53 protein-coding genes (1 of these 53 cut by a window edge) are annotated in these 56368 nt (G+C 63.8%); 19 read left to right on the forward strand and 34 right to left on the reverse strand.

Translation table 11 applies throughout. The features are described 5' to 3' along the window. Window positions 1-213: 213 nt before the first annotated feature. The 4 genes from BV95_RS09510 to BV95_RS09525 are packed head-to-tail and all read left to right on the forward strand — an operon-like array spanning window position 214 to window position 5604. Entirely contained in the window at window positions 214-507 is a 294-nt protein-coding gene (locus BV95_RS09510) for a hypothetical protein (RefSeq protein WP_156028625.1), read from the forward strand. Then, window positions 491-1321 (forward strand): conjugal transfer protein TraF, encoded by an 831-nt coding sequence (locus BV95_RS09515; protein ID WP_037450626.1) that lies wholly within the window; start codon window positions 491-493, stop codon window positions 1319-1321. The genes BV95_RS09510 and BV95_RS09515 overlap by 17 nt, the downstream gene beginning before the upstream one ends. Beyond that, window positions 1321-2775, forward strand: coding sequence for a conjugal transfer protein TraH (locus BV95_RS09520; protein ID WP_051749686.1), 1455 nt, complete (start codon window positions 1321-1323; stop codon window positions 2773-2775). Before BV95_RS09515 ends, BV95_RS09520 begins: the two co-directional genes overlap by 1 nt. 18 nt (window positions 2776-2793) lie before the next feature. Next, the gene (locus BV95_RS09525) at window positions 2794-5604 is read left to right on the forward strand and encodes a conjugal transfer protein TraG N-terminal domain-containing protein (RefSeq protein ID WP_037450629.1); all 2811 of its coding nucleotides are present in this window, start codon (window positions 2794-2796) and stop codon (window positions 5602-5604) included. An 8-nt stretch (window positions 5605-5612) separates the two neighbouring features. Here BV95_RS09525 and BV95_RS09530 read toward each other — a convergent pair whose 3' ends face one another. The 3 genes from BV95_RS09530 to BV95_RS09540 form a co-directional block, all read right to left on the reverse strand. Further along, a complete protein-coding gene (locus BV95_RS09530; protein ID WP_037450632.1) occupies window positions 5613-5810 on the reverse strand; it encodes a hypothetical protein in 198 nt (65 codons plus the stop codon). An 82-nt stretch (window positions 5811-5892) separates the two neighbouring features. Further along, window positions 5893-6606 (reverse strand): Fic family protein, encoded by a 714-nt coding sequence (locus BV95_RS09535; RefSeq protein WP_234703135.1) that lies wholly within the window; start codon window positions 6604-6606, stop codon window positions 5893-5895. After that, window positions 6606-7607, reverse strand: coding sequence for a site-specific integrase (locus BV95_RS09540; protein ID WP_037450635.1), 1002 nt, complete (start codon window positions 7605-7607; stop codon window positions 6606-6608). The genes BV95_RS09535 and BV95_RS09540 overlap by 1 nt, the downstream gene beginning before the upstream one ends. A gap of 232 nt (window positions 7608-7839) precedes the next feature. On the opposite strand from BV95_RS09540, the gene BV95_RS09545 reads away from it, so the two are divergent. Together BV95_RS09545 and BV95_RS09550 are read left to right on the forward strand one after the other, a co-directional pair. Next, window positions 7840-8298, forward strand: coding sequence for a MarR family winged helix-turn-helix transcriptional regulator (locus BV95_RS09545; RefSeq protein ID WP_037450637.1), 459 nt, complete (start codon window positions 7840-7842; stop codon window positions 8296-8298). Next, a complete protein-coding gene (locus BV95_RS09550) occupies window positions 8295-9110 on the forward strand; it encodes an NAD-dependent epimerase/dehydratase family protein (protein ID WP_037450640.1) in 816 nt (271 codons plus the stop codon). Before BV95_RS09545 ends, BV95_RS09550 begins: the two co-directional genes overlap by 4 nt. Before the next feature lie 137 nt (window positions 9111-9247). Here BV95_RS09550 and BV95_RS09555 read toward each other — a convergent pair whose 3' ends face one another. Next, window positions 9248-9853 carry a hypothetical protein gene (locus BV95_RS09555; RefSeq protein ID WP_174544478.1) on the reverse strand — a complete coding sequence of 202 codons (606 nt, stop codon included), beginning with the start codon at window positions 9851-9853 and terminating at the stop codon, window positions 9248-9250. 169 nt (window positions 9854-10022) lie between these two features. On the opposite strand from BV95_RS09555, the gene BV95_RS09560 reads away from it, so the two are divergent. Next, window positions 10023-11798, forward strand: a complete 1776-nt coding sequence (locus BV95_RS09560; protein ID WP_037450647.1) for a hypothetical protein — start codon at window positions 10023-10025, stop codon at window positions 11796-11798. Between the two features lie 6 nt (window positions 11799-11804). On the opposite strand, the gene BV95_RS09565 is transcribed toward BV95_RS09560, so the two are convergent. Continuing rightward, window positions 11805-12668, reverse strand: coding sequence for a hypothetical protein (locus tag BV95_RS09565; RefSeq protein ID WP_234703136.1), 864 nt, complete (start codon window positions 12666-12668; stop codon window positions 11805-11807). Window positions 12669-12845: 177 nt separating this feature from the next. On the opposite strand from BV95_RS09565, the gene BV95_RS09570 reads away from it, so the two are divergent. The 3 genes from BV95_RS09570 to BV95_RS09580 are packed head-to-tail and all read left to right on the forward strand — an operon-like array spanning window position 12846 to window position 18365. Then, window positions 12846-13577, forward strand: a complete 732-nt coding sequence (locus BV95_RS09570) for an ImuA family protein (RefSeq protein ID WP_037450654.1) — start codon at window positions 12846-12848, stop codon at window positions 13575-13577. After that, entirely contained in the window at window positions 13498-15054 is a 1557-nt protein-coding gene (locus BV95_RS09575) for a DUF6504 family protein (RefSeq protein WP_037450659.1), read from the forward strand. Before BV95_RS09570 ends, BV95_RS09575 begins: the two co-directional genes overlap by 80 nt. Beyond that, window positions 15051-18365 carry an error-prone DNA polymerase gene (locus BV95_RS09580; RefSeq protein ID WP_037450660.1) on the forward strand — a complete coding sequence of 1105 codons (3315 nt, stop codon included), beginning with the start codon at window positions 15051-15053 and terminating at the stop codon, window positions 18363-18365. Before BV95_RS09575 ends, BV95_RS09580 begins: the two co-directional genes overlap by 4 nt. On the opposite strand, the gene BV95_RS09585 is transcribed toward BV95_RS09580, so the two are convergent. After that, window positions 18366-21443, reverse strand: a complete 3078-nt coding sequence (locus BV95_RS09585) for an AAA family ATPase (protein ID WP_037450664.1) — start codon at window positions 21441-21443, stop codon at window positions 18366-18368. After that, window positions 21440-22585, reverse strand: a complete 1146-nt coding sequence (locus tag BV95_RS09590) for an exonuclease SbcCD subunit D (protein ID WP_037450666.1) — start codon at window positions 22583-22585, stop codon at window positions 21440-21442. Before BV95_RS09590 ends, BV95_RS09585 begins: the two co-directional genes overlap by 4 nt. A gap of 75 nt (window positions 22586-22660) precedes the next feature. Here BV95_RS09590 and BV95_RS09595 point away from each other — a divergent pair, with 75 nt between their 5' ends. The 4 genes from BV95_RS09595 to BV95_RS09610 are packed head-to-tail and all read left to right on the forward strand — an operon-like array spanning window position 22661 to window position 26924. Further along, complete coding sequence (locus BV95_RS09595; RefSeq protein WP_051749687.1) at window positions 22661-23434, forward strand: BrxR family transcriptional regulator; 774 nt, start codon at window positions 22661-22663, stop codon at window positions 23432-23434. A gap of 8 nt (window positions 23435-23442) precedes the next feature. Then, window positions 23443-24882, forward strand: a complete 1440-nt coding sequence (locus tag BV95_RS09600; protein ID WP_037450673.1) for a DUF6035 family protein — start codon at window positions 23443-23445, stop codon at window positions 24880-24882. Then, a complete protein-coding gene (locus BV95_RS09605; protein WP_037450676.1) occupies window positions 24883-25980 on the forward strand; it encodes a DUF4238 domain-containing protein in 1098 nt (365 codons plus the stop codon). A gap of 29 nt (window positions 25981-26009) precedes the next feature. Beyond that, complete coding sequence (locus tag BV95_RS09610; RefSeq protein ID WP_037450677.1) at window positions 26010-26924, forward strand: restriction endonuclease; 915 nt, start codon at window positions 26010-26012, stop codon at window positions 26922-26924. A gap of 21 nt (window positions 26925-26945) precedes the next feature. On the opposite strand, the gene xth is transcribed toward BV95_RS09610, so the two are convergent. Continuing rightward, the gene (xth, locus tag BV95_RS09615) at window positions 26946-27752 is read right to left on the reverse strand and encodes an exodeoxyribonuclease III (RefSeq protein WP_037450678.1); all 807 of its coding nucleotides are present in this window, start codon (window positions 27750-27752) and stop codon (window positions 26946-26948) included. Continuing rightward, window positions 27749-29617 (reverse strand): DNA ligase D, encoded by a 1869-nt coding sequence (gene ligD / locus BV95_RS09620; RefSeq protein WP_037450679.1) that lies wholly within the window; start codon window positions 29615-29617, stop codon window positions 27749-27751. Before ligD ends, xth begins: the two co-directional genes overlap by 4 nt. 141 nt (window positions 29618-29758) lie before the next feature. On the opposite strand from ligD, the gene BV95_RS23025 reads away from it, so the two are divergent. After that, window positions 29759-29935, forward strand: a complete 177-nt coding sequence (locus BV95_RS23025; protein ID WP_081873334.1) for a DUF3606 domain-containing protein — start codon at window positions 29759-29761, stop codon at window positions 29933-29935. A 29-nt stretch (window positions 29936-29964) separates the two neighbouring features. Here the strand turns inward: BV95_RS23025 and BV95_RS09625 are convergent, their stop codons facing one another. Together BV95_RS09625 and BV95_RS09630 are read right to left on the reverse strand one after the other, a co-directional pair. Then, window positions 29965-30834: a DUF4238 domain-containing protein gene (locus BV95_RS09625; protein ID WP_051749688.1), complete on the reverse strand. Its 870-nt coding sequence runs from the start codon at window positions 30832-30834 to the stop codon at window positions 29965-29967. Window positions 30835-30865: 31 nt separating this feature from the next. Continuing rightward, a complete protein-coding gene (locus BV95_RS09630) occupies window positions 30866-31480 on the reverse strand; it encodes an SOS response-associated peptidase family protein (protein ID WP_037450680.1) in 615 nt (204 codons plus the stop codon). 57 nt (window positions 31481-31537) lie between these two features. Here BV95_RS09630 and BV95_RS09635 point away from each other — a divergent pair, with 57 nt between their 5' ends. Next, window positions 31538-32056, forward strand: coding sequence for an SOS response-associated peptidase family protein (locus BV95_RS09635; RefSeq protein ID WP_037450688.1), 519 nt, complete (start codon window positions 31538-31540; stop codon window positions 32054-32056). On the opposite strand, the gene BV95_RS09640 is transcribed toward BV95_RS09635, so the two are convergent. From BV95_RS09640 to BV95_RS09675, 8 genes are all read right to left on the reverse strand, one after another. Continuing rightward, on the reverse strand, window positions 32053-33675 hold the full coding sequence (locus tag BV95_RS09640) for a hypothetical protein (RefSeq protein WP_037450691.1): 1623 nt from the start codon (window positions 33673-33675) through the stop codon (window positions 32053-32055). The genes BV95_RS09635 and BV95_RS09640 overlap by 4 nt on opposite strands. Before the next feature lie 7 nt (window positions 33676-33682). Beyond that, a complete protein-coding gene (locus BV95_RS22700; RefSeq protein ID WP_051749689.1) occupies window positions 33683-35341 on the reverse strand; it encodes a hypothetical protein in 1659 nt (552 codons plus the stop codon). A gap of 104 nt (window positions 35342-35445) precedes the next feature. Next, entirely contained in the window at window positions 35446-36534 is a 1089-nt protein-coding gene (locus BV95_RS09650; protein WP_037450693.1) for a hypothetical protein, read from the reverse strand. A 40-nt stretch (window positions 36535-36574) separates the two neighbouring features. Next, entirely contained in the window at window positions 36575-37195 is a 621-nt protein-coding gene (locus BV95_RS09655; protein ID WP_234703137.1) for a hypothetical protein, read from the reverse strand. A 38-nt stretch (window positions 37196-37233) separates the two neighbouring features. Beyond that, window positions 37234-37434: a hypothetical protein gene (locus BV95_RS09660; protein ID WP_037450695.1), complete on the reverse strand. Its 201-nt coding sequence runs from the start codon at window positions 37432-37434 to the stop codon at window positions 37234-37236. A 42-nt stretch (window positions 37435-37476) separates the two neighbouring features. After that, entirely contained in the window at window positions 37477-40536 is a 3060-nt protein-coding gene (gene mobF / locus BV95_RS09665) for a MobF family relaxase (RefSeq protein ID WP_037450698.1), read from the reverse strand. 3 nt (window positions 40537-40539) lie between these two features. Beyond that, entirely contained in the window at window positions 40540-42843 is a 2304-nt protein-coding gene (locus tag BV95_RS09670; protein ID WP_037450700.1) for a type IV secretion system DNA-binding domain-containing protein, read from the reverse strand. Further along, window positions 42833-43123, reverse strand: coding sequence for a hypothetical protein (locus BV95_RS09675; protein WP_037450703.1), 291 nt, complete (start codon window positions 43121-43123; stop codon window positions 42833-42835). Before BV95_RS09675 ends, BV95_RS09670 begins: the two co-directional genes overlap by 11 nt. Before the next feature lie 646 nt (window positions 43124-43769). On the opposite strand from BV95_RS09675, the gene BV95_RS09680 reads away from it, so the two are divergent. Beyond that, on the forward strand, window positions 43770-43988 hold the full coding sequence (locus BV95_RS09680; RefSeq protein ID WP_037450706.1) for a hypothetical protein: 219 nt from the start codon (window positions 43770-43772) through the stop codon (window positions 43986-43988). 113 nt (window positions 43989-44101) lie between these two features. Here BV95_RS09680 and BV95_RS09685 read toward each other — a convergent pair whose 3' ends face one another. After that, on the reverse strand, window positions 44102-44326 hold the full coding sequence (locus BV95_RS09685; RefSeq protein WP_037450707.1) for a hypothetical protein: 225 nt from the start codon (window positions 44324-44326) through the stop codon (window positions 44102-44104). Window positions 44327-44994: 668 nt separating this feature from the next. On the opposite strand from BV95_RS09685, the gene BV95_RS24740 reads away from it, so the two are divergent. Further along, on the forward strand, window positions 44995-45129 hold the full coding sequence (locus BV95_RS24740; RefSeq protein ID WP_255265438.1) for a hypothetical protein: 135 nt from the start codon (window positions 44995-44997) through the stop codon (window positions 45127-45129). A gap of 70 nt (window positions 45130-45199) precedes the next feature. Here the strand turns inward: BV95_RS24740 and BV95_RS09690 are convergent, their stop codons facing one another. Both BV95_RS09690 and BV95_RS09695 read right to left on the reverse strand, forming a co-directional pair. After that, window positions 45200-45778, reverse strand: a complete 579-nt coding sequence (locus BV95_RS09690; protein ID WP_037450708.1) for a hypothetical protein — start codon at window positions 45776-45778, stop codon at window positions 45200-45202. A 187-nt stretch (window positions 45779-45965) separates the two neighbouring features. Continuing rightward, window positions 45966-46949: a DUF2493 domain-containing protein gene (locus BV95_RS09695; protein WP_037450709.1), complete on the reverse strand. Its 984-nt coding sequence runs from the start codon at window positions 46947-46949 to the stop codon at window positions 45966-45968. 467 nt (window positions 46950-47416) lie between these two features. Here BV95_RS09695 and BV95_RS09700 point away from each other — a divergent pair, with 467 nt between their 5' ends. Next, window positions 47417-48550: a hypothetical protein gene (locus tag BV95_RS09700; protein ID WP_037450710.1), complete on the forward strand. Its 1134-nt coding sequence runs from the start codon at window positions 47417-47419 to the stop codon at window positions 48548-48550. 36 nt (window positions 48551-48586) lie between these two features. Here BV95_RS09700 and BV95_RS09705 read toward each other — a convergent pair whose 3' ends face one another. From BV95_RS09705 to BV95_RS09760, 12 genes are all read right to left on the reverse strand, one after another. Then, window positions 48587-48907 (reverse strand): single-stranded DNA-binding protein, encoded by a 321-nt coding sequence (locus BV95_RS09705; RefSeq protein ID WP_037450713.1) that lies wholly within the window; start codon window positions 48905-48907, stop codon window positions 48587-48589. A gap of 246 nt (window positions 48908-49153) precedes the next feature. Beyond that, the gene (locus BV95_RS09710) at window positions 49154-49648 is read right to left on the reverse strand and encodes a hypothetical protein (protein ID WP_037450716.1); all 495 of its coding nucleotides are present in this window, start codon (window positions 49646-49648) and stop codon (window positions 49154-49156) included. 48 nt (window positions 49649-49696) lie between these two features. Continuing rightward, window positions 49697-50908 carry a phospholipase D family protein gene (locus tag BV95_RS09715; protein WP_037450719.1) on the reverse strand — a complete coding sequence of 404 codons (1212 nt, stop codon included), beginning with the start codon at window positions 50906-50908 and terminating at the stop codon, window positions 49697-49699. 165 nt (window positions 50909-51073) lie between these two features. Then, complete coding sequence (locus BV95_RS09720) at window positions 51074-51580, reverse strand: DUF736 domain-containing protein (protein WP_037450723.1); 507 nt, start codon at window positions 51578-51580, stop codon at window positions 51074-51076. Between the two features lie 167 nt (window positions 51581-51747). After that, window positions 51748-52068 (reverse strand): DUF7673 family protein, encoded by a 321-nt coding sequence (locus BV95_RS09725; protein WP_037450726.1) that lies wholly within the window; start codon window positions 52066-52068, stop codon window positions 51748-51750. Between the two features lie 101 nt (window positions 52069-52169). Continuing rightward, a complete protein-coding gene (locus BV95_RS09730) occupies window positions 52170-52841 on the reverse strand; it encodes an RES domain-containing protein (RefSeq protein WP_037450728.1) in 672 nt (223 codons plus the stop codon). After that, the gene (locus tag BV95_RS09735; RefSeq protein ID WP_037450734.1) at window positions 52841-53596 is read right to left on the reverse strand and encodes a hypothetical protein; all 756 of its coding nucleotides are present in this window, start codon (window positions 53594-53596) and stop codon (window positions 52841-52843) included. Before BV95_RS09735 ends, BV95_RS09730 begins: the two co-directional genes overlap by 1 nt. A 110-nt stretch (window positions 53597-53706) precedes the next feature. Further along, window positions 53707-54036, reverse strand: a complete 330-nt coding sequence (locus BV95_RS09740; RefSeq protein WP_037450735.1) for a hypothetical protein — start codon at window positions 54034-54036, stop codon at window positions 53707-53709. Next, window positions 54033-54227, reverse strand: coding sequence for a hypothetical protein (locus BV95_RS09745; RefSeq protein ID WP_037450737.1), 195 nt, complete (start codon window positions 54225-54227; stop codon window positions 54033-54035). The genes BV95_RS09740 and BV95_RS09745 overlap by 4 nt, the downstream gene beginning before the upstream one ends. 42 nt (window positions 54228-54269) lie before the next feature. Beyond that, window positions 54270-54620 carry a DUF3768 domain-containing protein gene (locus BV95_RS09750; protein WP_037450739.1) on the reverse strand — a complete coding sequence of 117 codons (351 nt, stop codon included), beginning with the start codon at window positions 54618-54620 and terminating at the stop codon, window positions 54270-54272. After that, window positions 54617-55543 (reverse strand): adenine nucleotide alpha hydrolase family protein, encoded by a 927-nt coding sequence (locus tag BV95_RS09755; protein WP_156028628.1) that lies wholly within the window; start codon window positions 55541-55543, stop codon window positions 54617-54619. The genes BV95_RS09750 and BV95_RS09755 overlap by 4 nt, the downstream gene beginning before the upstream one ends. A 201-nt stretch (window positions 55544-55744) precedes the next feature. Next, window positions 55745-56368: the 3' portion of a phosphoadenosine phosphosulfate reductase domain-containing protein gene (locus tag BV95_RS09760; RefSeq protein WP_051749690.1), read on the reverse strand. The gene runs 498 nt beyond the window's last position; 624 of the gene's 1122 nt are visible here — the last part of the coding sequence; its start codon lies off the right edge, out of view — the gene reads right to left on this strand; the stop codon is at window positions 55745-55747.

Genomic DNA, 56368 nt, shown 5'->3' on the forward strand with positions numbered 1-56368 from the left:
CTTCCGGTTCAAAAACAGCTCTGCCCAGCAGGGCAAATCCCGAAAGGAGAAAACCCCATCTTGACCCACCGATGATATCCGAAACATAACCTTCAGGCGGGTCACTTCTCGGTGGAAATCCCGGGTCAACTCTCAGTGGCAATCAACACATGTCGGACATCCAGGCCAAAATTCAGTCCTACTACGACCTCCATGGCCAGTGACGGGCGCCCCATGAACCCCGCGCTGAAGGAGGCCGCGGTGCGGCTCACTATCAGGAGAACGATCATGCCGCTGCCACTTCTTGAGCTGCCGATCATCGCCACGGCCTTCATCCTGCAGCCCGCCGCCGACGCATCCGCCCGCTCCGCGCCGTCCCCGTGCGGCGGCCGCCATCCCCAGACCGTGGCGGATTGCTGCGTCCACCTCCCGGACTGGGATCGGCACGCGAACCTCGTCCTCCTCACCCCCCTCCGCGTCACCTCCAAAGATAGCGAAAGGAAAGAGAGCCATGTCGATCTTCGGTAGGACTTCGGTCCTGGCCGCCATCTTGTCGGCGGCGATCTGGGCGCCGCCAATATTCGCGCAGGAGACGCCGGCCGCTCAGCGCGACGCGATCGAGCAGGATCGCCCCGACGACTTCTATTGCGGCGAGCGGCGACTCGGCCAGTGGTTCTACTGCGCAAAGCCGAAGCCGGCAGAGGATGCCGTGCCGCGGGCGCAAGGCAAAGAGGAGAGCGCGACGGACCGCATCGCTGCGATCACAAGGCAGCTCGACGAACTGAAGGCGAAGGCGATCCTCGACCCAACCGAGGCCAATGTGATCAATTATGTGCGGTTCCAGCGCGAGCAGCTCGATCGCGCATCCACATTCTCGGACACCTGGCAGCGCGCGCTCTGGCAGAACCCAGATCTCGACTATACGCTGCAGCGTCCGGTCTCGACGGTCGGGAAACGCCTCTGGCTCGACAACCGTCAAGCCGACCGGGATGCGGTGCTGACGAGCCTCGGGCAGCGCTACGGTCTCTTCTATTTCTACGCCCAGAGCTGCGGCGCCTGCGAGGTATTTGCGCCGATCCTGCGTTCGGTGACCGACAGCCATCGGCTTACCGTAATGGCCGTCTCGATGGATGGCGGCCCAAACAGGGAATTCCCGAACTACGTCGTCGATTCAGGCCAGCGGGCGCGGATGGGCGTTCCCGGCAATGAGACGCCGGCGCTTGTCCTGTTCGATACCCAGACCAAGCGGACGATCCCGGTCGGGTACGGCGTGCTCAGCGCCGACGAGATCATGGACCGCATCTTCATGCTGACCAACACCAAGGTGGGGAGCGACTACTGATGGCATGCGGCAAGAAGGGCGCGCTGCGCCGTCGGTTGGGTGCTGGCCTGGCGCTCGTGGCCGCCTCGCACTTCGCCCTCATCGGCGTGGCGCAGGCGGATGTCGCGTCCCAGATGAACGGCTTTTTCAACGATGCCGGCGGCGCCGCGAATGTCACGGGGCCGACCGCCTTTCAGGGTCAGTCGGCGGGTTATTATTCGCTCGGCAATGTCTGGACCCGCTTTCCCCAGAAGAGCGTGTCGCCCTTCAATCTCCAGCTCCCGAGCGCGCGGGCGGGCTGCGGCGGCATCGACCTTTTTGCAGGCAGCTTCTCCTTCATCAACGCTTCCGAGATTGTGGCGATGCTGAAGGCGACCGCGAACAATGCGCTGGGCTTTGCCTTCAAGCTCGCGATCGATTCCGTGTCGCCCGAGATCGGCAAGGTGATGGACGAGTTCAGCCAGAAGGCGCAGCTTCTCAACCAGATGAACATCTCGAGCTGCGAAACCGCGCAGGCGCTCGTGGGTGGGATCTGGCCACAGATGGAGACCACCAGGTCGACCATCTGTGAGGCGGTCGGGAACAGCCAGGGCATCTTCTCGGACTGGGCGGCATCCCGGCAAGGGTGCAACAACGGAAACCGGCGCGACAGCACGATCGCGGGTAATACCGACGCCAATATGAAGGACCAGCTGGTCGGAGAGCCGCACAACTACACCTGGGAGGCCCTCAAAAAGTCGGCCAAGTTCGGGGCTTTCGACCAGTCCTTCTCGGAATATATCATGACCCTCGTAGGGACGGTGGTGACGACCCCGTCGACCGATCCGACCGTGGGCGGCAAGGTCGTGATGTTTGGCCCGGCCGAGGAAGCCGTGGTTACCGCACTGCTCGATGGCACGGCGGATGCGCCGCCCGTCATGATGCTCAAATGCAACGATTCCAACTGCTACGATGTCGGCGAGCAGACCCTGACGGTCCCGGCATCGTCGGCGCTGCGGCCGCGGATCGCTGGAATGATCCGGTCGATGAGCAGCAAGATCCGGACGGACACCGCGCTCGACGCCTCCGAAAAGCAGCTCCTCAATCTCGCGACCGTGCCGCTCTACAAAATCCTCGCTGTCCAGGCGTATGCGCATTACGCGCTCACCGACGGCGAGATCGAGACCCTCTCGGAGATCGTGGCGGTCGACCTGCTTGCGGCCATGCTCGACAACATGTTGGACCGGGTCGAACAGGCGCAGACCCATTATCAGACGTTCGATCAGGCGACTGCTACCCAGTGGAAGCAACAGATCGCCGCCACGCGCCAGAAATTCGCGCAGCGCGATGTGAAGCTGTCCAACAAGCTGCAGGTGACGATGCAGATCATCGACCGCAGCATCATGCTCGAGTCCACCCTTCAGAACTCGATGACGCCGGGCATGTCCTCCGCGCTGAACTTCTCGCGTGGGTTGAACGCACAGGGGCTGATGTAGGGCAGGGGAGCCGGCGCGATGCTCGAGGTCTTCACGGTTGGGGGCGGGGAGTATCTCGTCAACACCTTCAATGCGGTCGCCGCCTGGTCAGGGGGAGGGGGCTATCGATCGCTCCTGCGCGTGGTGATGGTGATGGGCCTGATCTACTCGCTCCTCGTCGTCGCCTTCACGATGAACTTTCGCGTCTGGATGAACTGGTTTCTCCAATCGACGGCGATCTACCTTTGCCTCATGGTGCCGACTATCGACGTGAAGGTCACCGATCGGATCAATCCGTCACTGGCCCCCGCAACTGTCTCGAATGTCCCGCTTGGCCTGGGCGTGCTCGCGAGCTTTACGACCCAGATTGGTGACTGGCTCACGCGGACGGCCGAGACCGTGTTCGTCATGCCGAGCGAGCTCAACTATTCAACCAACGGCATGGTCTACGGCGCGCGCTTGTTCGATGCGACTCGCAACTTCGTCATCCGGGACGCCGAGTTTTCGACCAATCTCGAGGAGCATTTCAAGAAGTGCTTGTTCGGGGACGTGATGCTCTATCGAAAGTCGCTCACGGTCCTCGCGCAGTCGAAGGATCTCTGGACCGACATCGGTCCTGGGTCGGAGGCGCGATCGCAGGAATGGCTCGAACGGCAGGGTGACGGCACCGTGACCAGCGCGATCGTTACCTGCCGGCAGGCCTACGACATGCTCAGCGCCAGATGGGCGCCGATGATCGAAGCGAACACGCCGCTATGGGGCAAGGAGCTTTACCCAAAACTCAGCAACGCGCTGGCGGCCGACAAGCTCAAGCACGATCTCCCGATCGCCAACGCGGCGTTCACGGGATCGGGGAGCAACTATAGCGATGCAATGCGTCAGAACACGGCGATCAACGCCTTCATGCAGGCTCGCAACAGCATGGCTGGCGGCTCGGGCGCCGCAACGATCGACACCTTCGCCCAGACCCGGGCGGACATCCAGGCGCGCAACACCTACAATTCGATCGCGCAGCAGGCCATGGCGTGGGTGCCCATCCTCAACATTGTGCTGACCGTCGTCTTCTTCGCGATGTTCCCGGTGATCTTCCCGCTGTTCCTAATGCCGCAAACGGGGCTTGCATCGCTCAAGGGCTACGCGATGGGGTTCTTCTATCTCGCAGCATGGGGTCCGCTCTACGTCATCCTCCATATGATCTGCATGACCCGCGCGGAGGCCGCGGCCGCCGGCGTCGCTGGTGGTGGCGTGACGCTGGGCTCCTATGCCGGCATTGGTGCAGTGAATGGCGAGACGGCGACGATTGCCGGCTTCATGCTCATGAGCATCCCGTTCCTGGCGGCCGGGCTGGCGCGCGGCGCGATGTCGATCGCGGGGCAGGCGACGTCGATGCTCGCACCAGCGCAGAATGCGGCCGAGGCGGCGGCCCTGGAGCAGACGACGGGCAACTACTCCTACGGCAATGTCAGCTGGGCGAACGCGACGTCGAACATGCGTCAGAGCGACCAATGGTCGACGGCGCCGAGCTATATGGGCGGAGCTCCGAGCATCGGCTGGCGGCAGGACAATGGTGCGGTCGTATCTGGCTTTGGGAACGGTCAGGACGTGATCGACATGAATGGCGCGATCTCGCGCCTCGGCTTCACGCCGACGATGAACAGCGGCACGGTCGCCGAATGGCGGGAGATGGCGAACGAAGCGCATCGTCAGGCCCAGGCTTACGAGAACGCAGCACAAGACATTCTCACCAGCACGCACACGAACCGCAGCGCTTTTGGGACCTCGTCGGAACGTTCATCCGGCTTCGAATCCGGCACCGGCCGGTCGTCCAACACCAATATCGAGCAGTTCGACCGGACGACGGGGTCCAGCTCGCAGGGTATGGAGGAGCGGTCGTCGACCGGACAGAGTCAGAGGATATCGGAGGGCCACGAGCGTTCGGCCGGAACGCTGGACCAGGTCACCGGTGGTTTGAGTGGCACCCTCGGTGGAGCGGGCCGCCAAGGCGGCGGAAAGCCTGGGGCTCGCGGAGTGCTGCCGAACGTCGGTGGGAACCTCGGTGTGACTAAGACCGGGCAGCAAGCCGACAGCCTCCGGTACGGGACAGACGAAACACGCTCGACGGACAACTCGAGTTCGGCATCCAGCGGCGTCCGGGACGAGCATTCGAGCGGAAGCGGGGCGACGACGTCGGACGGCACCTATGCTCGCTCGGGGACATTCAGCCGAGGGTCGACGACGACTTCTTCCTCTCAAGCGACCGAGGATGCTCTCTCCCGCGCCAGGTCCTATTCGGAAGCGGCCAGGCGCATGGAAGAGCTGTCCCGATCGCTTTCGCGCGACGCGAGCTTCGCCGAATCTCATGGCATGCAGCTCAGCGAGAATATGAGTCAGGATCTCGCTCAATGGTATCGGCAGCAGCAGGCGCTTCACCCCAATATGGACGCGCCCGAACTTTGGGCCACCAACCTGACGCCGCAGCAGCGGGCGGTGCGTGACGCGATGATCAACCAATGGGCCCAGGAGAAACGCGACGCGCTATGGGCGGAGATCAGCGGCAACATTCAGGAACCCGCGCTCGTCGACGTCAATCGCATCGAGATTGGCGGTGCGTCAGAGGTGCGTGCATCCTATCGCCCCCACGGCGTCGACCGGGTGGGCGGGGGAGGGGGCGGAGGAGATCCTGGCGCCGCGGCCCGCATCATCGCTGAAGGCCGTGCCAGGCTCGATGTCGACAGAGCCAGTGCGCAGGCCGCGCGCAATAGTCGTGGCGAAGCAAGCGTCGATCTACAGTCCGAAGTCTCTCGAGACCATAACCGCGGCTTCTTCAACGATCCTGATTTGCGGAAGTGACTGGCAACCTAGAGTGCCAGGAAGAGGTACGCGCCAGTCGCCGCGAGAAGCACGAGCGAAATGACGCCGCCAATCATTCTGCCGCGCGTCAGCGGACCATCGTCATCATCTGATACGAAGAGTTCGTGCGGCATCGGATCCGCTGGCCTGTAAATTGGGCCAGAGGGCAGATCTTTGGTCAGGCCATAAGTTATCGTGTCGATCATCGCGCGAATTCCTGAGCCGCTTATAGACGATTTTAGGTTTGTTCGCAACGAGCTGAGCAGGCGTTTGGATAGCACCAAAGGGCTAGGAATCGACGTCCGAGCGCGGGTCATCTTCCGGCGCTATACCGCTCGCGGGCCGGTCGAACGGCCCCGCCAGCCACGAACTCAGATACTCGGCCACCATGCCGATGAATGGCTCGCGCTGCTCGGCGGACGCTCTCGTGAACGCTTCCAGCGGCCAGGCCAGTAGGCTGTCGAACGGGCGTGGGTGAATGGCGAAACGAGCTGCCAACGGAATCCCCATCTCGAGCGCTGCGGCAGCGAAAAGGGCGCGCTGGATATGACCGTTCCCATCGAGAAACGGGTGAATCTTGCCGAACCAGCAGAAGAGATGGGTCAGTGTCAGGAGTTGCACATACGGGGCGGCGGACCGCGCGGGGGCCAAGTCCCGACGAACCTCCGACAGCATGAAGTCGAGCTGAGCCGCGACGTTCTCGGGTTCCTCGAACGAGAAGCTCTTTTTAGGCGTGAAGACTTGCGGAGCGCCCGATCGGCGTCCCTCGAGCGACGTCCCCGCCGTACCGCGATAGGTGCCGGCATATTCCGGAAAACCAGTCGGCGTGAACTCAGTAAACAGGGTTCGGTGAAGGTCGCGCGGATCGGTCAGGATCGACAAGCGATAGCCACTGTCTGTGTCTATACGCTGTTGTAGCGCCCCGCATGCCTCGCTCATCACCGCGTGGTAACCCGGCATGGTGTAGGCCTGCCATTCCGGCGGCGCGGTGTTTGGCGGCATCACAGAAAATCCTCACCGGCATGATCGTCGAAAATCCCGGCGTCGCGGACATAGCCGGCTACCGTGTCGAGCGATTTGTGCCGCGAATGATCCTTCATCTTGAAGAGGTTCGCGCGCTTTGCAGCCGCCTCTGTGAGGAAGCCGGCTCGCAGCGAGTGCCCGGAGAATAGGGACGGGTCGAGCCCAGCCGCCGACGCGCACGCTTTGACGAGGCGAGCCACGGTCTTGTCGGTGATCGGGTCGGCCGTCAGCGTGTCGCCCCGGGTCAGGCGGCGGAACACCGGACCCCTCCGCGACTTCCCGGTCTCAGGGTCCGGCCCCTTCAGATCAGCTGCCTCGAGCCATTCATCGAGCAAGCTGACCGGCCGGATCTGCCGTCCTTCGGGGATCGCGATCTCCTGACCTTCCGCGTCCTGGTCGCCTTTTGAGCGCGGGATTACGATGCGCACGCCTGAAGGCTCAAAGGCGAGGTCGGGAAGCTGCATGCCCGCGATTTCCGAACGTCGAAACGCCCCTGCCATGCCGGTCGCCAGGATCGCGCGATCGCGCTTGGCTCGAAGGCCAGTCCCATTGATCGTCGCGAGCATGGCGGCAAGCACGTCCGCCGCCGCAGGGGCCTTCTGGTCCTTCTTGCGCGCATATTTGCGGCGCACGCCCGCCATCATCTGGGCGATGATGCCGGCCGCGTCGCGCGCCGTGGGCGACGCGAGGCCGGTCTCTTTGTGCTGATGATTGATCGCTGCGAGGCGGCGTCCGATCGTGACCGGCGCGATGCCCGCCTCGGCCTCGACATGGGCAAAGAGCGCGACGATGTCCGGATGAGCCGGCAGCGCCTCCACGTTGCGGGCATCACAGAACGCGCAGAAGCGTTCCCAGTCGGTGGCATAGGCTCTTTGGGTCGAGTTGGCCTTGGACGCAGCCAGCGTGTCGCGCGCACCTTCGATTTCCGCGAGAAGATCCGCGGGTAGATTGGTCGGTATCGGAAGCAGGTCGCGAGCCATCGCGATCAGCCTAACAGAGCCCCCTCTTCAAGCCAATCTTATGTCCGAGAATCGCATTTATCGGACATAAGAATTGCTAAGACGCGGTGGGGATCTCCCTTGCCGCAGTCAGGACGCGCTCCAGATGCGCCCTGCCATCGATCTGGTTGAGCTGCCCTCTCGTCGATACGAACCGCACTGCCCAACGTCAGATGGCCTTGACAGTATGTTTGATAGCTAACATCTATGTTAGATGGCTAACAAAGAGACGGTTCTCGAGCACAGCACGGTGGGCGCATGGGCGAAGCGATGCTTTTTCGCGGGACGCGCGCTCATGGAAGAGACGCTGCGACCGCACGATCTGGGGGGCACGCAATGGTATATTCTGCACCAGCTTGCGCGGGTCGGGCCGACGATGCAGCGCGAACTCGCGCCGCTGCTCCAGATCGAGCGCGCGACGGTCAGCATCATCGTCTCGGCGCTGGTGCGGAAGGGATTGGTCGAACAGGTCTCGAGCGGCCTCGATCAGCGCCAGAAGCTGCTCCGCCTAACCCCGGCAGGGACAAGATTATGGAGTGAATTGCCCGATCTCGCTTTCATCCATGACGAGGCATTCGGCGGCTTCTCCGAAGCCGACATCGAAACGACGGCGCGGGTGCTGAGAGCAGCGACTGAGCGCCTCAACCTCCGACTGAAAGGCAAGAAGGCATGACGATCCTGGTGACCGGTGCGACCGGATTGGTCGGTGAACGCCTAGTACCGCGCCTGGTTGAGGCAGGACAGGACTGCCGCGTCCTAGTTCGGCCAGGCAAAACTGCGCCTGACGGAGTGCGGGCTGTGCAGGGCGATCTTTTCGATCCCGCATCGCTGGCAGGCGCGGTCGCTGGCGTTTCGGCAGTGGTCCATCTGGCAGCTGTGTTTCGCACGCAGGACACCGACCTGATTTGGAAGAGCAACCTGGAGGGCACGCGCGGCCTGATCGCCGCTGTGCTCGCCCACGCCCCCACAGCGCGTTTCCTGATGGCGAGCACTTCCAACGTCTACAACAAGAACAGCCCGCAACCGGGACGCGAAACCGATGCGGTCGAGCCGAACGAGGCCTATCCCGCCAGCAAGGTCGCAGCCGAGCTTTCGCTGCGACAAAGCGGCCTAAATTGGGCGGTCGTTCGGTTTCCCTTCGTTTATGGTGATGGCGACGGCCATCTGGAGATGCTGCCGAAGCATCTGGGCGCCTTCGGATTTCACCCGGCCAACCGAATGAGCACCATCCATCACCGCGATATCGCGACCGCGATTGAGCTGGCTTTGGGAGGCGCGTTCGATGGCCGCATAGTCAACGTGTCGGACGAGGCGCCCACAACGATCTACGAACTGGTCAAACTGGTCGGCCACACGATGGCCCCGTCCTCGGAACCGATGCAGAACCCGTGGCACCTTCATGTCGACGGCTCGCTTGCGCGAAGCCTCGGTTTTCAATCGACTGTGAGGACTGTCTACCAAGCTCACCAGGAAGGAATACTCTGAAGCTACGGCGTGAGAAGCCAACGGCAGCGCTCGCAACGACCGCCGACCTGCTGGTGCTCGAGGCTCGTCGGAAGAACAAGCTGCAGAGGCGTGAGATGGAGTTCAACATCAACTGACGCCCGATGGGCATCGCCTCCCTAGGCGACGCGTCCGAGCGCACGCTTCACGCGCGGCGTGATCGTATAGACCGCTTCGCGCTGGGCACCCCGGTTCTCGTGGTCGACGCGGTACCCCTGATAATGGCGGCGGACCAAGCCAGCTCGAACGAGATCCGAGACAGCGCGGCTGACGTTGGTGCGTCCCGAATGCCGAAGGCGGGCACGCACCCCTTCCGCAATCATCTCTTCGGCTTGCTCGTCGTCAACCGGCAATACGCCTTTCCGTGCAAGCTCAGCGCGAACTTGGTTGACCACGGCGACGCGTCGCGCATCGCGCTGTGCCATTGGCATCAGCGCGTCGCTCAACCAGTCTCGGATTGCGATCACGCGACCGTCCTCGCGGACATAGGGGCCAGCGCTATCGCTCTGCCCAGCCGCGCGAGCGATCAGATTGAGGACCATGAAGGTATAGCGAGGTCGCGCAGATACGTCGGCGAGCCGTTCGAGTACGCCCGGCAGGTCGATTTCGATGTCGTTCGCTGCTTCAGTTCGCGGCTGCGCTCCCTCGCGCAGCTGTGCGATTTCCGAGGGCAGATCACTCTGCTCAGCGGCATGATCCATCGTGAAGAGGTCCGGCTGGAACATGGAACATTTCAAGCACGAACGCGCCCATTTGTGAATCCCTTCCCTGTATTTTCTCTGCCCTTTAATCACCCGTGACACTTTACCAGGCTCTCCGGGTAAAGTGTCACTGCTGGTTCTCCGAGTGTGCCGATCGTCGTGGGAATGCCGGGCGAAAAATGGACGCGTGCGAATGGAAGAAGACTGGTGGCCGGACCTGCTGGCCCATATCCCGATCGAGGACCCGTGGGCCGAACCCGACGTGCTGGTCGCGGAGATCCGCAGCTACGATGACCCCTGGATCCCGGGGACGCGCATCCTTTGGTCCGCGTTGGTTCCTACCGCCGATTTCGATGCCCTCAACGGCCAGCTTATCGCCTTCAACTATGAGGTTGAATCGACCGGGCGCCCCGGCCCCGGCCGCAATGTCGCCGGGTCGGTCAATCCGCGGTTCTGGATCGGTGCCTATGCCGACGGACAGCGCATCGAATGCGAGCCGCTGATTCTGGGCTGGGAGAACCACAACCACTCGGCGATGGTACTCGACCCCAAATTTGCGATGACTTACGGCCTCATGCCGCGGGCGTTGAGCGATGGGTCAATTCATTGGGACAATCCTGCGGAACCCGAGTTCGATGTGGCCCGTGTCAGCGCACCGTCGATCTATGCCGACCTCCAGCAATCCGGCGCCCGAGCGACTGTCTCGCGTGACTATCTCCAGGACTATTTGAGCCTGCGCGGTATGGAGCTGGTCCAGGTCTACTGGGAAAGTCGCCACGGCCCTGTTGATGCCGCCGCCAACGCGCTGCTCGGCGATCGCCAGCAAGCGAACGAGAAGCTGCGGACGCGTGAAGTGGACGTTCGCCGTCGGCGCGAGGGCGGCTTCTTCGCGCAGGTCTGGGGCGCGCGGCACATAGCCCGGCCGGGTCCGCTGCCGATTACCAACAACCCCCTTGAGGAGACCGGGCTTTCTTGGCCGGGCATAGAGGAACCGGTCACGATGACGGTCGCTCAGCGCTTCCGCCCATGGGACCATGTCTATGTCCGCGACACGGTGCTTGGCATCTATGAAGGAAGGCCCGGCTTTAACGTCGGAGCGGAGGATGGACATGTCGGTTACGGCAACCAGTGGAGCGTTGGCCCGACGAGAAGGGTTGGACGCGACGTTATCCAGCTTGAGGTGCGCAAGCTCTACGAGGGCACGCCGGCGCGAGTGGTTCAACACTTCCACGACCACGCGGTCATGCCGACCCCCGAATTGCTGTCCGCGCAAAGCCACCAGGCGCGGAATGTCGGTGTTCGCGCAAAGGAGCTTGTCTACGGTGTCGCCGACATCGGGGCCATGCTCTGCGGGCTTGCCGCGATGTTTGGTCTCGATGCGGTCGGGACCGAAGACTACGTGGGGCTGGACCGCGCCTGGTTGACGCCCAACGGGTGGTGGAACGGCTCGCATGTCGAGCCAATCCTGCACCATATCCCGGCCGATCTTTCGCGGGCCGATTTTCTGGCCCGGTGCCTCGATCTCGACAAGCTGCTGGTCGAGCCGCTCGCGGAACGGCGGCTTCGCCCACTCGTGCTGGCTTTCGGGACACCCGCGGATAAGATCAACGACTTTCGCGGACTGAAGCTCCTGGATCGGCTGATTTGCCTTTGCAATGTCGCGATCGATGCCGCGTTGGTTCCGTGGCAGGCCGGCGACGAAATCATTCGCCGCTACGCCGAGGATGGGAGCGAACCGTCGCGACCGCTCGTGAAGCTCTTCGCCCTCTCCGACCTTCGGCAGGCCGCTGGGCACAGGAAGGATCCGGATGTCGTGATACCATCTGCGCTTGAGCGCTTCGGCCTGGACATGAACGCGGCACGCGGAGGCTGGGGGTTTGTGCTCGACGAAGTCTACGACCAGCTTTCCGCGCAACTCGCACAGATCCACGCGACGCTTGTCGGCGTGATGAGAATCTCCGCCGGGTAGCCGATATCAAGCCTGCGGCGCTCCTCCCAACGCCTGCGGCAGTACCCAATCTTCACCGACATAGGCCCCATAGCGCCGGAGAATGCCGCGGGCGGTGCGAGACGTGTCCCAGACCAGCCCGTCGGTGCTTAGCACGCCGTTGAAATAGGTGCTCAACGCGGCAAGCTGCATGTCGATGACGTCGTTTATGCGCAGATGATGGGCACGCCCCGTCTGGCGCCCGGTCTGCACCCAGAGGATGTAGTAGACCATCATGCACAGCGAATAGCGGAAGGCGAACATGCCGCGGGCCTGGGTCAGCTTGATGCCTTTGCGCCGGGGCAGCGGCTGATTGTCGACGAAGAAACGGGCGGTCGTTTCCTTGAGAAGCCGGAACAGGATTTCGCGAGTCTCATCGCTCACATTTGCGCCGGTCCGCAGCTCCTTGATTTGGGGCTGCTTGAACTCTTTGGTGATGTCGACGAGCGCTTCTTCGAGCCCCTCCATCTGCTTGCCCAGCTCGGCGATGACGTTGACGGCTTCCTGCTCGAGTTCGGCCATTCGAGCCTTCAGGGCGTCCGAGGGCGGCAACTCCCTCAGCCCCTTCATGATGTGGTCGAGCTCGACCCCACCTTCATAATCGAACAGGAGATCGACGTCTGAGGGCGACGCGATATCGAATTCCAGCAGCTTGTGGGTCCGCTTCAATAGGAAGACCTGATTGGGAAAGGCCGACGCGATCAGCAGCGACTCGCGTGAGGTCGAGAGCGCGTTGCGTTTGCGCATCTCGATGAGCGTCAGGTCCGAAAGCACGATGTGATGGTCGCGCGACGCTACGAGATAGGCGCGGAGATCGGGATTCCTGAGCGCGTTTGAGTCAGCGAGGAGCATGGACATTCCTCCAAGCTACCGCGCGAGATCATCTTTTGAACGCGAAATGCGCTTGCCTGGGTTGGGGGCCCCTGAAGCAGGAGCCGAAGGACGATCGATACGAGCGCCTTGACTCTCATCCGCATGCCATGAAACAAAAGGGGAACAGAATCACTGCTGCCGAGTCTCTTGAATGCCATGCGTCAATCCGCCGTCCTCGAAGATTTGCGAGCGCGCATCGCGCGTATCGAGGGCGTAGGCGTCCGCCACGACGCGCTTCCGTTCGGCATCGACGAACTGGATCAGCACCTGCCGGGCGGCGGCATTGCAGCAGGTGCGCTCCACGAAATGGCGGGCAGCCCCGATCTGGCCGACGATGCGAGCGCGACCGTTTTCCTCGCAGGGATCCTGGCACGGATGGAGGGACCGGTCTTCTGGTGCCTGCGCTGGCGCGACCTGTTCGAACCTGCGCTTCACCTTGCGGGTCTTCATCCTGACCGCGTGATCTATGTTGAAGCCGGCAGCGACACCAATGTCCTGCTGGCGATGGAGGAATGCCTGCGGCATGCCGGCATTGCGGGTGTCGTCGGCGAGGTCGGGAAATATTCGACCACTGCGTCCAAACGCCTGCAGCTGGCAGCCGAGAGCTCGGGCGTAGCGGCGTTCGTTTTCCGCCGCGCGGCGAAAGCCGAGCAGGTTGCCGAGGGAACGGCTGCGGTGACGCGCTGGCGGGTGACGGCTGCGCCGAGCGAGGATCTTGGGATTCCGAGCCTTGGGCGGCCGCGGTGGCGGGTCGATTTGGAACGTGTACGCGGCGGCAACCCGCACGCCTGGATTGTGGAGGCGTGCGATGCGACGGGTCGTATCGCTCTTCCTGCCGCACTGGTCGACCGACCGGCTGCGGCGGAAGATCGCAAAATTGTCGCCTGACCGCCGTGACGGACTGATCCTCGATCGTCCGCTCGCGACAGCGATACCCGACCACGGGCGCCGTATCATCGCGGCGCTCGATGCGGATGCCCGCGCTCTCGGCATTCGGGCCGGCATGACCGTGACCAAGGCCCGCTCGTTGGCACCCGAGCTGCAGATTGTGGATGCGGAGCCTGATAATGATCTCCAAGGGCTCCGCGACCTCGCCCTCTGGGCCGGCCGGCGCTATTCGCCATTCGTGTCACCCGACGCACCCGACGGCATCTGGCTCGACATCACCGGCTGCGCAGGGCTTTTCGGCACCGAAAAGGCACTGCTGAAGGATCTTCACCGGCGTATCGCGGGCTCTGGCCTCAGCCTGCAGATCGCGGTCGCGGATACCGCCGGCTGCGCCCACGCGGTCGCTCGGCATGTGCCCGCCGGTCGCCCGGTGACGATCGAGCCCGGCGCCCAGCGTGCGGCGATATCGATCCTTCCCATATCGGCATTGCGGCTGCCACTGAGCGACGTCGAGGGCCTGCGTCGGCTGGGGTTCGAACGGATCGAACAGCTTATCGGCACGCCCCGCGCGCCGCTCGCCAAACGGTTCGGACGCGAGCTGCATCGCCGCCTCGACCAGGCCCTGGGGCTGCTCCACGAGCCGATCGAGCCAATCTTCCCTGAGCATCTTCCCCAGGCTCGCCGCGGCTTCATGGAGCCGATCGCGACGCCAGAGGCCTTTGCCCAGGTCATCGGCGATCTCGTCGAGGATGTCGTTGGTCAACTCGCCTGCATCGGCAAAGGTGCCCGGCGGCTGGACTGTTATTTCCATCGCGTCGACGGCAACACCCAGGCGATCCGCGTCGGGACGGCGGCCGCCTCGCGCGACGCGTCACATCTCGCGAAACTACTGTGCGCGAAGATCGAAACGATCGAGCCGGGCCTCGGCATCGAGGCGATGACGCTGGTTACACCGCTGGCTGACGTGCTGGCGCCGCGACAGCGCGAAGGGCTTGAGAAGCGGGGCCGCGGCCCGGACCTTGGTGCCCTGGTCGACTCGCTAGCCAATCGGTTCGGCCAGCGGAACCTTCACCGGGCCCGGCCCCAGCCGAGCGTGATGCCGGAGCGATCGGTCGCGATCTCGCCCGCGCTGGCGAAGGAGAGCGGCGCAGGTTGGGACGATGATCTGCCCCGCCCCGCGCGGATGCTGGATCGGCCTGAGCCGATCGACGTCATCGCTCTGCTGCCTGATGACGCGCCGCGCCTCTTTGTCTGGCGTCGGAAGCGCTACCGGGTGACGCAGGGCGACGGTCCCGAGCGGCTCCACGGGGAGTGGTGGCGCGAGAGCGGGGACGAAGCGGGCAAGGCCCTTATCGTTCGCGATTATTATCAGGTCGAGACCGAGACAGGCGGCCGCTACTGGCTGTTCCGCCTCGGAGATGGGGCCAATCCGGCGACCGGGACAATGCGCTGGTTCATCCATGGTGCGTTTGCATGAGCACCGAAGAAGCCTGCTATGTCGAACTGCAGGTCACAACGCATTTCAGCTTCCTACGCGGTGCATCGTCGCCCGAGGAGCTGTTTGCGGCGGCCGCCCTACTCGGCATACCCGCGCTGGGCATCGTCGACCGGGGGTCTGTGGCCGGCATCGTTCGAGCATGGGATGCGGAACGCACCACCGGCGTCAGGGCGATCATCGGGTGCCGCGTCGATCTGAACGATGGGACGGCGCTCCTCCTCTACCCGACCGACCGCGCTGCTTACGGCCGAATGTGCCGGCTGCTGAGTGTCGGCAAGGAGCGAGCGGGCAAAGGCGGATGTCATCTCGATTGGCCAGATGTCGAGCAATGGAACGAGGGGATTATCGCGATCCTCAACCCCGATCGCGCCGACGTCGCCACCGAGATCGCGCTCGCTCGGACCAGGCGGATTTTCGGCGACCGGACCTATCTTGCGCTTTCGGTCCGACGGCGGCCGAAAGACGCCATCCGCCTGCGCGATCTCGCGGCCCTCGCTGCGGCCGTGCGGGTGCCGACCGTCGCAACCAACGACGTGCTTTATCACGCGCCCGATCGGCGGATGTTGCAAGACGTGGTCACCTGTGTCCGCGAGAAGTGCACGATCGACGAACTGGGTAATCGGCGCGAACGGTTCGCCGATCGGTATCTTAAGACCGGCGAGGAAATGGAGCGGCTCTTCCGGCGCTATCTCAAGGATGCGTCACCTGTTGCGCGCACGCTCGAGGTCGCCGCGCGCTGCGCCTTCAGTTTGGAAGAGCTTCGCTACCAGTATCCCGACGAGATCAGCGTCCCGGGTCGGACGCCGCAGGAGGAGCTAGAGCGCCTCACGTGGCAGAAGGCTCCGGAGCGCTATCCCGAGGGCGTGGACGACAAGGTCCGTGCGCAATTGGAGCACGAGCTGAAGCTCATCGCCGAACTGGAATACGCGCCTTATTTCCTCACGGTTCATTCCATCGTGGCCGAGGCCCGTCGGCGCGAGATCCTCTGCCAAGGTCGGGGCTCCGCCGCGAACAGCGCTGTCTGCTATGTCCTCGGCATCACCTCGATCGATCCGGTGCGATCCGAGCTGCTCTTCGAACGGTTCGTCTCGGCCGAGCGGCGCGAGCCGCCGGATATCGACGTCGATTTCGAGCATGAGCGGCGGGAAGAAGTGATCAAATGGATTTACGAGACTTATGGCCGCACCCATTCGGCGCTGACTGCGGTGGTCACCAGATATCGCGCCCGCGGTGCGGTCCGCGATGCCGGCAAGGCGCTCGGCCTGAGCGAGGATGTGACGGCCGGACTGTCCAGTTCGGTCTGGGCGTGGAGCCGAGAGGGCGTCGAGGAGAAGCATGCCGAGGAGCTTAATCTCGATCTCGGCGATCGACGCCTGGCTCTGACCCTGGAGCTGGCGCGTCAGCTCATCAACACCCCGCGTCATCTGTCTCAGCATCCGGGCGGCTTCGTCCTCACGCGCGACCGCCTGGACGAGTTGGTGCCGATCGAGCCTGCCGCCATGGAAGACCGGCAGGTGATCGAATGGGACAAGGACGATATCGATCTGCTCGGCTTCATGAAGGTCGACGTGCTGGCGCTGGGCATGCTGTCGTGCATGCGGCGCGCCTTCGAGTTCATGGAGAACGACAAGGGCGTGAAGCTCGACCTTGCCACGATCCCGGCCGAGGATCCGGCGACTTACGCTATGATCCGCAAGGCCGATACGCTGGGGGTCTTCCAGATCGAAAGCCGAGCGCAGATGGCTTCCATTCCCTTGATGGCACCGCGGACCTTTTACGACCTCGTCATCCAGGTCGCGATTGTGAGGCCCGGCCCCATTCAGGGCGACATGGTCCATCCCTATCGCCGCCGGCGCAACGGGCAGGAAGAGGTCACCTATCCGACCGAGGAGCTGCGCCGTGTGCTCGAGAAGACATTGGGCGTACCTCTGTTTCAGGAGCAGGCGATGCGCGTTGCCATCGAATGCGCCGGCTTCACGCCGAGCGAGGCAGACCTCCTGCGGCGGGCAATGGCGACCTTCAAATTGACCGGAGGCGTCTCACATTTCCGGGACAAGCTCATCGACGGGATGGTCAGCCGCGGCTACGATCAGGAGTTCGCAGAGCGGACCTTCAAACAGATTGAGGGATTCGGCTCCTACGGTTTTCCAGAGAGCCACGCGGCAAGTTTCGCGCTGATCGCCTATGCGAGCAGTTGGGTGAAATGCCATCATCCAGACGCGTTCTGCGCTGCGTTGCTGAACGCCCAGCCCATGGGCTTCTATGCGCCTGCGCAGATCGTGCGCGATGCGCGCCAGCACGGCGTCGAGGTGCGGCCGATCGACGTCAATCATAGTCGCTGGGATTGCACGCTGGAGCCCGCGGGCGGCCGGTATCTCGCTGTCCGCCTCGGGCTTCGCATGGTGAAGGACCTCGCCAATACGGACGCGGCGGCCATCGTCAAAGTGCGGGGCGACCAACCCTATGCAAGCGTGGAGGAGATCCAGCGCCGGGCCGGCGTGGGGCGCGGCGCGCTCGACCGCATTGGCGAAGCCGATGGGTTCGGATCGCTCGGGAACAGCCGGCGAGAGGGCCTTTGGAGTGTGAAGGGGCTCGGCAACGCTGCGCTACCCCTCTTCGCCGCCGCCGACGAGCGCGAAGGCAAGTTGCGCGACGAAGCGATCGAGCCGGAAGTGATCCTGGCCCCGATGGGCGTCGGCGCCGAGGTCGTCGAGGACTATCGCGCCTCCGGCCTCTCGCTGCGCGCCCATCCGCTTGCGTTTTTGAGAGACGAGCTGCGCAGCCGGAAGATGATCACGTGTGAAGAATTGCAGCGCGTAAAGGATGGTCGGTGGATCGATCTCGCGGGCATCGTGCTGGTCAGGCAGAAACCGGGCTCCGCGAAGGGCGTCATGTTCATTACGCTTGAGGACGAGACTAACGTTGCGAACCTGGTCGTCTGGACAAACGTCTTCGAGAAGCACCGCCGCATCGTGCTGGGCGCGTCCATGATGGGCGTGCGTGGGCAGGTTCAGCGCGAGGGCGAGGTAATCCACGTGATCGCGCAGCGGCTTGATGACCTCTCTCCGCTGCTCGCGAGCGTCGGAAACCGCGCCGACGTCGCCGATATCTATCGGGTGAGCCGCGCCGACGTGGTGAAGAGCCCGATGCGTCCGGATCCTCGTGATCCGGGATCACCTCTCGGGCGCCAGCCCCGCGACATTTTCATCCCGGACCTGCGCATCGGGACCGGCATCGTGCCAAGCCGGCCGACCGAAGGCATCAAGATCAAACCACGCGACTTCCGCTGACTAGGCCACGCGTCGCTCGATACGGTTGCCACCAGCCGACTTTACGATTGAAAAGCCGTTGGGCACAGCTTGCTGGACCATCGGAACGTGGGAAATGAGACCGACCGCCCGGCTGTTGCCAACAATCGCCTGCAGCACGTTCAGAACTAGGTCGAGCGTGCCGCCATCATTATCGGTATCCAGGCTTCCAAACCCTTCGTCGATGAAGATAGTATCGAGGCGAATCTGGCCGTGGCTCATCTCGACAATATCGGCCAGACCGAGCGCAAGAGAGAGCGCCGCGATGAACGTTTCACCGCCCGACAAGGTGCTGATCTCTCTTGCGCGCCCGGTCTCGATATCATGGACGCGGACATCGAGGCCGCGCTTGCTCCGTCCACCCACGGACTCAACATCGCGTTCGAACCGGTAACGTCCCGCCGTCATCGGACCGAGCCGGAGGTTGGCAGCATTCAGCACATGATCGAACATCGTTCCGATCGCGAACGTCTCTAACGGGGTTTTTAGGGCGTTATCGCCGGCGAAAGCATCAGCCAGCGAGCGAAGAGGTCCGGTTTCGCGCTCAAGCCTCTCCAAATTGTCGAGTTGCTCCAGCAGCGAGGTGCGCAGATCGACCAACAGCTTGAGAGCCGCGTCCATCTCCGCAGCGGTGCGGCGCGCAGCGAGGGCATCGCCTCGAGCCATTTCAGCCTGTTGGGCAGTGGCCGTCAGGTCCGGCCGGGAGACGTTTTCGACCGCCTTTTGCGCTTCATCGACCCGGGCATCGGCGACGTTGACGTCATCGCGAAACTTCTGAACTTTGCCGATGAGCACGCCGATCTCGGGAATCAGTTTGACGCCTTCCCGATATGTGTCGAGCGAGAGACCAACTTCCTCCAGCCGCTTTGCGAGCGCCCCCCTGGCACTTGTCACGGCCGACCGAGCAGAGCCGACGGCGCGAGCCGCAGCGGTGAGCTGTTCGGCCGCTGTCGCCTTGGCAACGGCCGTGGATTGGCGCTGCTTGTCAGCGGCAGCCACGGCCTCGCGAAGGGATTTAATCTTTTGATCGACGCTTGAGACCTCAGCATCGAGGACGCTCGCATCACGCAGCAATTCCGGAACCCCAGAGATGGCGTCCTGGTACGATCGCGCGGCAACGGCTTGGGCGGTTGTCTTATCCTGCCAATGAGATCGGGCAGCGTTCGAGGCAACGATCGCCTCTTCGGCCTCTCGCTTCGCCTCCACAAGATCGCTTTCCATCAAGCCTAGGTCGACCGGCTCTCCGAGGGCTGACAATTCATCGGCGACCTCCCGCCCCTCCCTCTCGATGATATCTACGTCCGCCCTTGGCGCTGATTGCTCGGCCAGCAGCTTCGTCCGGTCGGACACCAGCGCTTCTGCCGGCGTGATCGCACCCTCAGCGATCGTCGCGTCACGGACGATCCCGTCGTGCTTCCTTCGCGCCTCGTTGAAGTCCCTCTCGAGGCGCTTCGGATCACCTTCGCCGTGTGCAGGTTGAGGGTGGTCCGCGCTTCCACAAACTGGACAGGGTTCGCCATTCACCAAATGCATACTTGCCAGCATTTGGGCCTGTGCTCCGATGAAGGCGCGTTCGGCGAGAGCCAGCTGCTCTTGTGATTGCACCACAAGACCGGCGGTTTGGTCCCGCCTCGCCTTCACCTTACCCAGGTCTTCAATAGCTGCGTCGAGGCGCTGTTTCGCTTGGGTGAACGCCTTCGCCGCCCGAAATTCTTCGCGCAAAGCACCCAGCTTCGCGTCGAGTTGTGCCCGCTTTAGAGCGTCGCTGCGCGCGACTGCAACGCGCTCGGAAAGATCATTATGGACCGTCTCGAGGCGAACTCGCGACGCGTCTGCAGTGTCGAAGGCATCCTGGGCGGCCTTACGATCGGCCGACGCAAGGTCGAACTTCGCCTTGAGATCGGCCGCGCCTGTGAGCGCCTCACGATGGCGCTCCAGCTCGTTGGATCGCTTGATCAGGCCATCGACTCCAGTCGCCGCTGCTTCCGCGGCAACGAAAGCCAGTTCGCTTTCGTCATGGTCAGATATCGCCTTAAGCTCGTTACCGCGGGCCTCGGCTTCTGCAGCGGTCGCGTCATCAAAAGATCGTTCCGCTTCGACTACCCGAGCATCCAGATCTGTCGCCTTCAGCGCTTTCTGGGCGGTGGTGACCGCCCGCTCGGCTACAGCGACGTCGTCGCGTTGCGTTTCGAGTGCCGCACGCGAAGAGCGAGCGTTCTCGACAGCCGAAAATCGCGCTTCGAGCGCTTCCGCCTCACTATGAGCCTTATCGGCGGCGGCCGAGATTGTCTCGGCCCCGACCGCAGTCAGGTCGCTTTCGATTGCCCGATGCCGAGCCGCTTCGATACCAGTGGCCAGTTCGTCGGTACTGGCGAAGCCACTCTCGGTCAGCCGCTGTGCGACGAGGCGATGGCCGTCCTCAAACTCGCGCTTGGCGGAAATCGCGCCTTCCTTCATTCGCTTGGTGATGTCGCGATAGAGGGAAACGTCGAACAGTTCGCGGAGAATGGCAACGCGCTCGTCGCTGGTGGCGAGAAGGAATTTCTCAAAACGGCCCTGGGGCAAAAGGACGATCTGCCGAAATTGCTCGACCCCATATCCGAGCAACTCGCGGACTTGCCGACCGACCTCGCCCACTTTCTTCTCGGCAAGGACGACACCGCAATTATCGGTGGTCACATCGTCGACCGGAACATCGCTCGCATCGAACAGCCAAGCAGCGTGGCTATCGACAGTCTCGCCATCTCCGCGCTTCTTCGGCCGCGCTTGGTCGGGCTGACGACGCACAAAATATCGTCGATCACCAAGCCCGAACAGGAAGGAGACCTCGGTCAGGCGGTCAGGGTCGGCATGTTGAGACCGCATCGTGAAGATGGACTGTTCCTTCTTCGCGCCTTCGCCAAAGAGAGCGAAGGTCATGGCGCTGAAGATAGACGACTTTCCCGATCCAGTAGGTCCATAGATTCCGAACAGGCCAGCATCGACGGCATCTCGAAAGTCGATTTCCTCCATACCGGCATAAGGGCCGAATGCGGACATGATGAGCTTGATGGGTCTCATGCCGCTTCTCCCCCGGCAGCGAGGTCGGCGACCACCTCGTCGACGAGGGCTTTCTCTGCGTCGGTGATGGGAGCTTCGCGAACGAACCGAACGAAGTTCGCGATCACCTCGCCAGGTTGGTCGAGCGCCGCGCGCCCCTCGGCCAGTTGCCTCTCCTGCGACCGATCATCTCGTTCGTAGCTGAGCTGAACAGCATTTGGATAGAGCACCCGAAGGCGCTTCATCGGGTCGATCTGAGGATGTTCGTCGGTGAGCACCACGCGGATCAGATCGTCCGAGCCTTCCGGGGCTGCAAGGAGTTCGGCGAGCTTGCCTCTGATTGCACGCACACTGCGGATCGGAAAAAGGGGAAGCTCCGAAAGCGAAACCGAGCCGTCCGCGGCGAGCTCCACGAGCGTCATGGATTTCGCATGTCCCTCCTCGTCGAATCCGAAAGCGAGTGGCGCGCCCGAGTATCGGATGTGACCTACCCCGACCGCCTGGGGGCGATGAAGGTGGCCCAAGGCGACGTAATGAGCGCCCTCGAAAAGCGAGGCTGGCACCGTTTCTATTCCGCCGACCGACCGTGTTAACGGACGCTCGCCCTCACTGGTGCTGGCACCTTCGACAAATGCGTGGGCCGCGACGACCCACCGAACGCCTTCTGGCAGGTGACGCCGGGCACTTGCGATCTGCTCAGCGAGCACGTCCGCCGGGCAATTAATGCCCTCATTCTCGAAACACGCGCGAGCCGAGAACTCATATCCGAACGGCAGCGCAGAGATGGCGACAACGCCATGTTCGTCGGTGATCAGGAGCGGCCGTTCGTCCCGATCGAGTGGACCTCGAACCAAGGCATGAGCGGTGTTCGCAAGGACTCCCATCGCACCGATTTGCGCGGCCGCGTCGTGGTTGCCCGCGATCAGAACGATTGCCAGTTTGCCGTCTGCAGTGACCTTGCGAATGAAATCTGAGAACCGGCGGAGCGCAGCCTGGGATGGCGTGAGCCGATCGAAAATATCTCCCGCGATAATCAGGGCGTTCGGCTGATGCTCGACGATGGCCGCCTCGACCTGCGCGATGATCGCATCATGGTCTTCCTCCAGGCTCACCCCGTGGAACTGACGTCCCAGATGCCAATCACTCGTGTGCAAGATGCGCATGCCCTGAGTCCGTATAATTTTTATTCGTGTAGAAACTAGATGGATTCCCCGACTGGAGTCAACTATGCTCCCCTCATGACCGAAGTCGAACCAAAACCCGCGATGCGGGCACGCCTCCATTATCTTGACCAGTGCTTCGCCTGGTTGGGACAGGCGAATCGGCGCGACCTCATCGCGGCATTCGGCATCTCGAACGCTCAAGCGGCGGTCGACTTTCGCACATATCTTGAACGGGTCGCGTCGCCGGCTCCGACATATGATCCGGTCAGGAAGATGTATGTGGCCGCTAAAGGCCATGTCGGGCTGAGCGACACACCGGCCCCGGCTTCGCTCGAGGCGATCTATGCCAAAGCCCACGGCGATGCCTTCGCCCGATTGCCAGGCCCCGCCCGGCATTGCCCCGAGGAAGTCATGCGCGAACTCAATCAGGCGATCGAGCAGCGATGCTTCGTGGAGATCGACTATGTTTCGATGACAAGCGGCCGTCGCGATCGCCAATGGATCGCGCCAACGCACATTGCGAGCGACGGCGAGCGATTGCATGTCAGGGCTTGGAGCGAGGACAGGAAGGAGTGGCGTGACTTTCTTCCGATCCGGGTGTCGGCCGACAGTAGTTTCGCGACCCGGCCGATCAAGGAACAGCTCCCTCCCGACATCGACTGGGAGACCATCGTCGAGGTGAGGCTGCGGCCGCGGTCTGATCTATCAGCCGATCAACGGCGCGCGGTGCAGCGGGAATTTGGGTTCGAAGGCGAGGCACTGACCTTTCAGACCCGGCGCGCACTCGATTTTTACGTCGAGCGACGCTGGGGGCTCGACCGGCCCGGCGCCCGTCTCGAACGATTTTAGGCGCGCCGATGGCTAACGTCACCGTCGCGCCGCGAGAGCACGCCACCCCTGTCGAGGACCCAGCGATCCCCGAGGCTCGAAGCCTGCGGACAGGAAAAATCTTGGACGCTAAGCGGTTGATCAGTGCATTTCCGTATGACGCGGCGATACGATTGAGGGAATGCCTCAAGCTGGCGGCTTTTGCGGGCCAACCTCGACTGGCCTGCCCGGTTTGCGGTGTGACGCTTTTCCTCGCCAGCAGCATGCACAAGAACTTCTACCTCCGGCACCGGTCGGAAGATGGCTCATGCCCGGCGGTGACGCGCACCGGATTGTCCGAGGCAGATATCCGAGCGATGAAATATCGCGGCGCCCAGGAGAGCGGCGCACACCTCCGCATCAAGGAATTGTTGGTCCGTAGCCTGGAGGCCGATCCACGCTTTCGAGAAGTTGTGGTCGAAAAGACGTGGCATGCCAGTGAGGGGACGAAGGGCCTTCGGCGACCGGACGTCGCCGCCCGCATCGACGAGCTTAGACTGGCCTTCGAAGTGCAATTGAGCACGACGTTCCTAGACGTCGTGCTCGGGCGCAAGATCTTCTACAAAGAGCAGGGCGCCGCGCTTGTGTGGATCCTGCCCGGTTTCGACCCAAATTATCGTCGCATGACGACCGACGACATCCTGTTCGGCAATAATTCAAATGTCCTCGTAGTGGACGAGGCGACCGCAGCGGCGTCCGTTTCAGCCGGTCGATTCATGCTTCGGGTCTGGCATCGGCAGCCCAGAATAGAGGGCGACCGGGTTGTAGACGATTGGATCGAGCGGCTGGTCGGATGGGACGAATTGGAGATCGACGTCGATCGCCAAACTATTTGCGCGTTGGATTTCGATGCGGCCGAAGCTGCCTGCTACGCCGAGCTTCGCGAAGCGCGAGAACGTCAGCGCGTAGAAGCGGAGGCCGCTCATCGTGAGGCCATCGCTCGCATCGAAGACGAGCTAAGGAGTGAAGCATTCGAATGGGCGTTGACCGCGCCGGATAAGATCAACCCGGTCGAGCATGAAAAGCGGTGGAAAGCGCTGAACTATGCCTTGGTGCCGTTCTGCTACCACCTAGGAGGTCCATCATGCGACATCCTCGTGCCGATGCGCATGGTGTGGGTGATCGAGACAGCCCGCACCGGAGTTCCTGTCGGGTTTGGCCATCGGGACGTCCTGGAAGTGGCGCATCATCTACTTCACCAGCACCCTGAGCTGATCATCGGATTTGGACATTTGCTGCGCGCCTACGGCAATTTCCATTTGCTCGAGGAGCTGGACAAAACCGGCAAATGGAAAAGGAAGATAAGGAGCTACCGGTCTCTCATGCGTACTGACCCCCTGTTCAAGCTCGCCGAGGACGAGGACCGGCTCTTCGGCTTTCTCTCAAACGAACTGTGCAGAAAGCCGCCGACCGAAAAGACAGCCGACTAGATGGCCGACAACAAAAACCAGCACTTCGTACCGCGGGTCCACCTTCGCCCATTCACGGTGGGGGGCGAGGGGTTGGCGATCAATCTCTTCAACCTCGACCGCATGAAGGCGATCCCCAACGCGCCAGTCAGGAACCAGTGCTCCGGGGACTATTTCTATGGGCAGAACCGGCTGCTGGAGAATGCGATCAACTTCATCGAGAACCCCTATGGACCCGTCATTCGCCACCTGTCGGACAATGGCGCGATAGGCTCCGCTGTGGAGATCGTGCTGAAGCGCTTCATTTATCTCCAGTATCTGCGGACGGAGGCCGCCTCATTCAAAGCCAGCGAGATGGTGCTGGCGCTGCACGATGTGCCCGGTTCCGACCTGCCGGTCCCGACCGTCAAAGAAGCAGCGAAGGAGGCGGTCCAGGTGGCGATGCTCAGTTACAAGGACACGATGCGCATCGTTGACGATCTGACGCTATGCATCGTGCGAAATCGAACTGACTCGCCGTTCGTGACGTCAGACGATCCGGCGGTATTGACGAACCGCCTGCACATCCAGCGGCCCCGGAAGGGTCGACCGAGCTTTGGGGCGAAAACAGCCGGGGCGATATTCATATTGCCACTGACCCCAAAGCTCTGCGCTGTCCTTTTTGACGGGGCGGTCTACAGCTCGAGTCACCACGCACATTGGATCGATGCTGATCGATCGGACGACATCCTCGCTCTCAATGCTCACCAGATCATGGGCTGTTGGGCCAACCTCTATTTTCGGGATTGGGAGGATCGCGAGCTAATCGCTGCACAGACGGAGACGACCAAGCCACTGCGCCCAGAGACCCGCCAGACTGCGACGCAGGCTGTCTTGGAAAAGACGAGTGACTGGGGCGAATATTATGCGGTCAGGAAGCTCACGGACATCCGAAACGGCGAAAAGGTACTCGTGCATGTCGTGTCGAACCATCCGGTCCCGGCAGCATGGCCGTCATTCTTGCGGTTTCGGCCGAACGGACGGGCCTATTCCAACAACACCGGCTCTGGCCTGACCCGTCTATGGTGTCTCGAGCAGGGCTTCGTGCGCGGTGAAGGCTATCGCAAAGTGTCGATCTGAGGCGAGAAGCCTCGCAGGAAGGACGTTGAATGGGAGCGGTCACGGCATCTTCGGTCTACTACATTAAGCTCGGCCGCAAAGGCGATTGGGAAACCGAGAGCATCCACGACGGTGTCCTCCGATTTGGCTATCGCGAGGCACCGCATGTCCTTTGCGCGGCGGGAGACTGGGCGGCCGTTCGTGAGGCAATGATGCGCATTCGGGGAGATGCCGGCGCTGCGACCCGCGACGTGAAGCAGATCCGCGCCTTCTACGAGAGCGACGAGACAGACATCTTCATCACTTTCGTGGGCGGTCTGCTCTATTGGTGCCGGCCGTCCGGCGAGATCGAAATCCTCGACGACAACAGCCACCGCCGATCGACGCTGGATGGCTGGCACAGCACCACGACAGGCGGCACGCTGCTGACCGCCGACCGCCTCTCCGGCCATCTTCTCAAGGTGCAGATGTTCAGGGGCACGATCTGCGACGTCGCCGCTGCCGACTATCTGCTGCGTCGGCTTAGCGACGAACTGTCGCCTGAAGTGGCCGCGGCAGAGGAGGCGGAGAGCGCGCTCATGGTGGCCGTCATTCCGCTGATGCGGCTCCTGACCTGGCAGGATTTTGAGCTGCTCGTCGACCTGATCTTCTCGTCGAGCGGCTGGCGCCGGGTCAGCCAACTCGGGCGAACTCAAAAGACTATCGACCTTGAGCTCGTGCTGCCTAGCACCAGCGAGCGAGCGTTCGTCCAAGTAAAATCCAAGGCAAGCCGTGCTGCGCTGGATGACTATGCGGTGCGTCTGGAGGAAGCCGAGGCCTACGACCGAATGTTTTTCGTTTGGCACACAGGTGCTATCCCCGAGGATGAGGCCCCGGAGGGCGTGATCATGCTTGGGCCGCAGCGTCTGGCCAGAATGGTGGTCGATGCCGGCCTATCGTCATGGCTGCGCGAAAAAGTCACATGACGCCCAGCAATGCCCGGCCGATCAGCGGGATGAGCCTTTGCGCCGTCTGACCTTTTCTGCTGCCAGCTCGATCCAGACGGGAGCGTGATCGCTCGTTTTCTCCCATCCGCGTACGTCACGGTCGACTTGAGCGTCGACCAAGCGATCCGCGAGCGCGGGACTTAGCAGAAGGTGATCTATCCGAAGGCCGGCGTTGCGCTGGTAGGCGTTTCGGAAATAATCCCAGAAGGTGTAGATGATCTCATCCGGGTGCATCGCCCGAAGAGCGTCAGTCCAGCCTTGCTCGAGAAGCCTGAAATAGGCGGCCCGGACTTCAGGCGCAAAGAGCGCGTCGTCAAGCCAGCGCTCGGGTTTGTAGACGTCGCGCTCTGTCGGCATGACGTTGAAGTCGCCGGCGAGGATCACGGGTAGGCCGGACTTGAACAGCTCGTCGGCATGCCGGATCAGCCGTTCGAACCAGCGGAGCTTATAGTCGAATTTGGGACCGGGTCGCGGGTTACCGTTCGGGAGATAGAGGCCGGCGATCAGAATGCCGTTGACGGCTGCCTCGATGTAACGGCTGTGGCTGTCATCAGGGTCGCCCGGCAGACCGCGTCGGGTTTCGTGAATGTCGCCCACACGACTGAGGATCGCGACGCCGTTCCAGCTTTTCTGGCCGTGCCAGATGGCATCGTAGCCAAGGTCCCGGATCGCCGCTTCGGGAAAGTTGTCCTGTTGCGCCTTGAGCTCCTGCAGGCAGACGACGTCGGGCTCGGCTTCCGACAGCCAACGTAGGAGAACGGGCAGGCGTCCGTTGACGCCATTCACATTGTAGGTCGCTATCTTCACAGGTCGGGCAGGACTTGGCTGGCGCGTCCCCAACCGGAAAGCGTCTTGAATCGCGCGCGTCTGACCAACTCGGCGGCTGATCCGATGCCGAAGTGCGATGGCTTGTCGATCGATTCCATCTCTTTCCAGGTGATCGGTGCAGCGACCGGCGCGCCAGGCCTGGCGCGAACGCTGTAGGGCATGACCGCAGTCGCCCCGCGCTGATTTCGCAGATAGTCTATGAAGATGCGGCCCTTGCGCTGCGCCTTGGGAAGGGCGGCGGTGAAATGCTCCGGATCACTCTGGGCGACGGCTTGAGCGAGGCGATGCGCGAAGTCCTTTACCTCCGGCCATTCCGCCTGCGGGGTCAGCGGCGCGATTACATGGACGCCCTTCCCGCCGGTGACCATCGGGAAGGTCGCTAGCCCAATCGATTTGAGAATATCCCGGAAGTGGAAGGCCGCGGTCCGAACAGCCTCGAAGTCGAGGCCCTCATCGGGATCGAGGTCGAAGACCAGCCGATCCGCCTTTTCGACGTCCTCGATCCGCGCACCCCATCCATGAAACTCAATCGTGCCCATCTGGACGCAGGTCAGCAGCCCGTCGGCCGTATCGAGATAAAGATAGGGCTCTTCGTGGCCGTCCTTTTCCCGGATACCGAGGTGCTTGACCATGTCGCCGAAGCTGCCGGCGTCGTGCTTCTGGAAAAAGCACTTCTTGGCGCGTCCCTGCGGGCAACGAACAAGGCTGATCGGTCGGCTCCCGATCCACGGCAGCATCACGCCGGCAACCGCCGCATAATAGTCTGCAAGCTGGCCTTTCGTTATGTTGGATTCGGGAAAGACGACCCGTTCACGATTGCTGATGGCGATCGATGAGGTCGCCGGCTCGGCCACCGCCTCGACGTGGGCCTCTGTTTCCAGCACCACAGCTTCGGGCTTCTTGTCCTCGCGCAGGCCCAAATAGCTCGGATGCCGCAGCGTCCCGTCGTTCGTCATTTCGGTGAAGGCGATCTCAGCAACCAATTTGGGCCTGAGCCAATGCGCACCTCGCGCGTCGGCCCGCGGCGCTTTGACTGTAGCCACGTTCTGCTCGAGGGGCTTCATGGTCTCCATGAGGCGCTGGATCTCGTCCAGGCTGAAGCCGGTGCCGACCTTTCCGGCATATCGAAGCTCGCCGTTCTCATGAACGCCGAGCATCAGTGACCGAAAGGCCCGGGACTTGTCGGAGGGTGTCCAGCCGACAACCACAAACTCCTGGCGCTTGATGCACTTGGTCTTGAGCCAGCCACCCGATCGCGACCCGATATACCGGCCGGTTGCCTGCTTCGAGATCACGCCCTCCAGACCAGCGTCACAGAAGCTGTGGAGCAGCTTCTCACCACTGCCCTCTATGTGATCGGAGTAATGCAGGCGGGTGCCGCGGGTCGGGATGATCCTGCGCAGTCTCGCTTTACGCTCGGTCAGCGGCAAACCCGTGAGGTCTTCACCATCGAGCTCGAGGAGATCAAAGGCATAATACTCGATCGAGGCTGGTGCCCCCTTCAGGGCGCCCTGAAGTGCCTGAAAGCTTGATCGACCATTCTGATCCGCGACGACAGCCTCGCCATCGATCAGGGCCGAACCCACCTTCAGTTTGGCCGCATCGGCCGCGATCGCGGCGAACTTCTCGGACCAGTCGAGGCCGGAGCGGGTATAAGCGCGGGCCTCGCCACCACCCACGGCCAGCTCCAGGCGATAGCCGTCATATTTGATCTCGTGGAGCCAGCGCGCGCCAGAAGGCACGCTGTCTACCAGTGTCGCGAGTTGGACAGGGCGAAAGGCGGGCAGTGAGAACTGACCGGTATCACGCACCTTTTCTCGCTTCGGTTTCGCGCTCGCTGCCATGGGAAGAAGACTCGATTCCCGTCGATCGGGTTCCCGCACCGTGCGACAGCTAATCAACTGAGAGCGTCTCTCCGCGCAGGCACCTGGAAACCGACCGGAATCAAGCGCGTTTCAAGTTCAGCAAACAATGGAGTGAAACGCATGTCTGACGACAAAACGCTGCGCGCGCCGCAGGATAGCTCACGTATCGCTATGGGCGAGGATTATGAGGTCGAGTATTGGACCAACAAGTTCGGCGTCAGCCGTGATCGCCTCCAGCAGGCGGTGGACGCCGTGGGCAACAGCGCCGACGCGGTCGAGAAGCATCTCAAAGGCTAGTTGCAGCCACCCGCGAGCCGGATTGATTGTCACCGGTCCGGCTCGACCGTCGTTGCGAGACTGGCGTCGACCAGGCCGAAATAGTCGCGGGTGTCCGCGTAGACATATTGCTGCGCACTCTGGATAGATATGCGATTGGCGGCATCGATCAGCGCCGGCGGCATCAGGGCGTCGAGTTGGTTCAGCAGCTCGCTGTTATAGCTCGCGAGGAAGATTGCCGTCGGAGAGAGTGGCAGCGAGATCAGGCAATTGGGCGATGCAAGGCCCGGCAACATGCAGATCGGAAAATCACTTGTAACCAGGCCATAGGGGCCGTCGCGGAAATGGAAGACGCGCCAGTCCATTCGAGCGATGTCCGCCTTCATCTGGGGCAGATCGACCAAACCCGGGATCAGCGTCGTCCCAAAACCCTCGATCAGGCCGCCGACGCCGCGCTCCTTCAGAAACTCCATCAAGGTCTGCGGGTGCCCAGGACGGCGCAGCGCCTCATACTCCTCCGGCCGCGCCGCGATCTCCCGTGCCAGCGTCTCCGACGCATCGGCCTTAAGTTTGCGTAGAAGGTTGGGCAGGCGCACCAGCAGGGACATCAGGAAGCGAACCCATGCCATGCGCAAGTCCGTTGGCAGCAAGGGCTGCGCGCTGAGGAGAATCCGCAACGCCCTCGCGGCCGGATCGTCGATCTCCGGCCCCATGAAATCGCGTTCGACGGCGTTGCGATGCTCGGGCGGAACGCCGTTCAGCGCATAGAGCCCCCTCTCCGCCCCGATCGTCTTTGGCGCATATTCGCGGACGAACAGCTTTCCGCGTTGGCGCGAATAGGTTGAGAGCTTCCCTTGCGCATTCGCCCAGCGTGAGAGGTAGAATTGCGGCAGGAAGTGGTGGCGATCGGGGTCGCTCAAACCCGTTCCCCGACGATGGTGTTCTGCGCGTTCAGAGGAGCGCCTGCTGCACGCTGAGAGGCGGATAGACCTGGGTCGGGATGAGGCTGCCCTTGGGCAGGACGCGCAGGACCTCGCTCGCCGGCACGGTGGGATCGAGCCAGTCGGCCCATGCATCGCGCGGCAACGGGATGATCTGTCGGCGGTGATAGGGCTTGATATCTTCTCCGGGCTCGGTGGTGAGCAGCGTGAACGCCTCTCCCTCGGGGGTCGAGCGCCAGATGCCGGCGATGCAGAACCAGTCGTGGTCGCGCATCGTGAAGAGCCATTTGGTCTTCCGCTTCTGCTTAGGGTCCTGGGGCTGGGTAAACTCGTAGAACCCGTCGGCGAGGATCAGGCAGCGATGCGACGTGAACTCCCGGCCCTCCGACTGGTAGTTGTAGACGGGTTTGCCGTTGTGGCCGGGCCAGCTCCATCGTCGATTGACCAGTTCGCCGATGCTCCTGCCCTCGCCACTTCGGACGATCGGCGCGATATCGCTGATCTTGATGTCCTCGCGAGCTGCGACGTTTGGCGTGCCCTCAGGCATTTTGATCTTGATCTTGAGGTCTTCGAAATCCTCGACGATCGAGGCGATGTCGACCTCCAGACGATAGTCATTGCACATCGGTCATCCGTTCCGCTTGTTCTTGCGACTCATCCGTGTTCCATATATGTTCTTACCATGTCCACGCCAACGCCGTTCGACTCCGAGGCGCCCCTCGAGAAGCTGCTACCCATCATCCGGCGAAATCCGGACGATATGCAAGAATTGGAAATGGTCGAGGCCCGGTGGGGCTCCAATCCCCGATTTAGCGACGGCACTTCGTTTCGGTTTGTGCGCTCCGAAGGCAAGACATTCCCGACGCAGCGCTGCCTCGTTCCCGCGTCCGAGTTCCATATGACGGTGGGCGACAAGCAGTACCGGGTGAAGCTCGACGACGGCAATTTCTTCTATCTCGCCGCAGTGTGGGAGCCGGCGATGGCCGAGTGGCCCCTCTCGTTCCGGGTCATCACGGTGGCCGCCAATCCCGAGGTCAGCCGTTATCAGGATCGGCACGGAGCGATCATCCTAAGGCGCCAGCGCATGCAGTGGCTCGACAATAGCGTCCCGGAGGCCGACCTTCTCGAGACGCCGCCGGCGCGAACCTTCATCGTTGAGGAGATTACGAGCGGGCCGCGCCAGAAGGCGCTCGCGCTCTAGTCTGGAACGGTGATCGCCATACCGCCAAGCTGCGAGATCAACTCGGCGCGAGTGATCGGCACATCATAGCGCCATTCGAGCAGCCGAACGCCGTTACGCGCAAGCAAGCTGCGCTTCCTCTCGTCGCGGGCGCAGGTGAGCTCGAAGCCCTCCTGCCCCCCGAACAGCGCGATAGGCTCATAGTGCTGCTGGCCCTGATACTCGATGGCGAGACCCAGCTCGGGCACATGGATATCGATCGACTGCATGCCGAGAAACGGAGGACGCCATTGATGGACGGCGGATGGCCAGATCGTTCGGACGAGATCGAGCAACGCCACCTCGGACACCCAGCCGCGCCCGATTTCAGGGATCGAGCGCTCGCGGCGGAAGGCTTCCTCGGCCGCGACCATGGCGCTCGCAAAGAACTCTGACGCGCCGGTGTCGGCGACGCCGATATTCCTTGAGAAGATCCGACCGCGCTGGCCGCTTGGATTTGAGAATTGGGCCATGTGGCGCCGGTAGGTGGCCCAATCCGCGGACGGTGGCAGCGGCGGTATCATCGACGACCCGAAGTCCGGCCGCAGCCTGGTCATTTCTCCAAGAACGGGCGGTTCGAGCGCGAACTGGGCGTCCAGATGATCGAGAAAGGCTTCGAACTCCTCGAGCAGTCGCCCGGAGATCAGCGATTCCTGGCAGTGCTTGCGCGCCAGCACCCGGATGTCCTGCGCCTGAAGCGGGCTCCTAGTGAGGAACCGCAGGTAGATGACCTCGTCGAACAGGGGTTCCCGGTCGCGGCCGGGGATCGCCTCGACCAGCGCGAGGGCCTCCTCAAGCTGGTCTGTCTCGGTGAGGTCCAGCACGCGCTGCCAATGTGGATCGGGGTCCCAAGGGCCGGCGTTCACATCGGGAAGGTCGGCCGGCAGTCCGATTCCATCCACGCCGCGCCATTGGTTGCCCATCAGCCGAGCCTGCAGGCCGTAGCTCCGTGACCGATTATTGTCCTCCCAGACACGCGCGATCGGCAGCGCGGGATCGAGCGGTGTGGCGGTCCAGGATTGGCCCTCAGGGATCCCTTCGGGCCGCATCACATAGCCGATATCGAAACCAGCCGCCGAATAGTCCCCCATGGCGAGATCGCCGATGGCTTCCACCAGCCTTTCGTAGAGCCGGACCTGGTCCTTGCGTACCCCGACCGAGACGAGAACGCGCCCGCGCGCCGAAGTTTGGCGGGAGACGGCGGGCGCGTAGGTGGCAAGCTCCACGGCGCGCCGCCTGCGAATGCCGGAGCCTTCGAGGAAATGGATGCGGTGGGTGATGTCGTCGGCAAAGTCCGGATAGGACAGCGGCACCGGCTCGACCGTCTTGGCGGGCCGCTTCTTGGCCGGAGCCTCCGGGCCATATTCGGCGAGGAGCTCGCCGCACAGTTTCGAGAGCTTAGCAAAGTGCATTGCCGCCGGCGAGCCTGGCGGCCGCTTGCCGGAGAGCGTCGCATAGAGCTTCTGCCATTTGGCGAGGTCGCCCCGGTAGAGCGCGCGCCAGGTCCGGTTCTTCAACGTGTCTTCGTAAAGCTTCGCGTCCGCGCGAAACGCATCGAGGCCGGCGTCCCCCTTCTCTGGCGGCGGCGGCTTGAGGATCACGGACAGTTCAACCGAACGAGGGCGAGCCGTCGGCCCAGCCCGACGCCTGCCAAAGGACATTGAATTGATCGCGCAGCAGCGGCTGCATCGGTGCGGAAAGGTCGTCGACGCGCAGCTCCGGCAGAAGCAGCTCGGGCTTGCGGATCGTGCGGCCACCACCCCGCGCGCGGGTGAGTTCGACGTCCTCAACACCGCGAAAGGCGATCGCGACCAGCCCCGGGCCGGTGAGCCCAACCGCGGCGAGCACGCCGGCGAGGCGCTCGAGATGGGTGACGATCGCAGTCTCAAGCTCGCGGCCATCGACCACGATCTGCGGATCGTTATCGACCCGCGCACCGATCATCGTCTCGAATTCGATGGCACCAGGTCGCACGAAGCGCGTGCGCCACCGGGTCTCGGGATTGTTGTCCGTCGGGATCCGCGGAAGCCCATAGCTCCACCATTGGCGCTCGTCCGAGTCCGACTGGACTCGGACCTGCATGTCAGGCGGAAAGCGCAATGCGGCCGTCATGACGAGCTTCGGATCCAGCGCAGGCCGATCCATGGCAACGAGCGGCACGATGCGCAGTGTCATGCTGGGCACGGCGACGATCTCTGGAAGTCCCCCGCGCATCCGGTCCATCGCCAGCTCGTTGACCTCGTTCCGAGCCGCTTCCCATCGGGGGTCGACCTGCGGGGCGGCGGGCGGCTGCGCCGCGACGCGGATCCGCGACCGCCCGACCTTCTCGAAGGCATCGATCGCATCGATCAGGGTCGTCGACCGTGTGTTCAGCTCCTTAACCGCGGCGAGGGTTGCCGGCTGCATACCGCGCCTGACATCCTCGTCCGTCTTCACCCAGGCCATGTTGTGGTTTTGGTCCATGACGTGGACCCGCTCGTAGACCAACTCCATGAGCGACGTGTTCGCCGCGCGGACAGCCACCGCAGCCTTCTGCAGCGTCTCGTCCTCGAAATCGAACGCGGCGCCTGCCCAGGTGGCGGCCATGTCGTCGAGCGGATCGAGCGCCTTGCGCGGGTAAGGAGTTCCGAAATTATGCTCGCGCAGGAACAGGCGCAGCGGCTCGGGAAATTGCGCGCGATAGCGCTGCAGCAACTCGACATCGTGCGGATGAGGCTCGACCGGCGGCTGCGCCATGCGGAGCACTTCATCGTCGAGGATCAGGCGAAGCGCGCTTTCCAAATCCTTCTGCAGACCGAGCCGGGCCGCCTGCCGATCCTCATCGCTCGCCTCGGCCGGACAGTGGAACAGGATCGGGCGCTTGAAGTGCGTGAGGTCGAACGGGAGGGGATGATCGTCCGGGTGCCCCATGGCCGTGTTCATCACGCCGACCATCCTGCCCCACCCGCGCGACTTCAGTGCCCAGCCATGCTCGAGCAGCACATTGGGATTGGGCGAACGCTGGCCCTTGGTCCGGGTCGCGACATGGGTGAGGTCGGAGAGGAAGGCGACAGACCGATCGATCTTGCCGAAGATAGTGTCGGCGAGCGGGGGCATGCCGCTCACGTTAACGGTGTCACGATCTGCGTGAAGGTCGCGGTCTGCAGGATCGACATCGGCGTCTGCGTTGAGAGCTCTGATCGCACGATCGAGCGCCCACTGGATGAGGCCCCGGCCGATACGGTTATCCGTGTCGCTCTGCCAGGAATAGAAGATGTAGTTCGGCATTCAGCTCTTGATTCGCCCCGTTTTCGCTTGGCGATCTTGCTATCACGGCTCAGCCCTCCCGGCAGCAGAGAGAATGCGGTGCTCAGCCCTGGCGCAGGTGCCCGCTAGTTTTGCTCGTGAACTTCCTCGCCTTCACTTCCATGATGGCGCAGCATGTGCTGCAGCATCGACCAGCTCGAGCGATAGCGGTTGGTGGCTGTCGGATCGCTCGACACCACGACCAGCGCCGACAGGTCGGAGGGCAGCGCCTTGGAAAATATCATGCGCAGCGCGTCGTCGGGCGAACGCGCGCGCGGCGCGGCCGCGGGGTTGGTTGCCGCGCGCAGCAGATAGGTCGCAAAGTCTATGCTATCCTCCAGCACATCGGTCGTCGTCGGGCTGCGCACGCTCTCGGCGGGCTTCACGAGAGGCGGCAGTGGCGTCTCCTGATCGCCGAGATTCTCGTAGAAGATATAGGCCGAGGCGCAGTCATTGGCCGCAAGCAGGTTCAGCTGGGGGCCACGCAGCTTGTTCGCCTGTGAGACGCTAGCGGTTGGCCGTGCGTAGCGCTTGGCCTGGAAGATCAGCGGAATAATACGGCGCTCCTCCACCTCTCGCCTTGCGCCGGGCTGGACCATCCGGCCGTCGAAGTCGAGGATCAGCCCGAAGTCGCCGCCGGTAACCTGCTCCCCGCCTCCGACCTGCAAATCGATGTCGCTGATCGCGAGCGTGGCACCGTTGCGCGCGACGGCCGGCGCGATGACTTCGGACCAGGCCTTGCCTTGTGTGGCCAACGCCTCGAGCAAATGCGCGGTGAGGCCCTGCTCCCCCTTTCTCGACGTGCAGCGTTCAAGCTGAAAGCCTGTCTCGGCCTCCAGCGCCGAGAAGAACAGCCACCAGTCGGCGAGATCCCGGTAGCAGGGCGGTTGGGTAAGGACGCGGTCGAGCAGCGCCGCCCAGGAGTTCAGCGCTGAAGGATCATCCCTGTACATGTAGATCATCGACGCGGTGCCGGCGCCGGCAAGCCATTCGCTGGTGCCGCGCACGGCATCAGCCTTTCGCTTGTCGGCAGCCGGACAGGCATTGGTGAACTCGCCCATTCCCCGGACAGTTTCCTCGTCTGTCACCAGCGAATGCGCTCGGCTCATGGCCGCGAAGATCTCGTCGCCGTCCATCCCGAAGGCGCTGAGCATCGTCTCATCGTGTCCGGTCATAGCAACGCCCCAATTGTCCCCCCGTTGATGTGCCCGAAGCCTAAAGCGGCCGCGGGCCGGTGACCATCAATCTTGTCTTCAAATTGCCGTCTGGACGGCGATGAAGATCGATGATGTGCCCGGCGCCGGGATCGAACTTCATCAAGTCCGCGACCGTCTCATAGGATGTATTCGGGCCGAAGAACCGTTTCGGCCCGTGCCATTTCTGTCCTTCTATCAACCGGACCCGGTAGGTTCCGGACGGCACCGGAACTTCGATCCGCTCATTGGCACCGACATAGATCGACAGTGCGTGCTGGTTCGTGTCCGGGTCGTAGAGCTGAACCACGGCGCTGGCCGCGCTGGCCGCGATCGTGAGCGAGCTTTTGCTGACGAAGCCCACGACATTTCCAGCAACAGTGACCGAGCCTGTTTCGGGAAAGGGCTGGATGGCCTCAAAATCCGGAATCCAGCCCCTCCGCTGCGCCTCGCCGTACATCGGGATGAGCATCGCCACGGCCGACAGCAGCAGGATCCACCTCTGAGCCGCGTGGCCCGCAAACCTCGGCCGGCTTCCTTTCGGATCGATCCAGAGCCCCGTATGTTCGACACGGCCTTTCGCGTCGATCCACGAAGCGCTCCCCAGACGTGCCGCCGTCTCGCGACGGCGCCGCTCCCGCATCTAATCGCGATCATCGATGCCCATCCTGGCCCTCCCCCTTAAAACCAGCCGTCCTTTCGGCCTTCATTGCTGTCGCGCAGGCGCCGCCCGTCGACCGCCGAGCGCCGGATCTCCAGCTCGACCTGATCGCCCTTGCGTCGCGTCCGGAAGTCCGCCTCGCTGAGGCCGTTGCGGCGCGCGTAATCCTCGGCCGCCTTCTCGCTGCCGAACTTGCCGCCCTCGTCAAAATCCCATGCCATGATCGGTCTCCTTCATTCTGCCGGCACCACGCCGGCGCTTCGCTACAAATCGAGGCCCAGGCTCCGCTCGGGGAGCGGCGGCAGCAGGTCCGCCTTGTCGGGCTTGAGATCGGGTGGCGCCTTCAGATCGTCGCCCTTCGCCGGCGTGGCCGCCGGCAGCGGCCCATCCGGAAGCGGGGGCAGATCAGCGAGGATCTCGTCCTGTCCGGCAAGGTTGATGCCGTCGATCGGGCCTGGGTCGAACTTGACCCGCTCGGACCCGGCCTTCTTGCCATCGATGTCGAGGCGGCCGAGCGTTTCGAGGGCGGAGGTCTTGTTGCCCGGGTTGGCGTCGAGCTGGCGCTCGAGCCGCTCCTTGTCGTCGACGACCATGGTGAGATCGTCGCGGACGCGGGTCACGCCGACATTGAACAGGCGCTGGTTGGACAGGTTGCGCTCGTGGCTGTCCATGACCGTGATGGCTTTGTCGGTCGTGATGCCCTGCGCCATGTGCATGTTGAGCGCGTAGGCGAGGTCCAGGCGCGAGAGCATCGGATCGCCGAGCTCGAGGGTCAGGGTCTGCTTGGCCGCCGTCTCGACAGTGACGCCGCTCGCATCGATCGCCACCACCCGCGCGAGGGCGGCATTGTGAAGGTCGCGCGGCTTGTCGTTGGCGGTCCAGCGAATGCGGTCGCCCTCGCGCACGTGGAGGTCCTTCTTCTCGGTCAGTTCGAGGCGATCGCGCTTCTCGGTGGGCGAGAGTTTCTGGAGATCGAACCGGACCTTGCGGCCGCCATGAGACAGCTCGACCTTGCCCGAGGGCAGCACTCTGGTGACGTCGTAGCGACCCTGCCCGAGCCCGACGTCCTGCGCGCCGCCGCGCCCGACGTCGAGGGTTTGTCCGGGCCGATAGGAGGAGGCGTACCGCAGCTCCTCCCGGGTGAGGTTGACCCGCTCATAGACGGTCAGGTGGATGCCCTCCCCCCTGACGCTGCCCTCGGCCGCAAGCCCGTCCTGGATGCGCTGGTTGATGATCGCGCGGGACTCCCGACCCGAGGCGAACACGGCGGTGGCCGCGCGGTCCTCGCCGGAAAGGGCGAGCCACATTTCGGCGGCGGTTTCGGGCGGGCTCTCGCTCTCATGGACCTTGTCGCCCAGGACTTTCATCGCCTCGCCGGCCTTCCCGACATTGGCGAGCGCAGCGACCGTGCGCAGCGTGTCGGTGCGCTGACGGATATTCTCGTCCATGCGCGCCATGGTCCCGCCGCCCGCCTGGATCATCGCGAAGGATTTGCCGGCATCAATCGAGGAGAGCTGCTGGCGATCGCCGACCAGGACGAGCTTGTCGACGGCGAGCGCGTCGGCGATCTGGTGGAGCCGCAGCATGTCATTGCTCGACACCATTGAGGTCTCGTCGACCACGAGCATGGCGCCGGCGAGCCTGGCACGCGCATCCTCGAACCGCGGGCTGTCGCGCTCGGTCACGAACTTCCCGTTGGCGAGGACGAACGAGGCGATCGTCTGACTCTCGATCCCCGCCCCCTCGGCGAGGTCCGCGACCATCTTGTTCTGGAAGGCAAGGCCGAGAACCTTGCGCCCCTCCGCTTCCGCGACACGAGCGACCGCCTGGAGCATGGTCGACTTGCCGGCGCCGGCGATGCCCTGGATCGCAACCGTGCGATCGGCCGAGGAGAGAATGAGCGTCGCGGCGCCGAGCTGGCCGGCATTGAGCGACCGATCGGCCACCGCCTGCAGCCGTTCGGGCGCGTCGGCCGCTGAGACCATCGGCGTCGCTGTCCCGGCGCCCGCCTCGACCGCGGCAAGGATGTTCTGCTCGGTGCGCAAGGCGTCCTGCGTCGTCAGCATCTCGACGCCTTTGTCGCCGATGCGTGCGACCCCCTGGATGAGCTGGCGGTTCTCGATGAGCTGGCCGATCCGGTGCTCGACCGTGTCGATCGTCACTCCTTTGAGGCCGAGATCCAGCGCGGTCTTCGAAAGCTGATGGTGGCCGAACGCCGCTTCGCGCTCGGAAAGGATCCGCACCGCCGAAGCGACCGCAAGCTGCGAGCGGGCGACGGCCGGCGATTTCGTGGCGCGGGCTAGGCCGCTGTCGACCAGCGGATCGGGCGAGCGCAGGAAGCCGCCGACAATCTCGCGCGCGCCGGCGATCACGTCGGTGACCGCCCGATAGCCGCGTTCGAAGCGGGTATCTGCGAGACCCTGCCCGGCCCGTGCATCGGCCGAAGCGAGCAGGCTCTTGCCGTCGAAGCCGAGCGCGGCCGCCTTGTCGATCCAGCCCTGGACGAGAGTGCCACGGTCCTCGACATTGAGCTTGGGATCGCGGGTGGTGGTGGTGACCCCGTCACGCCCTTTTGGCGAGACGATGCCGAGCTCCGCCGCCTTCTCGAGGATGGCTTCGCGCCGCTGGCTGAAGGCGTCGATCACCGCCTTGGGAACGCCGGCGATCTCGAAGGTGCCGTGCTTGCCCTTCATTTCGACCTGGTAGCCGAGCTGCTCGAGCCCGCTGCGCAGGTAGGCGTGGTAGATGGCGCCGATCGTCGTGTTGTTGCTCCAGATCTTGTCGGCATGGAGCGCCTGCCACTTACCGTCCGGCATGCGGGTCAGATTGGCGACGACGGCATGGATATGGGCCTGTGGATCGAGCGCCCGGCTCGTGTCGTGCTGGAAGAGTGCGTAGACGAGGTTGCCGGTGCGGACCGGCACCTTGCGGCCCTCAATATCCTTGCGCCCTTCGGCGAGGTTTTTCTCGACCCAGGCCATGGTCTTCTGGACCGCGCTCATGTTCGCCGCGAACACGCGCTTGTCACCGGCGATATAGGCCATGACCGACACCGACTTCGGCACCGAGAAGGTAAGGTCGAGCCCATTGCGCCGGTTCTCGACCTGGGCGATGCCTTCCCCGCTCGGCAGCACGCCGCTCAGCGTTTTCTCGAAAGCGTCGCGGGCGACCTCGCCGGAAAGCCCCAGCGCTTCAGCCCCTGCCCCGCCCCATTCGCTGATCTCGGCCGAGCCGTCGGCCGTGTAGTAATTGTCCTTGAAGTCGTCCTTCGCGAAATAGTTCGCGGCGCCGGCTGCGGAACGGACCGAGGCGATCGAGTGCATGGGTCAGATGCCCATATCGAGATCGTCATTGTCGCGTCCGGCGGCGAATCCCTGGCGCAGCTCGATGAGAGTCTGGTCCTCGACCTGCGGGCCGGGCGCGACGGCGCCGCGCGCATCGCGCCGCTCCCCCTCGGGCCGCGTGGCCGCCGCCTGTTCGCCCTCCCTGGGCGTGCCTGCAGCCCCCTTGTCGGCCGTGCGGTTCGCCGGCGTGGACTGCTCGTCGCGATCGTCGTTGCGCTGAGCGGTGCGCGCCGCGTCGGCGCTCTCTTCCTCGGGCGGTCCCTGCAGGATCCGGGCGGCCATGTCCTTTGCGAGATTGGTCGATTCGACGACCTCATCGATGATTTGCGCGGCGCCGTCGCGGCCGCCGGCCTCGCCCCCGTCTTCGGAGAAAGCATCCTCGCCGCGGCGCGAGCGCACCGGCTGCATCGAGGGCCGGGCCATGAAGCCACGGGCGACCTCGGGATAGTCCTTCCACTCGAGCAGAATGCGCGCGGCGGGAAAGCCATCGGGGAACTTCACGAACCCGTGCATCGAGGGCAGGTTCGTGATGTCGTCAGCGATGACGAGGGGCTCGACCTGCTTGCGCGGGGTCAGGGTCGAGGCGTCACGATTGTTGTTGTAGCCATAACTATAGGCCTCATCCATCTGCCGCACTTCGCGGTTGCCGATATATTGCGAGCATTCCTCGGCGGTCTTGAGTTCGCTGGTCGCGAGGATGAGCTTGGTGCGCGCGAGTGAGGCGAGATTGCGGGCGCCCTCCTCGCCATAGACCTCGACCAGTTTCTGGAAGCTGTGGAGCCCCAGGATCATCGCGCCGCCGAAGTTGCGGGCGGTCTGAAGTCCCTTCTCGATCGCGGGCAGGCGGTGGAGCGCACCGACCTCGTCGAACATGAACCAGGTCCGCAAGCTGCGGGTCCGGGGCAGCGTCATCAGACTGGTGATTGCGAGATTCATCCAGAGCGTGAGCAGCGGCCTGTTCATCTCCAGGTCGTCGTAATCGGAGGTGACGAACAGGATCGATCCAGGCGCGCGCTCGGTGGTCATCCAGCGCCGGATCGAGAACTGTTCGCCCTCGTCCGGGAGGAAGCGCAGGACCTGCGCATTGGTGTTGAAGACGGCGCGGATGGACTCGGCCATGCGGGCGGCTTCCGGCGCGGTCAGCGGGTCGGCGATGGTGTTGGCGAGGAAGCGGTGAACGCGCTTCAGGTCCGCCGTCATCAGGTTCTCGGAGAGGGCGAGATTGCTCGTCTGGCCGCGCTCCTGGAGGCGCACGCACATCTCGATGAAGAGGGTCCGCGCCGCGAGCGCCCAGAAGGGTTCGGACGAACCACCATCGGACGGGATCAGCGCCGCGGCGGCGGACGTGAAATGGCTGTAGGTCGAGCAGTCGTTGAAGATCGACCAGGCCGGGCAGCGCTGATCCATGGGGTTGAGGATCGTGTCTCGGGCCGGATCGTAGAAGGCTTCAACATAGGCGCCGGTAAGGTCGAAGATAACGGCATTGTCCTGCCGTTGACGCATCTGGGTGACCAGGCTTCTGAGTTCCGTCGTCTTGCCCGCGCCGGTCGTGCCGATGAGCATGGTGTGGGACTGTTCGAGGCGATGCGGATAGGGCACGCCGGCGAGCGTGTAGGGATGATGGATCCCGCCCGCCTTTCGCTCGGAAAAGGGCAGGCGGAGTACGGCGGCCGGGCTCAGCCGGGGGAAAAACTGGTGTGCATCTTCTTCGAACTTGGCGGCATTGTGCTGCGCGATTTCGGAGACGAGGACGGCGCGAACGACGAGCATGGCGCCGCGCTCATGGCGTTCCTGAAGGATCGATTTGCCGCGCCGGCGGGAGATGTCGATGAACCAGATCGCGAGCGGCGTGACGACGAAGATCGAGACCAGGAGCGAGCCGATCAGTGCGTGGACGGTCGTGGCCCAGGCCTTCTGGACGGCGGGGATATAGGGCACCGCCGGCATGATGGTTTTGTAGACCTCGCCGCTCGGCAGCGTGACGTTGACGCGCTTGTTCGGGTTGAGGTCGACCCAGTTCCAGAGGCCCGCATAGACCTTCATGCAGACGAGCTGGAAACCGTGCTCGTCGAGGCGGATCGAGAGGATGATGAACCAGGCCAGGAGGAAGGCGAAGAACCACGCCAGGATCGGCAGCCTGGCGCCCGAGAACCACATCAGCATCTCATGGGTGAGAAGCTGGGAGCCGCGCGTGAAATTGCCCGAGTTGCGCTGCACGCGGCCGCGCGCGGAGTGGTGGGTCAGCGGGATGTTCTGACCGTTCGAGCGGATGTCCTTACGCGCCATGATATTGGACCAGGCGCTTGTCGGTTTCGGCGACAAGCCGATCGCGCAGTTCGGGATATTGCTCGCGGATGATGACGTCCAAGGCGAGCTGCTGGAACTCGCTGATGCGGGCCAGCCGGCGCTGGCTGGCGGTCAGGACGTCGGAGGAGGAGAGGAAGACATCGAGGGCCGACCGGATGATGTCGGCGACCGTCAGCTTCTGCTCGGCGGCGATCGCGCTGAGGCGGTCCCACTGGGAGCGCTCCAGGCGGATATTGTAGTGCCTGTAACTGGTAGCCAAGACCAACCTCCTAGCAGGGAGGCTGGTGGGGACCGAAGAAGAGCCTTATTTATAGCGGTGCAGCTGAGACCGGGCAAGTTGATCCTGCGACCCCGTCGCCCTGTAGTCTCGCGTAGTACATGGGATTGGCGGATTTCCGTCCATTTCGCGCGGCCTCAAATCCGTACTACGCCATACTCTCCTTCCCTTCCGCGCTAAGCCGTTGTGCAACAACGGAAACCCTGCACCTTCAGGTGCGTAGGGTGTGCTCATCCTTTGAGACTGATCCCAGGTCCCGGGCCTGTTCGAAGCTGGTTGGAGGGCGCCGTTTGCCGGGTCTGGCAGGGCAGAGGTCCGCCGTGAGGCGGAACCGCGATTCCCGGTGCTGCCAGGCAGGCCGGTCGCAAGAGGGATGCCGTCCGGGGCCGTCCTCTCCGCGCTCGGGCGAAGCCCGAGACGCGGGACCAATGGCGGCCGAAGGCCCCATTGGGAAGGCGAGGATCGTGACCCGAACGGGCTGAGACAAGGCGTCGGCCTTAGCGAATAGAGCCGTGATCGGGCCTTGGCCTGATCCGCCCAGCCGACCCAAACTTCTTCTTCCGGGCGTCAGGCGCCACAGCTATAGTCACCCGGTTCATAGCCCGATTAGCCTTCACAAGAGGCACTTATGGCAAAGACATTGGAACAGGAGCGGTTGGCACTCGAAGAGGACGAGCGGAAGCTGCAGAGCCGACGCAAGATGCTCGAAGAGAAGGAACGTGAACAGGCGATCACGCTGGTCGAACGAGCGGGGCTGCTGAAGCTCGACGGCAAGCGGTTGGGCGCCCTCATGGATCGGATCAAGACACTCGGTATCGAGGCCGTCGAGAAGAAGCTGGCCGCCTGACCCCGACCGCCGCGGCGGCGCCGCGGCACGGCCATGGGGGGCTCGATGCCCCTCATGGCCGTATCCCTCCCACACAAAAAAAGGGAGAGGCGCGCGGCCCCTCCCCTCACCCTTCAGAACTCGTCGGACATCCGGCCGGGGACCGTGTGGACCACCCGGTCGATGAGCCGCATCGGCAGCGCGTCGTAATCGCCCTCGTCGATGGCGACGTAGCGGCCGTCCTCCTCTTCGATGATGTGCTGGTCGAAGAAGCTGTGGAGCGCGCGACGCTCGGCGAAGGCGAGAGCGGCGAGATAGGCAGCGGCGTCGGCGTGGGCGGCGGTCGAGATGATCTGCATGATGGTGCTCCTGTCGTCTTGAATGACAGGGGAATGGTCGTCGTTGAGCGGGCCGCCGGGTCAGGGACGCCGGCACAGCCGGCGCCGCGAAGCGGCGGTGGGGGTCACGATTTTCCTTGGCGGCCACTGTCCTTGAAGGAGAGGCGCGCCGTTCGTTCCGCCAAGGAAAATGGTGGGGCCCCGCCGTCCTTGACGCGGTGGTTCGCTCAACGACATCCTCGGAAATCTGTGAGAGATTTTATCCTCTGATGGGAGCGCGACGGTCGCCCCACGGGCTTTGAGGCGCGGGCTCCGGAGATTGCTTGCACCGATCGGGGTTCAGGCCGTTATGGAGCGGCGCGTTGACATCGCAATGGTCAGCATCGCGCCGTTCAGTTTGGTTCATTGATGTCCCTGTGTTAGTCCCCTCGGGCGCTGCAGAACGGGCAGCGCCGGGACTGGTAATCCCGTCGAGAACGGCAACTCGGTGTGAGGTTCACGCCGGGGTGCCTGCGCATATGTCCAGGTGCCTCGGCACTAAAAGCGTAGGCGCATGTCTCGACGTGTTACCAGCCCCGGCTCCCGCGCCCAGTGCGCGGGAGTTGATCTGGACGGGCGCGCCGACAGCTCCGATAAACCCCCGCGCTCGGGGTGGTGATATGGACCATGATGATAAGGAGCCTACGGTCGTGCGTGCGCTTGCGCTGGCCCTGACGCGGCAGGCGCTGACCTATGCTACATCGCTGAAGGACGAGGAGGCGAGCGAGCATCTGCAACTCGCCATCGAGGCGCTCATCAAGCCGCGAGCGCTGCCCGCGGGCTGAGCGCCAGGCAGGCAAAAAAGGGTACGCCAGCGAGTGACGCGCCCCCCTTCTGCGTCTCCAATGGGGGAGGCTAGGCCCATTCGAGGCGCGTTGCGCTGTCCGTGTCCGCATAGGAGACAAGCCGGTCGAGCTGGTCGAGATAGCGGGTCGTCCCTTCAGCGTCGGCGCGCCGGCGGACGGCCGGGTTGGAGAGCCGCGCGCGGATGGCGTCGACGGGAATTTCACCGACGTCGTCGGGTCGGATCGCGAGGCTCTCCAGCAGCGCATGGGCGCTGTCCGTTGCCAGGTCGAGTTCGACACCGGCGTCCGATGTCGGCGACACGCGCATGCGGATGACGCGGTCCGTCTCATACCACCAGATAGTCACCCGCCGGCTGCGGAACTGGGCCTCGTCCAGCACGGCGATGACGGCTTCGTCATAGTCGAAGATGCGGGCGGTCGCGGCGATCGCGAGCGGGCAGATGCGCGCCTCGAAATTGAGGGCGAGTACCCGCTCCTGGTCGCTGTCGGGATCGAGGAGCGCGAGGCCGAGACGCTGGCCCTGCTCGCGCAGATAGGCGCGAAAGGCGGCGAGCTGGCGGGCATTGATGGTGGCGACCGGTCCGGGCTGATCGTCGGCGGCGGTGGCGATGCGGAACGTGATGGACATCTCGTCCTCCCCTTGTTGAACCGCCTCGCTCTCACCCCCCTCCCCTTTGGCCGCGCAGCGTGGTGCCGCGAGCGCGAAAGCGCTCAGTCCTCGCGGCGCGAGGGGGCTCGATGCCCCCAAGCGCCGCATGCCACGGAAAGAAAGGGAGGAGAGGCCCCGGCCGTAGCCGAGGCCCCTCCGCCAGGGCTCAGGCGCCCTGCTTGATGCGCTGGTGCGCGAGCCGGACGATGTGGAGCGGGACGCCCGCCTGCCGCAGCTTCTGGGCGAGATTCTGCTGGATGCCCGAGCCTTCGCAGATGACCGCTTCCACCGGCTTGAGACCGAGGATGCGGTCGTTGCGGACGAAGGCGGCGCGGTTGCCCTGACTGCGGTCGAGCCGGAACTGGATGACCTTGACGCCGCGCGATGCAGCCCAGGCGTGCGCCACCGCATCGCAGCCCTTGGCCTGCGCGGTCGTCGCGAGGATCATTTCCGGGATGCGGGCCTTGATGCCGTCGAGACCGTTCCAGAGCAGGTCCGCATCTTCCCAGACCTGGCCACCGGAGAAGGCGACGACGGGGCCTTCCGGCGCGAACTGTTCCCGGCGCTCGCGGGCGCGCGAGGCAAGATAGTCGCGAGCCTCGATCATCGACGCATTGAGGGCGCTGGAGACCCGGCTTCCCCGGACCGGCGAGAAGGGCTTGCCGGTTTCGACGCGGTAGACCTCGGCCGCGTGGTCGCGCATGCACTCCATCGCTTCGCGGCATCCCTGCAGCGTCTGGCAGAGCAGCTGCGTGTCCTCCAGTTCGGCGGCGTAGATCTCGGACGGGTCGTAGCTGCGGGCGAGATCGCCGAGCTTCTTCGCGGCGTCGTCTTCCCGGCCCTCGATGCGCTTGGCGACGACATGGAAGCTATTGGCGAAGCCCCAGGCGAGATCGGTCGCGAACGGCTCCAAGCGCGTGTCGCGCAGCACGTCGAACATCGTCTGCATCATCATCTCGACAGCCGCGCGAACCTGCTCGGGATCGGGCATGTCGATCTGTTCGGCTTCCTGGACGACCTCCATCTTGGCGAGTCCGCCATGCTCGACGAAGGCGGCTTCGTAGGTCGTGGACCGGTCGTAGTTGCTGGTTTCTTCGGCGATGAAGCTGGCGAGGTCGGCGAAGTTCGTGAAACGCATGATAGCCTCCATGAGAGTTTGATCTCATCCACTCGATGAGGCCTCTCTCAGGACGTGCGGCGGTCGGGTCGGTCAGGGACGTTCACCGGGAAGCCGGCGCAGCCGGACCCGGTGAACGCCGCCACGCGGGGAGCGGGGGAGCCGATTTTCTCGGGCCTGGAGCGCAAGCGGAGGGTTCGTGAAAATTGGGGGGACCGCTCATCCTTGACGGGCCCGGATCCCCGCACGTCATATCTAGGAAGTCATAAGAGAGAGATTTTTTGGGCACTCCCCTCGCCCCAGGCGCCCCTGCAAGGCGGTCGTCACCCGGCAGGGCGGAGACGCGGCAGCGCCGTGGCTCCGGGAGCCAAAGGCGACTAGGGCGCCGGTCCCGCCGGAAAGGCGGGATGCGTCAGCTCCTTTAGAAGATTGGGCGGCGGTTCACTGTGGTGCATTGAATGTTAGTCGAACCGGAACGCCAATTCTGGCAAGTCTTCGCCATGACGACGAACAATCCTTTTGGCCCCGGCGGCCCTTATCACGACCCGTTCCGCCGCGAGCGCGAGCAGATGGAGGCGCTCAAGCGGGCGCTTGGTCCCGCCTATGAGCTTCAGCAGCGGATGAAGGAGCTCGAGGGGCCGCTGGCGCATGTCCGAGAGCTGCAGCGCAGCGGCGTTTTGTCGACCGCCTATGAGACCGCGCGCTCGCATGCGGACACCATCGAGAAGTTGAAGGCGCTGACGACGCCGGCCTGGGCGCTGACGATTTCCGAGACCGCCCGCACGATCATGCACCGCGACGCTGAGCTGATCGAACAGCAGCGACGGTTGTCGTCTAGTGTGCTCGACACGATGCGCGCGTTCGACGCTAACCGGTCGACCGTGGCGGCAGCGATGGCGGCGGCCAGGACCGGCGAGACCTATCGCCGGATGATGGCCGAGATGCTGCCGCGCGTCACTGCGTTCGGCGCGATCGCAGAGCGCATGCGCATGATCGACATCATGACGCTGCGCGCGAGCGATGATGACGTGGAGTCGTCCACGGTCATCGCAGCCGAGATGGTGATCGAGACGCAGCGCATCGCGGAAGCGATCGCCGCGGCGCCGAGCGAGGAGGAAAGCGCGGCGCTGTTCGGCGAGATGCTCGAGACGATCTCGACGGGCATGACGAAGCTCGGCCCGAAGACGATCGCCGAGATGAGCACGATGGGCCTCATGCAGTGGAGCGGCTGGCTGTTCGGGTTTCTTAGCTTCGTGCTCGCGATCGTCACCTTGCTGCCGAACCAGTCGGCGGAGCAGACGAAGGCGATTGCCGAGCTGAACCAGAAATTCGAAGTCCTCCACCATGACAACGAGCGCCTGATGGCGGCCGATGCGCACGCCAGCGAAGCCTATCTGGAGAAGCTCCAGAAGGCCGAGCTGACGCGCGCCGCGACGTTGCGCCGCAAGCCCGAGCGCGCTGGCGACGTGGTGCTCAGGGCGCAGAGCGGCCAGGTCGTCGCGATCGAGAAGAAGCAGGGGCGTTGGCGTCTGGTCGTGTTCCGCGATCCTCTGTCAAATCAGCTCGCGCGCGCCTGGATCTATGAGACCGCGCTGATGCCGCTGGCGCCGTCGCTCGGCGAGCCCCGCGAATAGCGATCGTGGGCGGCGCCGCAGCGCCGCCCCTCCGGGTCAGAAGAAGTCGATCTTGTCGGCCCAGATTTCGCAGCCGTATCGGGTGACGCCATCGCGGTCTTCCCAGCTCGAATAGTGGAGGCTGCCGGTGATCGCGACGACGTCGCCTTTCTTGCGCGACGCGGCCGAGCGCGAGAGACCGTTGAAGCAGGTCACCTTGTGGAACTCGGTGTCCTTCGCCGTATAGCCGGTTGCCTCGTCGACATAGGACTTGCCATCCTTGAGCTTCAGTCGGTCGGTGGCGACGATCAGGGTGGTGACGCTGCCGCGGGTCTCGGGATCCTTGACGACCCGGCCGGCGAGATTGACGTTGTTCATAGTGATGCTCCTCGTTTGACCCAGCGGCCTTCCCGCCGGTGACACCGAAGAGCGGCGTGCGGGACCGGCCAGCACCGGAGCGCAGCGAAGGGAAACCCCCGGCGGGAGCTGGCGCGGGCAGCCGCGTAGCGGCAACACGGGCGACCAGAGGGGGTTGCGGGCCGGCACCGTCTCGCCGCAGGTGTCAGGAACAGGCGAAGGAAGGGCGCCGGATCGATCGAGGGTTCGACCGGACGACCAGGCCGATCAGGGCCTGAAGGTCCAGAGCGAGAGCATGCCTTTCTTGCCCTGCCAATCGCCACCGACGCGCGTGAAGCCTACCCGCTCAAGGTGGTTGCGGATCGTGTTGCTGCTGGTGGTCGCAAAGGTCGGTTCGGTGATCTGAGCAACGATGGCGTCGATCAAGCCGCCGGAGAGCTGGCGACCCCGCACGTCGGCCGCCCTCACGACATAGCCGAGTTCGGGCGAGGTCTCGAACCCGACGATCGGTGCGCCGGCCAGCTTGAACTTGTCCCGGCGGTAGGAGGTGCCGGGCTGCTTCCAGGCGGCAGCGGCCACGATGCGATCGTCGGCAGTCTCGCGAAGCAGCGCGACGCAGCGGGTCCGCGTGAGGCGGCCAAGAAGGTTGTCGACGGTCCCGACCACGGCCTTGCCCCGCACCACGAGCTTTGCGACGGCAAGCTGGTCGGCGGCAGGAAGATCGGTGAAGGTGCCGGTCCAGGGATAGGTTTCGTCAGCCATGCGCGGTGTGAAATCCTGGCGTGAGTGCGGTCGTGGAGGTGCAGGCAGTCATTTGGTCGGCGCGTAGTAGATGGCGTCGAGCATAGCCACGCGCGCGTCCCAGAGCTCCATATCGCGGCCTGCGGGACGGTCCGCGTTGAACCATGGCGCCTGGTGGATCGGCTCGATGACCCGCTTCCAGTAATTGTCGAGCGACAGGGTGGTCGGCGCAAACGAGAGGGCCGTGGCTAGACCGGGCGTGTTGCCGGCGTTCATGCAGACGAAGAAGTCCGGCCGCTTCATGGCCAGGAGCCGGGTAGCCGGACCGAGCCGGGCGGTACGGGACGCGCCGGCAAACGCAGCCGTGAAGGCTTCGACATAGCCCTCGAACGCGTCTTGCGTGACGTCGCCGCGCTTTGGGATCGCATCCAATGCTGAGGCAATGGCGGCGTTCTTCTGTCCGATCAGCTCGGCAAAGGTGCCGGCGCCGCCCATCGAGCCGAACCATCCCCAGTCGAAATCGTCGAGCCGGGCCGCCTCGGCTTCGACGGCGCCGAGAACGCCGGCGATCCCCTTCCACTCGGCGACTGGAAGATCGCCGAAGGAGGCGGTCTTGGCAAACATCTGCTGAATCTCGCGGACGAGCTTCATTCGCTTTCGGAAGTCGTGGTGCAGGTCCTGCCGGGCGAGCTTGACGAAGTCCTTCCAGGACATGGTGGCGAGCGGCGAGGTGACGCGCGCCCAGTCCTTGGCCTCGCCGGAAAGAACCGGGTTCGTCGGCCGTGGCGCCTTGTCTGCGGCCTTGGCTTGCCGGCGATAGGTTGCGGCGAGCGGCCCGGTGATCGGCAGGCGCAAATGCGCGTAAGAGCTAAGCTGAGCGCGCACTTGGTCAAAGAAGGCGTCGCCCGCTTCGCCTTTGACATGGACGCTCGCTTCGAGATTGCTGCCGAGCCCGCCGTTCGTGAAGTTGGCGCTGCCGACGATCGCCTCGGCCTTGGCGCCGGACTGAAAGTAGAAGATTTTCGGATGAAAACAGCCGGGCCGGTTCTTCGCGACATAGGCGTTGGGCACGTCGACGAGGCGGTCGATCAGGTCCGGGTCGGTAGCGGAGAAATCAACACCGAGCAAAACGGACTCGAACTTGGCGGTGTTGGCGAGCAGCTTCTCGGCGACGCCGGTCAGCTCGCCCCAAGCGACCGCAATGGAGATCTGGTCGTGCTTTTCGATGAGCGCCGACAGACGACGCGCAATAGCCTTTGCTTCCAATAAAACGATCTGCATGTTCTGCGCCGTGTCCCCCAAGTCGACACAAGGATAGGTAGCTACATGTCGCGCTGCTGCAATTCAGTTCTGGGGTTATGATCAGATCGGAGCAAATAAACGAGAAAAGGGCCCGCTTCGCGTAACAGCGAAGCGGACCCAAGGGAGAGGAGCGCCAGGTCGGGATCAGCCGGCCGTTTCCGGAGTGCGGGCGCGACGACGGCCACCCGAAGCGCCAGCCTCGGCCCCGAAGGCGCCTTCGGCCGAGGACTCACCGAGCCCGTCGCCACCTGCCGGCGGCGCCGCTTCGTCAGCACCCGGGACCGGCGGCAGGCCGTCGTCGGCAGCGTTCGTGTCGGTCGGAGCATCGCGACGGCGCGTCGGGCGCGACCAGACGACATTGTAGGAGCCGTCCTCCTGGCGGAACGCCGAGATGTAGAGCGGCTTGTCGAGGCTCGGATCCTCGATCTTGCCGTTGAGGAAGCTTTCGCCGGTCGCGTTGGACGACAGTTCGAAGAGCGAGCCGACCTGCACCCACTGGCGGGCGGCCGACAAGGCGAGGATTTCGAACTTGGGCGCACGCGGGTTGGCGGACTGGACGGTGCGCAGGGCGATCACGATCGCGAGCGTCAGGGTCGAGATCTTGCCGGTGTAGGTGCCGCTGGCGTTCTGGGTGATGGTGCCGATGTTCATGGGTCGTCTCCTGAGAAAGTTCGTTCGAACCCCTTGTCCGAACACCTTCTCTGACCCCCTCCCCTCCTCGGCCGTTCGGCCGAGCAAGGCGCGCCAGCGCCGCTCCGACGGGCGCCCCTTCGGCGCCGTCGGGATGATTCAGGATCGTCTTTGAGGCGTATTCGGGATCAGGCGTCGGGCCGAGCCGCCGGCGACCGCCAGAGCGCTATGATGTCCTGCATTTCCTCGGCGAACCCGAGGCTGTCGATATAGACGGCGCCGCGATCGTTCTGACCGAGAAAGCCGATGATGGTGGTGATGTCGTTGGCAACGGCGACGTCGAGCCCGAACATGTCGGCGATCTGGAAATGGCCGAGATCCGGCCCGTTCCACCAGGCCATCAGGAAGTCGGCGACGCGACGCGCTTGGCCGGTGTCGGACAGGGCGAGCGGGATGAGGCGCGTCAGTGCCGCGCGCGCGGAATCATAGTCGGTCGGCACGGACGTCATCGGGCGTCTCCTGCTGGGAATGCTATCGAAGCGGGCGCGGGGTGCAAGGGCTGCTGTCGGTGCCGAGCACGCCGGACATAGTCACGATGCCCGCCCTGCCACTAGACGTCCTCGTAGTCGATCGAGAGCGAGTCCGCGAGTTTCTGGATTTCATCGTGGCAGTTGGGGTCCGCGACCGCACGCTTGGTCAGCGGTTCGAGGATGCCATCGGGCACGCGGTCGCCGAAGAGGAGGACCGCAAATTCCGGTCCATATTGGTAGGAAGTGTAGAAGAGCCCCTGCGCGGACGGGCATTCCTTGTGGATGCGCTCGGCCCAGCCACGCGTGACAGGGTAGGTGCTCTTGGGCCCCGCAAGAAGCGCGTTCGAGTTGACGCCGATCCGGCGTTGGTCCGCGATCGTGAGGCTGACGAGATTGAGGTCAGCGGTGGTGCGAACGTGGCTGTGCGCGTGGTGCCGGTAATCGGCCGGGAAAACGATATCGCGCGGCGCGACGCGGGTCCGGTTGCGCGGTGGCGTGTCGGGGCAACGCAGGATGATCTCGCAGGTGGCCGATTCAAAGGACTGCGCGGCATAGATGGTGGGAATGATCGCGCCGCCCTCGTCGCGGATCGGCGAGAAGCGGGCGTTGCCGAGCGCCGTATCGTTGAATTGGGCCGACCCGAACCGCTCAGGATGGATCCGATCGAGTTCGGTGCCGGCCTTGAGAAGATAATAGGCTTCCTTCCCGACCCGCATGGTGGCCGGGGCAGGCAATTTTATGCTGATTTTCATCAGCCATGGACCTCCGGCTCGATCGCACGCTCGAATGCGGCGATGACGGCCTCGGGCTCGCTGCCGAGCGCGGCGGCGGGCGTGTCGTCGAAGTCGAGATGCTCGCGCGTCAGCCAGTGGAGCAGTCGGAAGTTGCTCCAGTCATCAGGCTTGCGCGCGATGATCTCGATGAGCGCGGGATAGATGCGCCGGTTCTCTACGTCGAACTGGAGGAGCGGATAGACGGCGCGCCCATCGACCGTGAAGCGGAGCAGCTCGTTCTTCTCCTCCTTGCGCTTCATGGTCGCCGAAGGGTTGGAGCCCGATAGGCCGAGCAACTCGCAGGCCTCGGTCTGATCCGCCATCGGCGTCGAAGCGAGGATGCGCTCCTGGATACGCGCGCGATTGAGAGCGGCCTTGAGCGGCGCGTCGTCGGCCTTGGCGAGATTTTCGCGAAGCATGACGCGATACTCGGAAATCAGCTTGTCGAACTCGGTTGAGAACGCCGCGCGTAGAAATCGCTCGCCCACCTTCTCCAGCACCGCGGCCAGAAGCTTTGGTGTACCTTCCTTGAGCTTGCTCCCCTTGGGCGCCACCGCCGCGATGGCATCCTTGAGGACGACGAGATTGCCCGGGTCCTGAGCGATCGAGAAGCTGACAACGACAGATCCATTGTCTACCGCTGCGGCAGCAAGGCTCTCGCCCGCGTAGAAGGCGCGCTCACGGCCTCGACGGCTCGGAGCGATGGGCTTCTCGGGAGTGGTTGCAGCTACCATGATACAAATCCTAGTTTCGCTATCTCACAGAAGCGATATAGCACATATAGCAGAGATTGCGAGTCCGAGCGATAAAAAAGGGAGGCTCTCGCAACGATCGATCCGCTCGGTCAGTGGATGGAGCCGAACAGGCTGCGCTTGGCCGACGCCTGGTGCCTGCCGTCCTTGATTCCGGCAGTCGCACGCATGTCCTCGGCGAGTTGATCGGCAAGCCCCGCAGGGACGATGGCGTGCGGCGAGACGATATCGATCACGGCCTCGACAGAAAGAAGCTCGCCCGGTTCGGTGCCGATCCAGATAAGCGCCTCACCTTCCTCAGGTTCGTCCTCAGTGACGAAGAAGACCTGAGCGAAAAAGGTCTGGAGCGAGCGATCCCAACCCACCGTCGCCCGGACGACATGGGGTTGATCGGCTCTGGGCTGGAGATCGTGGCGGCTCATGACGCGGTCCTTCGTATCCTGTGCTGGACATGGCGCGCGGCGCCCTCGGCGCTGCTGATCGCCTTGCCCGCGGCCGAGGCGGCCTGACGGGCGCCGGCCTGACGGAGCAGGGTACGAGCTTCGCGCAGTCGCTCAACGGCAATTGCGATGGCCTGCCCATGTTCGGGCGTAGCCGGCGTGATCCGACGCATGGGATTTCTCCGGACGTTGCGGGTGGATGGAAGGCAGGAGAGCTAATCGTCCTGCGGCAGCATGATGGTGAGGACGCGGGTCGTGACGCTCGGATCTGCGGGGTTTTCCGAGCCCCATTCGAGCGAGGCGTCATAGTAATCGATGACGAAACGCACCTGCTGGCGCCGGATCGTGAACTCTCCGCGCGAACGCTCGGCGCCATCCTCGGGCCTGAAGCTGTAGTGGCGGACCGCAGCGAGCACTTCGGCCTGGGCGGCGATCTCAGCGAGGCGATCTGCCCCGTCAGCTAGGGCAGCCAGGCACGTCGATGTGATGACGATTCGAGCGGTCGGATCGCGGCCGGCACGACATAGGTCGTTGAGCTGCGCGATGCGGATTGTCTGGTCGGTCATGCGGCTTCCTTCAGTCCGGCGTTGAAGCTGTCGATCCAGGCCTCCATGGTCGGGCGCTCGGCGAGCGGGACGATACCGGCAGCGTCCTGGAAGCGGATGAGGTCGGTCGGCGCGTCGCGTTGGATCGACGCGATCTCGGCCTCGGGGAGCAGCAGCTCCGCGCGGATGAAGTCGGTGATTCTGCCCGGCTTGGTCTTGGTCGAGCGACGCCACAGGCCTTCGACCGTGCGAAGCCGTGGCGCTGCCCGGGCCTCGATGAGGACAATGAGACGCAGACACCAGGATGGGAGCGCCCGAACCTCGTCGGGCCGGATCGCGCCGCAGAAGAAGCAGCTCGATTTGGGCGGGACCGGCAGGCCGGCCGCCACGATCCGGGCGATGCAGCGGTCCCGCGTCCAACCCCAGTCCCGCAGCGGGCACCGGCAGTCGAACAAGGGATCGTCGATCGTCGCTGCATGGGCGTATCGGCGGCTATCCGCCGGCGAGGCATCATAGCCTATGAGACGGATGACCTTTTGCCCACGCGCCCATGCGGCCTGGGCCGGTGCCCATCGCTTCAGGAAGGCGTCCTGCGGCGCGACCTTCCATTTGAGCGAGCAGCTATGACGGCCCATGCTGATGCTTGGTAGCGTCGCATTGGTAAGGACGTTCGACAGGATCGAGTAATATGGCGGCCAGTGCTTGAACCGGCGAGGAACGTAGCGGACCACTTCGTAGGGGATGCCGCGCGCCTCCATCCAGGCGGCCATGACCTTCTGATATTCGTAGGTTTCGGGCTTTTCTGCTCCCGGGTCCGCGGAGAGAACAAGGTCGGGCGCCTCGCCCCTTGCCTCCAGTTCGACCAGCAGCGCGGTCGAGTCCACACCGATCCCGTAAGCTAGGACCACGGGCGGCGGGGCACCGGCGAGAATGCTGTCGACCATGCGTGGCAATGGAGAGGTGCTCATCGGGGCCTCGAACTCGAACGCGGTCGGTCACCGCATCCCACTCGATCCCCCCTCCCCTTTCGTCGGTCGGCCTCGGCCGAGACAACCACCGGCGCCACCGGCTTCAACTGTTGAGACATGGCGCGATGGTGTTCGCAAGGTTGCGCGCCGCCGTCTCGTGGCGGCGGACAATGCGCGTCACAGGAGGTCTGAAAATCGCTCCATTATGGATGAAGCTGTCGGATAGAGGTCCGCCAGGCCGTGTCGGGCGAGGATCGGTCGCCGCGCCGTTGCGATGTCCTCGGCCTCGGAGCGGGTCGGCACGCGTGGAGGCCATCCTTTGACGTAGCGCAGCGTTGGCGGCATCATCGCTTCGAGCCTCCGGCGCTCAAGCTGGTCGGCCTTAGCGCGGGCGATATCAGCCCGCAGCGCTAATCCCAGAAGGTGGGGCGCGACATCCGCCAGCCACCGTGCCGGTTGAAACGGGAACGTCGAACGAGCCTCGATGTCGACGAGCTCGCGATAGACCTCCGCGTTCGCCGGCGCCGATGCTGACGCAGAGAGATCGTGCATCGAGGCAAAGATGCAGTACCGGCACGAAAGGCGCGTGGCCTGGTAGGCCGTATAGGCCTCATGGAGGAGCAGACCGAGGATCTGATGGGCGCGAAAGACATCGCCACTCGTCCAGTCTGCGATGGGGTTCCAGACCATCATCACCGTCCCGTGTCGGTTTCCGGCCTTGGCGTGACGATGGTCTGCCTTGGAGATCGGTATCGCGGCGCGGTTGTGACTTTCGTCGCGTCGCAGGCCCAGCACGGACAC

It is taken from the genome of Sphingobium chlorophenolicum (assembly GCF_000722875.1).
GTDB classification, from domain to species: domain Bacteria; phylum Pseudomonadota; class Alphaproteobacteria; order Sphingomonadales; family Sphingomonadaceae; genus Sphingobium; species Sphingobium chlorophenolicum.

Excerpts from the sequence above, each read along its gene's own strand:
- BV95_RS09510 (WP_156028625.1), top strand. The coding sequence starts at position 214 with ATGAACCCCGCGCTGAAGGAGGCCGCGGTGCGGCTCACTATCAGGAGA.
- BV95_RS09515 (WP_037450626.1), top strand. The coding sequence starts at position 491 with ATGTCGATCTTCGGTAGGACTTCGGTCCTGGCCGCCATCTTGTCGGCG.
- BV95_RS09520 (WP_051749686.1), top strand. The coding sequence starts at position 1,321 with ATGGCATGCGGCAAGAAGGGCGCGCTGCGCCGTCGGTTGGGTGCTGGC.
- BV95_RS09525 (WP_037450629.1), top strand. The coding sequence starts at position 2,794 with ATGCTCGAGGTCTTCACGGTTGGGGGCGGGGAGTATCTCGTCAACACC.
- BV95_RS09530 (WP_037450632.1), bottom strand. The coding sequence starts at position 5,810 with ATGATCGACACGATAACTTATGGCCTGACCAAAGATCTGCCCTCTGGC.
- BV95_RS09535 (WP_234703135.1), bottom strand. The coding sequence starts at position 6,606 with ATGCCGCCAAACACCGCGCCGCCGGAATGGCAGGCCTACACCATGCCG.
- BV95_RS09540 (WP_037450635.1), bottom strand. The coding sequence starts at position 7,607 with ATGGCTCGCGACCTGCTTCCGATACCGACCAATCTACCCGCGGATCTT.
- BV95_RS09545 (WP_037450637.1), top strand. The coding sequence starts at position 7,840 with ATGGCTAACAAAGAGACGGTTCTCGAGCACAGCACGGTGGGCGCATGG.
- BV95_RS09550 (WP_037450640.1), top strand. The coding sequence starts at position 8,295 with ATGACGATCCTGGTGACCGGTGCGACCGGATTGGTCGGTGAACGCCTA.
- BV95_RS09555 (WP_174544478.1), bottom strand. The coding sequence starts at position 9,853 with ATGTTCCAGCCGGACCTCTTCACGATGGATCATGCCGCTGAGCAGAGT.
- BV95_RS09560 (WP_037450647.1), top strand. The coding sequence starts at position 10,023 with ATGGAAGAAGACTGGTGGCCGGACCTGCTGGCCCATATCCCGATCGAG.
- BV95_RS09565 (WP_234703136.1), bottom strand. The coding sequence starts at position 12,668 with ATGCTCCTCGCTGACTCAAACGCGCTCAGGAATCCCGATCTCCGCGCC.
- BV95_RS09570 (WP_037450654.1), top strand. The coding sequence starts at position 12,846 with ATGCGTCAATCCGCCGTCCTCGAAGATTTGCGAGCGCGCATCGCGCGT.
- BV95_RS09575 (WP_037450659.1), top strand. The coding sequence starts at position 13,498 with ATGCGACGGGTCGTATCGCTCTTCCTGCCGCACTGGTCGACCGACCGG.
- BV95_RS09580 (WP_037450660.1), top strand. The coding sequence starts at position 15,051 with ATGAGCACCGAAGAAGCCTGCTATGTCGAACTGCAGGTCACAACGCAT.
- BV95_RS09585 (WP_037450664.1), bottom strand. The coding sequence starts at position 21,443 with ATGAGACCCATCAAGCTCATCATGTCCGCATTCGGCCCTTATGCCGGT.
- BV95_RS09590 (WP_037450666.1), bottom strand. The coding sequence starts at position 22,585 with ATGCGCATCTTGCACACGAGTGATTGGCATCTGGGACGTCAGTTCCAC.
- BV95_RS09595 (WP_051749687.1), top strand. The coding sequence starts at position 22,661 with ATGACCGAAGTCGAACCAAAACCCGCGATGCGGGCACGCCTCCATTAT.
- BV95_RS09600 (WP_037450673.1), top strand. The coding sequence starts at position 23,443 with ATGGCTAACGTCACCGTCGCGCCGCGAGAGCACGCCACCCCTGTCGAG.
- BV95_RS09605 (WP_037450676.1), top strand. The coding sequence starts at position 24,883 with ATGGCCGACAACAAAAACCAGCACTTCGTACCGCGGGTCCACCTTCGC.
- BV95_RS09610 (WP_037450677.1), top strand. The coding sequence starts at position 26,010 with ATGGGAGCGGTCACGGCATCTTCGGTCTACTACATTAAGCTCGGCCGC.
- ligD (WP_037450679.1), bottom strand. The coding sequence starts at position 29,617 with ATGGCAGCGAGCGCGAAACCGAAGCGAGAAAAGGTGCGTGATACCGGT.
- BV95_RS23025 (WP_081873334.1), top strand. The coding sequence starts at position 29,759 with ATGTCTGACGACAAAACGCTGCGCGCGCCGCAGGATAGCTCACGTATC.
- BV95_RS09630 (WP_037450680.1), bottom strand. The coding sequence starts at position 31,480 with ATGTGCAATGACTATCGTCTGGAGGTCGACATCGCCTCGATCGTCGAG.
- BV95_RS09635 (WP_037450688.1), top strand. The coding sequence starts at position 31,538 with ATGTCCACGCCAACGCCGTTCGACTCCGAGGCGCCCCTCGAGAAGCTG.
- BV95_RS22700 (WP_051749689.1), bottom strand. The coding sequence starts at position 35,341 with ATGCCGAACTACATCTTCTATTCCTGGCAGAGCGACACGGATAACCGT.
- BV95_RS09650 (WP_037450693.1), bottom strand. The coding sequence starts at position 36,534 with ATGACCGGACACGATGAGACGATGCTCAGCGCCTTCGGGATGGACGGC.
- BV95_RS09655 (WP_234703137.1), bottom strand. The coding sequence starts at position 37,195 with ATGCGGGAGCGGCGCCGTCGCGAGACGGCGGCACGTCTGGGGAGCGCT.
- BV95_RS09660 (WP_037450695.1), bottom strand. The coding sequence starts at position 37,434 with ATGGCATGGGATTTTGACGAGGGCGGCAAGTTCGGCAGCGAGAAGGCG.
- mobF (WP_037450698.1), bottom strand. The coding sequence starts at position 40,536 with ATGCACTCGATCGCCTCGGTCCGTTCCGCAGCCGGCGCCGCGAACTAT.
- BV95_RS09670 (WP_037450700.1), bottom strand. The coding sequence starts at position 42,843 with ATGGCGCGTAAGGACATCCGCTCGAACGGTCAGAACATCCCGCTGACC.
- BV95_RS09680 (WP_037450706.1), top strand. The coding sequence starts at position 43,770 with ATGGCAAAGACATTGGAACAGGAGCGGTTGGCACTCGAAGAGGACGAG.
- BV95_RS09685 (WP_037450707.1), bottom strand. The coding sequence starts at position 44,326 with ATGCAGATCATCTCGACCGCCGCCCACGCCGACGCCGCTGCCTATCTC.
- BV95_RS09690 (WP_037450708.1), bottom strand. The coding sequence starts at position 45,778 with ATGTCCATCACGTTCCGCATCGCCACCGCCGCCGACGATCAGCCCGGA.
- BV95_RS09695 (WP_037450709.1), bottom strand. The coding sequence starts at position 46,949 with ATGGAGGCTATCATGCGTTTCACGAACTTCGCCGACCTCGCCAGCTTC.
- BV95_RS09700 (WP_037450710.1), top strand. The coding sequence starts at position 47,417 with ATGACGACGAACAATCCTTTTGGCCCCGGCGGCCCTTATCACGACCCG.
- BV95_RS09705 (WP_037450713.1), bottom strand. The coding sequence starts at position 48,907 with ATGAACAACGTCAATCTCGCCGGCCGGGTCGTCAAGGATCCCGAGACC.
- BV95_RS09710 (WP_037450716.1), bottom strand. The coding sequence starts at position 49,648 with ATGGCTGACGAAACCTATCCCTGGACCGGCACCTTCACCGATCTTCCT.
- BV95_RS09715 (WP_037450719.1), bottom strand. The coding sequence starts at position 50,908 with ATGCAGATCGTTTTATTGGAAGCAAAGGCTATTGCGCGTCGTCTGTCG.
- BV95_RS09720 (WP_037450723.1), bottom strand. The coding sequence starts at position 51,580 with ATGAACATCGGCACCATCACCCAGAACGCCAGCGGCACCTACACCGGC.
- BV95_RS09725 (WP_037450726.1), bottom strand. The coding sequence starts at position 52,068 with ATGACGTCCGTGCCGACCGACTATGATTCCGCGCGCGCGGCACTGACG.
- BV95_RS09730 (WP_037450728.1), bottom strand. The coding sequence starts at position 52,841 with ATGAAAATCAGCATAAAATTGCCTGCCCCGGCCACCATGCGGGTCGGG.
- BV95_RS09735 (WP_037450734.1), bottom strand. The coding sequence starts at position 53,596 with ATGGTAGCTGCAACCACTCCCGAGAAGCCCATCGCTCCGAGCCGTCGA.
- BV95_RS09740 (WP_037450735.1), bottom strand. The coding sequence starts at position 54,036 with ATGAGCCGCCACGATCTCCAGCCCAGAGCCGATCAACCCCATGTCGTC.
- BV95_RS09745 (WP_037450737.1), bottom strand. The coding sequence starts at position 54,227 with ATGCGTCGGATCACGCCGGCTACGCCCGAACATGGGCAGGCCATCGCA.
- BV95_RS09750 (WP_037450739.1), bottom strand. The coding sequence starts at position 54,620 with ATGACCGACCAGACAATCCGCATCGCGCAGCTCAACGACCTATGTCGT.
- BV95_RS09755 (WP_156028628.1), bottom strand. The coding sequence starts at position 55,543 with ATGGTCGACAGCATTCTCGCCGGTGCCCCGCCGCCCGTGGTCCTAGCT.